The organism is Oceanimonas pelagia (assembly GCF_030849025.1).
Taxonomy (GTDB): domain Bacteria; phylum Pseudomonadota; class Gammaproteobacteria; order Enterobacterales; family Aeromonadaceae; genus Oceanimonas; species Oceanimonas pelagia.
Genome location: NZ_CP118224.1, coordinates 3,447,844 through 3,505,514, shown reverse-complemented (window position 1 = coordinate 3,505,514; position 57,671 = coordinate 3,447,844). Strand labels below are relative to the sequence as shown.

The 57,671-nt window shown below is 58.5% G+C and carries 50 protein-coding genes (1 of these 50 running past the window's edge); 22 read left to right on the top strand and 28 right to left on the bottom strand.

Annotated features, from left to right (window positions below):
- Nucleotides 1–296 precede the first annotated feature (296 nt).
- The 5 genes from gmk (at nt 297) to PU634_RS16705 (ending at nt 5,424) form a co-directional block, all read left to right on the top strand.
- Nucleotides 297–926: a guanylate kinase gene (gene gmk, locus PU634_RS16725; protein WP_306761968.1), complete on the top strand. Its 630-nt coding sequence runs from the start codon at nt 297–299 to the stop codon at nt 924–926.
- Nucleotides 927–975: 49 nt separating this feature from the next.
- Nucleotides 976–1,251, top strand: a complete 276-nt coding sequence (gene rpoZ, locus PU634_RS16720) for a DNA-directed RNA polymerase subunit omega (RefSeq protein WP_094278314.1) — start codon at nt 976–978, stop codon at nt 1,249–1,251.
- A 93-nt stretch (nt 1,252–1,344) separates the two neighbouring features.
- A complete protein-coding gene (gene spoT, locus PU634_RS16715) occupies nt 1,345–3,453 on the top strand; it encodes a bifunctional GTP diphosphokinase/guanosine-3',5'-bis pyrophosphate 3'-pyrophosphohydrolase (RefSeq protein WP_306761967.1) in 2,109 nt (702 codons plus the stop codon).
- A 119-nt stretch (nt 3,454–3,572) separates the two neighbouring features.
- Nucleotides 3,573–4,613: an alpha/beta fold hydrolase gene (locus tag PU634_RS16710; RefSeq protein WP_306761966.1), complete on the top strand. Its 1,041-nt coding sequence runs from the start codon at nt 3,573–3,575 to the stop codon at nt 4,611–4,613.
- 16 nt (nt 4,614–4,629) lie between these two features.
- On the top strand, nt 4,630–5,424 hold the full coding sequence (locus PU634_RS16705) for a Cof-type HAD-IIB family hydrolase (RefSeq protein ID WP_306761965.1): 795 nt from the start codon (nt 4,630–4,632) through the stop codon (nt 5,422–5,424).
- Here PU634_RS16705 and PU634_RS16700 read toward each other — a convergent pair.
- On the bottom strand, nt 5,421–5,873 hold the full coding sequence (locus tag PU634_RS16700; protein ID WP_306761964.1) for an EVE domain-containing protein: 453 nt from the start codon (nt 5,871–5,873) through the stop codon (nt 5,421–5,423). The genes PU634_RS16705 and PU634_RS16700 overlap by 4 nt on opposite strands.
- Before the next feature lie 100 nt (nt 5,874–5,973).
- Here PU634_RS16700 and PU634_RS16695 point away from each other — a divergent pair, with 100 nt between their 5' ends.
- The 3 genes from PU634_RS16695 to murQ are packed head-to-tail and all read left to right on the top strand — an operon-like array spanning nt 5,974 to nt 8,175.
- Nucleotides 5,974–6,162, top strand: a complete 189-nt coding sequence (locus tag PU634_RS16695) for a hypothetical protein (protein ID WP_306761963.1) — start codon at nt 5,974–5,976, stop codon at nt 6,160–6,162.
- The gene (locus PU634_RS16690) at nt 6,156–7,253 is read left to right on the top strand and encodes an anhydro-N-acetylmuramic acid kinase (protein WP_306761962.1); all 1,098 of its coding nucleotides are present in this window, start codon (nt 6,156–6,158) and stop codon (nt 7,251–7,253) included. Before PU634_RS16695 ends, PU634_RS16690 begins: the two co-directional genes overlap by 7 nt.
- A gap of 10 nt (nt 7,254–7,263) precedes the next feature.
- On the top strand, nt 7,264–8,175 hold the full coding sequence (gene murQ / locus PU634_RS16685; RefSeq protein ID WP_306761961.1) for an N-acetylmuramic acid 6-phosphate etherase: 912 nt from the start codon (nt 7,264–7,266) through the stop codon (nt 8,173–8,175).
- Here the strand turns inward: murQ and PU634_RS16680 are convergent.
- The 3 genes from PU634_RS16680 to PU634_RS16670 form a co-directional block, all read right to left on the bottom strand.
- Nucleotides 8,170–10,746, bottom strand: coding sequence for a sensor domain-containing diguanylate cyclase (locus PU634_RS16680; RefSeq protein ID WP_306761960.1), 2,577 nt, complete (start codon nt 10,744–10,746; stop codon nt 8,170–8,172). The genes murQ and PU634_RS16680 overlap by 6 nt on opposite strands.
- On the bottom strand, nt 10,746–11,780 hold the full coding sequence (gene dctP, locus PU634_RS16675; RefSeq protein ID WP_306761959.1) for a TRAP transporter substrate-binding protein DctP: 1,035 nt from the start codon (nt 11,778–11,780) through the stop codon (nt 10,746–10,748). The genes PU634_RS16680 and dctP overlap by 1 nt, the downstream gene beginning before the upstream one ends.
- 151 nt (nt 11,781–11,931) lie before the next feature.
- Nucleotides 11,932–12,258 carry a hypothetical protein gene (locus PU634_RS16670; RefSeq protein ID WP_306761958.1) on the bottom strand — a complete coding sequence of 109 codons (327 nt, stop codon included), beginning with the start codon at nt 12,256–12,258 and terminating at the stop codon, nt 11,932–11,934.
- A 140-nt stretch (nt 12,259–12,398) separates the two neighbouring features.
- Between PU634_RS16670 and PU634_RS16665 the strand changes: the two genes are divergently transcribed.
- Nucleotides 12,399–13,277, top strand: a complete 879-nt coding sequence (locus PU634_RS16665) for an aldo/keto reductase (RefSeq protein ID WP_306761957.1) — start codon at nt 12,399–12,401, stop codon at nt 13,275–13,277.
- Between the two features lie 137 nt (nt 13,278–13,414).
- A complete protein-coding gene (gene trpB / locus PU634_RS16660) occupies nt 13,415–14,593 on the top strand; it encodes a tryptophan synthase subunit beta (protein ID WP_306763714.1) in 1,179 nt (392 codons plus the stop codon).
- A 56-nt stretch (nt 14,594–14,649) separates the two neighbouring features.
- On the opposite strand, the gene PU634_RS16655 is transcribed toward trpB, so the two are convergent.
- Together PU634_RS16655 and PU634_RS16650 are read right to left on the bottom strand one after the other, a co-directional pair.
- Nucleotides 14,650–15,951, bottom strand: a complete 1,302-nt coding sequence (locus tag PU634_RS16655) for an MFS transporter (protein ID WP_306761956.1) — start codon at nt 15,949–15,951, stop codon at nt 14,650–14,652.
- Nucleotides 15,952–15,966: 15 nt separating this feature from the next.
- Nucleotides 15,967–16,248, bottom strand: coding sequence for a metal-sensing transcriptional repressor (locus PU634_RS16650; RefSeq protein ID WP_306761955.1), 282 nt, complete (start codon nt 16,246–16,248; stop codon nt 15,967–15,969).
- Nucleotides 16,249–16,357: 109 nt separating this feature from the next.
- Here PU634_RS16650 and PU634_RS16645 point away from each other — a divergent pair, with 109 nt between their 5' ends.
- From PU634_RS16645 to PU634_RS16635, 3 genes are read left to right on the top strand one after another with little or no spacing between them, the layout of a single operon-like run.
- Complete coding sequence (locus PU634_RS16645) at nt 16,358–16,711, top strand: hypothetical protein (RefSeq protein WP_306761954.1); 354 nt, start codon at nt 16,358–16,360, stop codon at nt 16,709–16,711.
- A gap of 50 nt (nt 16,712–16,761) precedes the next feature.
- Nucleotides 16,762–17,478 (top strand): HupE/UreJ family protein, encoded by a 717-nt coding sequence (locus PU634_RS16640; protein ID WP_442604700.1) that lies wholly within the window; start codon nt 16,762–16,764, stop codon nt 17,476–17,478.
- Between the two features lie 17 nt (nt 17,479–17,495).
- Nucleotides 17,496–18,170 (top strand): transmembrane anchor protein, encoded by a 675-nt coding sequence (locus tag PU634_RS16635; protein ID WP_306761953.1) that lies wholly within the window; start codon nt 17,496–17,498, stop codon nt 18,168–18,170.
- Nucleotides 18,171–18,258: 88 nt separating this feature from the next.
- Here the strand turns inward: PU634_RS16635 and rcnR are convergent, their stop codons facing one another.
- The gene (rcnR, locus tag PU634_RS16630; RefSeq protein ID WP_306761952.1) at nt 18,259–18,531 is read right to left on the bottom strand and encodes a Ni(II)/Co(II)-binding transcriptional repressor RcnR; all 273 of its coding nucleotides are present in this window, start codon (nt 18,529–18,531) and stop codon (nt 18,259–18,261) included.
- A gap of 134 nt (nt 18,532–18,665) precedes the next feature.
- On the opposite strand from rcnR, the gene PU634_RS16625 reads away from it, so the two are divergent.
- Nucleotides 18,666–19,742 (top strand): nickel/cobalt efflux protein RcnA, encoded by a 1,077-nt coding sequence (locus PU634_RS16625; RefSeq protein WP_306761951.1) that lies wholly within the window; start codon nt 18,666–18,668, stop codon nt 19,740–19,742.
- Nucleotides 19,743–19,906: 164 nt separating this feature from the next.
- On the opposite strand, the gene PU634_RS16620 is transcribed toward PU634_RS16625, so the two are convergent.
- On the bottom strand, nt 19,907–20,131 hold the full coding sequence (locus PU634_RS16620; protein ID WP_306761950.1) for a helix-turn-helix domain-containing protein: 225 nt from the start codon (nt 20,129–20,131) through the stop codon (nt 19,907–19,909).
- 106 nt (nt 20,132–20,237) lie between these two features.
- On the opposite strand from PU634_RS16620, the gene PU634_RS16615 reads away from it, so the two are divergent.
- Nucleotides 20,238–20,798: a VspR family transcription factor gene (locus tag PU634_RS16615; RefSeq protein WP_306761949.1), complete on the top strand. Its 561-nt coding sequence runs from the start codon at nt 20,238–20,240 to the stop codon at nt 20,796–20,798.
- A gap of 23 nt (nt 20,799–20,821) precedes the next feature.
- Here PU634_RS16615 and PU634_RS16610 read toward each other — a convergent pair whose 3' ends face one another.
- From PU634_RS16610 to PU634_RS16540, 15 genes are all read right to left on the bottom strand, one after another.
- Nucleotides 20,822–22,030 (bottom strand): hypothetical protein, encoded by a 1,209-nt coding sequence (locus PU634_RS16610; RefSeq protein ID WP_306761948.1) that lies wholly within the window; start codon nt 22,028–22,030, stop codon nt 20,822–20,824.
- Nucleotides 22,030–22,776: a M48 family metallopeptidase gene (locus PU634_RS16605; protein ID WP_306761947.1), complete on the bottom strand. Its 747-nt coding sequence runs from the start codon at nt 22,774–22,776 to the stop codon at nt 22,030–22,032. Before PU634_RS16605 ends, PU634_RS16610 begins: the two co-directional genes overlap by 1 nt.
- 2 nt (nt 22,777–22,778) lie before the next feature.
- Nucleotides 22,779–26,051 carry a type I restriction endonuclease subunit R gene (locus tag PU634_RS16600; RefSeq protein WP_306761946.1) on the bottom strand — a complete coding sequence of 1,091 codons (3,273 nt, stop codon included), beginning with the start codon at nt 26,049–26,051 and terminating at the stop codon, nt 22,779–22,781.
- A gap of 33 nt (nt 26,052–26,084) precedes the next feature.
- Entirely contained in the window at nt 26,085–27,398 is a 1,314-nt protein-coding gene (locus PU634_RS16595) for an McrC family protein (RefSeq protein ID WP_306761945.1), read from the bottom strand.
- Complete coding sequence (locus tag PU634_RS16590) at nt 27,395–29,386, bottom strand: DUF8426 domain-containing protein (protein ID WP_306761944.1); 1,992 nt, start codon at nt 29,384–29,386, stop codon at nt 27,395–27,397. Before PU634_RS16590 ends, PU634_RS16595 begins: the two co-directional genes overlap by 4 nt.
- 130 nt (nt 29,387–29,516) lie before the next feature.
- Nucleotides 29,517–31,448: an RNA/DNA-binding domain-containing protein gene (locus PU634_RS16585; RefSeq protein WP_306761943.1), complete on the bottom strand. Its 1,932-nt coding sequence runs from the start codon at nt 31,446–31,448 to the stop codon at nt 29,517–29,519.
- Nucleotides 31,448–32,647 (bottom strand): restriction endonuclease subunit S, encoded by a 1,200-nt coding sequence (locus PU634_RS16580; RefSeq protein WP_306761942.1) that lies wholly within the window; start codon nt 32,645–32,647, stop codon nt 31,448–31,450. Before PU634_RS16580 ends, PU634_RS16585 begins: the two co-directional genes overlap by 1 nt.
- Entirely contained in the window at nt 32,637–34,160 is a 1,524-nt protein-coding gene (locus PU634_RS16575) for a type I restriction-modification system subunit M (protein ID WP_306761941.1), read from the bottom strand. The genes PU634_RS16580 and PU634_RS16575 overlap by 11 nt, the downstream gene beginning before the upstream one ends.
- The gene (locus PU634_RS16570) at nt 34,157–34,795 is read right to left on the bottom strand and encodes a restriction endonuclease subunit S (protein ID WP_306761940.1); all 639 of its coding nucleotides are present in this window, start codon (nt 34,793–34,795) and stop codon (nt 34,157–34,159) included. Before PU634_RS16570 ends, PU634_RS16575 begins: the two co-directional genes overlap by 4 nt.
- Nucleotides 34,779–35,195 carry a hypothetical protein gene (locus PU634_RS16565; protein ID WP_306761939.1) on the bottom strand — a complete coding sequence of 139 codons (417 nt, stop codon included), beginning with the start codon at nt 35,193–35,195 and terminating at the stop codon, nt 34,779–34,781. Before PU634_RS16565 ends, PU634_RS16570 begins: the two co-directional genes overlap by 17 nt.
- 238 nt (nt 35,196–35,433) lie before the next feature.
- The gene (locus PU634_RS16560) at nt 35,434–36,846 is read right to left on the bottom strand and encodes a TnsD family Tn7-like transposition protein (RefSeq protein ID WP_306761938.1); all 1,413 of its coding nucleotides are present in this window, start codon (nt 36,844–36,846) and stop codon (nt 35,434–35,436) included.
- A gap of 13 nt (nt 36,847–36,859) precedes the next feature.
- Nucleotides 36,860–38,302 carry an ATP-binding protein gene (locus PU634_RS16555; RefSeq protein ID WP_306761937.1) on the bottom strand — a complete coding sequence of 481 codons (1,443 nt, stop codon included), beginning with the start codon at nt 38,300–38,302 and terminating at the stop codon, nt 36,860–36,862.
- Nucleotides 38,299–40,446, bottom strand: coding sequence for a TnsB C-terminal domain-containing protein (locus PU634_RS16550; RefSeq protein WP_306761936.1), 2,148 nt, complete (start codon nt 40,444–40,446; stop codon nt 38,299–38,301). The genes PU634_RS16555 and PU634_RS16550 overlap by 4 nt, the downstream gene beginning before the upstream one ends.
- Entirely contained in the window at nt 40,436–41,257 is an 822-nt protein-coding gene (locus PU634_RS16545; RefSeq protein ID WP_306761935.1) for a TnsA endonuclease N-terminal domain-containing protein, read from the bottom strand. The genes PU634_RS16550 and PU634_RS16545 overlap by 11 nt, the downstream gene beginning before the upstream one ends.
- A gap of 122 nt (nt 41,258–41,379) precedes the next feature.
- Complete coding sequence (locus PU634_RS16540; RefSeq protein ID WP_306761934.1) at nt 41,380–42,552, bottom strand: BaiN/RdsA family NAD(P)/FAD-dependent oxidoreductase; 1,173 nt, start codon at nt 42,550–42,552, stop codon at nt 41,380–41,382.
- Between the two features lie 93 nt (nt 42,553–42,645).
- On the opposite strand from PU634_RS16540, the gene PU634_RS16535 reads away from it, so the two are divergent.
- The 3 genes from PU634_RS16535 (at nt 42,646) to PU634_RS16525 (ending at nt 45,202) form a co-directional block, all read left to right on the top strand.
- A complete protein-coding gene (locus PU634_RS16535; RefSeq protein ID WP_306761933.1) occupies nt 42,646–43,821 on the top strand; it encodes a methyltransferase in 1,176 nt (391 codons plus the stop codon).
- A gap of 21 nt (nt 43,822–43,842) precedes the next feature.
- Nucleotides 43,843–44,619, top strand: coding sequence for an ion transporter (locus PU634_RS16530; RefSeq protein WP_306761932.1), 777 nt, complete (start codon nt 43,843–43,845; stop codon nt 44,617–44,619).
- Nucleotides 44,620–44,761: 142 nt separating this feature from the next.
- A complete protein-coding gene (locus PU634_RS16525) occupies nt 44,762–45,202 on the top strand; it encodes a universal stress protein (protein ID WP_306761931.1) in 441 nt (146 codons plus the stop codon).
- Here the strand turns inward: PU634_RS16525 and PU634_RS16520 are convergent.
- Nucleotides 45,199–46,128 carry a LysR family transcriptional regulator gene (locus tag PU634_RS16520; protein WP_306761930.1) on the bottom strand — a complete coding sequence of 310 codons (930 nt, stop codon included), beginning with the start codon at nt 46,126–46,128 and terminating at the stop codon, nt 45,199–45,201. The two genes, PU634_RS16525 and PU634_RS16520, sit on opposite strands and share 4 nt — an antisense overlap.
- A 466-nt stretch (nt 46,129–46,594) precedes the next feature.
- Here PU634_RS16520 and PU634_RS16515 point away from each other — a divergent pair, with 466 nt between their 5' ends.
- The 4 genes from PU634_RS16515 (at nt 46,595) to PU634_RS16500 (ending at nt 51,753) form a co-directional block, all read left to right on the top strand.
- Nucleotides 46,595–47,461 carry a carboxylate/amino acid/amine transporter gene (locus PU634_RS16515; protein ID WP_306761929.1) on the top strand — a complete coding sequence of 289 codons (867 nt, stop codon included), beginning with the start codon at nt 46,595–46,597 and terminating at the stop codon, nt 47,459–47,461.
- 102 nt (nt 47,462–47,563) lie between these two features.
- Complete coding sequence (gene acuI, locus PU634_RS16510; protein WP_306761928.1) at nt 47,564–48,538, top strand: acrylyl-CoA reductase (NADPH); 975 nt, start codon at nt 47,564–47,566, stop codon at nt 48,536–48,538.
- Nucleotides 48,539–48,783: 245 nt separating this feature from the next.
- Nucleotides 48,784–49,782: a CobW family GTP-binding protein gene (locus PU634_RS16505; protein ID WP_306761927.1), complete on the top strand. Its 999-nt coding sequence runs from the start codon at nt 48,784–48,786 to the stop codon at nt 49,780–49,782.
- Nucleotides 49,783–49,839: 57 nt separating this feature from the next.
- Nucleotides 49,840–51,753, top strand: a complete 1,914-nt coding sequence (locus PU634_RS16500; RefSeq protein WP_306761926.1) for a methyl-accepting chemotaxis protein — start codon at nt 49,840–49,842, stop codon at nt 51,751–51,753.
- Here the strand turns inward: PU634_RS16500 and PU634_RS16495 are convergent.
- The 4 genes from PU634_RS16495 to prlC form a co-directional block, all read right to left on the bottom strand.
- Entirely contained in the window at nt 51,750–52,616 is an 867-nt protein-coding gene (locus PU634_RS16495) for an MBL fold metallo-hydrolase (protein WP_306761925.1), read from the bottom strand. The genes PU634_RS16500 and PU634_RS16495 overlap by 4 nt on opposite strands.
- Nucleotides 52,617–52,696: 80 nt before the next feature.
- Nucleotides 52,697–53,455, bottom strand: coding sequence for a class I SAM-dependent methyltransferase (locus PU634_RS16490; RefSeq protein ID WP_371319611.1), 759 nt, complete (start codon nt 53,453–53,455; stop codon nt 52,697–52,699).
- Entirely contained in the window at nt 53,424–55,826 is a 2,403-nt protein-coding gene (locus PU634_RS16485) for a putative bifunctional diguanylate cyclase/phosphodiesterase (protein ID WP_306761924.1), read from the bottom strand. Before PU634_RS16485 ends, PU634_RS16490 begins: the two co-directional genes overlap by 32 nt.
- A gap of 105 nt (nt 55,827–55,931) precedes the next feature.
- Nucleotides 55,932–57,671, bottom strand: partial view of an oligopeptidase A gene (gene prlC / locus PU634_RS16480; protein ID WP_306761923.1) — the 3' portion only. The gene runs 303 nt beyond the window's last position; only the last 1,740 of its 2,043 coding nucleotides appear in the window; its start codon lies off the right edge, out of view — the gene reads right to left on this strand; its stop codon occupies nt 55,932–55,934.

Here is a 57,671-nt window from a genome sequence, read left to right as displayed (position 1 = left end):
CTTTTGTCGCCGGTTTCAGACCAGCAACGCAGACCGGAGCGCACCCGAAACCCTTGCATTCGCCAACAATAACTCGGAATTTACGAGGTTTCTTGCAGGAAAAAACTGATAGAGCCGAAGCGAGCTGCTGATCATAATGAAATCTGCGTGGAGGGCACTTCCGCAGCAAGCTATAGTTACTTTTGACTGGTCGTTGCATTCGCAACGGCCATTTTTTTATTTCCGGCTTTCTGGTAGGATTGGCCGCCCCTGATCCCGGCCGGCGGCGCGGGACGTATCACGAACGGGCAAACACTATGGCGCACATCGGAACCCTATTCATTATTTCCTCTCCCAGCGGCGCGGGTAAATCCAGCCTGATCAAGGCCCTGCTCGACCGCCCCAGTGCCGATGGCCGGCTGCAGGTGTCTGTGTCCCACACCACCCGCGACCCGCGTCCGGGTGAAGAAAACGGCGTGCACTACCACTTTGTCGACAAACCCGAGTTCAAGGCGCTCATTGACCGGGGAGCCTTTTACGAGTGGGCCGAAGTGTTCGGCAACTATTACGGCACCTCCCGGGAGTGGATCGATCAGCAACTGGCCCAGGGCATCGACATTCTGCTCGACATCGACTGGCAGGGTGCCCGTCAGATCCGGGAGCAGTCCCCCAGTGCCAAATCCATCTTTATTCTGCCCCCCAGCCGGGAAGAGCTGGAGCGCCGGCTCAATGCCCGCCAGCAGGACAGCGCCGAGGTGATTCAGGGGCGCATGGCCAAGGCGGTGTCGGAAATGTCCCACTACGACGAGTACGACTACCTGCTGGTGAACGACAGCTTTGACCACGCCCTCAACCAGCTCAGCGCCATTATCGAGGCCGAGCGCGCCAACACCGGCAAGCAGACGGTTCGCTACCGCGACTTGCTTTCCCGGCTACTGGCGGAATAAGCTAATATCCATTAGAATTTTGCACCTTTTTTAATCATTGGAGTCTGTTATGGCCCGCGTTACCGTTGAAGATGCCGTAGAACAGGTTGGCAACCGTTTTGATCTGGTGCTGGTTGCAGCCCGCCGCGCCCGCCAGCTGGCTACCCAGGGCAAGGATCCCCTGGTGGAAGAAGAAAACGACAAGCCCACCGTGATCGCCCTGCGCGAAATCGAGGAAGGCCTGGTCAATCACGCCGTGATGGACGCCCAGGATCGCCAGGAACAGCAGGAAATGGAAGCCGCCGAACTGGCCGCCGTGGCCGCCATTACCGAAGGCCGCGGCTGACCCCAGCCTTTAGCATTGCCGGCGGGCCCGTGACACCACGGGCCCATTGCTCTTCAATCGCGTGTTAACGGCATTGATTGTCGGGGTATTCTCTTGTATCTGTTTGAACCACTGAAAGAAATCGCCGTCACCTATCTGCCGCCCGAGCAGATGGAACAACTCAAAGCCGCCTATATCGTTGCCCGCGACGCCCACCAGGGACAAACCCGCTCCAGCGGCGAGCCCTACATTACCCACCCCGTTGCCGTGGCCCGCATTCTGTGTGAGATGCGCCTGGATCAGGAAACCCTGATGGCGGCGCTGCTGCACGACACCATTGAAGACACCCCGGTCACCCGGGAAATGCTCGAAGCACAGTTCGGCACCGCCGTGGCCGAGCTGGTGGAGGGGGTTTCCAAGCTCGACAAGCTCAAGTTCCGCAACCGCAAGGAAGCCCAGACCGAGAACTTCCGCAAGATGGTGCTGGCCATGACCCAGGATATTCGGGTCATTCTGATCAAGCTGGCCGACCGCACCCACAACATGCGCACCCTGGGCGCCCTGCGTCCCGACAAGCGCCGCCGCATCGCCCGGGAAACCCTCGAGATCTACGCCCCCATCGCCAACCGCCTGGGCATTCACAGTATCAAAAACGAGCTGGAAGAGCTGGGCCTGGAAGCCCTCTACCCCATGCGCACCCGGGTGCTGCGGGAGTCGGTGCGCCGCGCCCGGGGCAACCGGCGCGAGATCATCGAGTCCATTCTGGCCGAGATCAAGGGCCGGCTCGACGACGCCCGCATCGAGGCCCAGGTCAAGGGCCGGGAAAAGAACCTGTTCTCCATCTACAACAAGATGGTGAAAAAAGAGCTGCAGTTTCACGAGGTGATGGACATCTATGCCTTTCGCGTGATCGTCAAGGACATCGACACCTGCTACCGGGTGCTGGGCCAGATGCACACTCTGTTCAAGCCGCGGCCGGGCCGGTTCAAGGACTATATCGCCATTCCCAAAACCAACGGCTACCAGTCGCTGCACACCTCCCTGGTGGGTCCCCACGGGGTGCCGGTGGAGGTGCAGATCCGCACCGAGTACATGGATCAGATGGCCGACAAGGGGGTGGCCGCCCACTGGGCCTACAAGCAGGACGGCGAAAGTTCGGGCACCACCGCCCAGGTGCGGGCCCAGCGCTGGATGCAGAGCCTGCTGGAATTGCAGCAGAGCGCCGGCTCGTCCTTTGAATTCATCGAAGGGGTCAAGACCGACCTGTTCCCCGACGAAATCTATGTGTTCACTCCGGAAGGCCGCATTCTGGAACTGCCCAGCGGCGCCACCGCCGTCGACTTCGCCTATGCCGTGCACACCGACATCGGCCACGCCTGCGTGGGCGCCCGGGTGGACCGCCAGCCCTACCCGCTCAGCCAGCCGCTGCACTCGGGCCAGACCGTGGAAATCATCACCGCCCCCAGCGCCCGGCCCAACGCCGCCTGGCTCAACTTTGTGGTCACCTCCCGTGCCCGCACCAAGATTCGCCAGTTCCTCAAAAACCTGCGCACCGAAGAGTCGGTGCTGCTGGGCCGGCGCCTGCTCAACCACGCCCTGGGGGCCAAAAACCTGGAAGACATTCCGGTGGAGCGGGTGGAACAGGTGCTGAAGGACACCAAGCACGGCTCCATTCACAACCTGCTGGCCGACATCGGCCTGGGCAACGCCATGAGCGTGGTGGTGGCCCGCCGGTTGCTGGACGACGCCCCCAGCGAGCGCTCCAGAACCGTGAAGAAAATGCCCATTCGCGGCGCCGACGACATGCTGCTCAATTTCGCCAACTGCTGCCGGCCCATTCCCGGCGACCCCATAGTGGCGCACATCAGTCCGGGCAAGGGCCTGGTGGTGCATCTGGAGTCGTGCAAGAACATTCGCGGCTACAACAAGGAGCCCGACAAGTACCTGGCGGTGCAGTGGGACATGGAGCAGGACTTCGATTACGAGTTCAAGACCGAAATCGGCATCGAGATCATCAACCATCAGGGTGCGCTGGCGGAGCTGGCCAATGTCATTGCCGCCACCGGTGCCAATATTCACAGCATTGCCACCGAGGAAAAGGACGGTCGGGTCTATGTGGTGGATTTGCTGATCACCACCCGCAGCCGCATTCACCTGGCCGACATCATGCGCAAGATTCGGGTGACTCCCAACGTGCTCAAGGTGTACCGTCAGCGCAAATGATTCTTTGGTGAGGGGGATGAGGTGTGAAGGAGTGCTCCCTTTCGCCTCACTCCTCACCGCCCGGCTTTCACGCTACACTGGCCCTATGCCATTCACCCATGAACCGACCGGAGCCCATCATGCTCGCCCGCCTGTTCCTGCTCGGGATCTGCCTTGTCATGAACACCGCCGTTGCTCAAACACCGCGCCTGACCACCGAAGCCGAGCTGGCCGGGCTGGGGCTTGAGGGCCTGCAGCAATACTGGCAGGCCCACGCCGTGGAAGGCCACTTCGCCGGCCAGAATGATCAGCGTCTGCCCTGGGCCGCCCTGCGCAGGCCCGAGCACGGCAGCACCCTGGTGATCGTCAACGGCCGCACCGAGTCCTACCTCAAATACCAGGAGCTGGCACGGGATCTGTTTGAAAACGGCTACAACGTTTACCTCTATGATCACCGGGGCCAGGGCCTGGCCCCCCGGCTGACCGCCGATCCGCTGATGGGCCATGTGACCGACTTCAACGACTATGTGCAGGATCTGGAGCGGTTCATGCAGCAGGTGGTACTGCCCGCCGGGCCGCAGCCGGTGTACCTGCTGGCTCATTCCATGGGCGGCACCATCTCGGCGCTGTGGCTGAGCAAAACCCGAGTACGGGTGCAGGCGGCGGCGCTGTCTTCCCCCATGATGGGCATCTACCTCGGCCCCCTGCCACGCTGGCTGGCCAACGGCCTGGTGACCGTGCTCGGCACCGGCTGCCGCTGGCTGGGACGCGAGGCCTGCTATGCCCCCGGCCAGGGGGGCTACGAGGAAACCCCCTTTGCCGACAACGAGCTCACCCACAGCGAAGTCCGCTACCGGCTGTTCCGCGAACTGTACCGGGAGCGCCCCGAGCTGCAGCTGGGCGGCGTCAGCCTGCACTGGCTGGGGGAAAGCCTGGCCGCCGGTGACCGCACCATCGACCGCGCCCGTCAGATCACCACGCCGCTGCTGGTATTGCAGGCCGGCCGGGACGTGGTGGTGGACAACAAGGCCCAGAACGCCTTCTGCCAGGCTCTTGGGCACTGCGCCGGCGGCGGCCCGCTGGTAATAGAGGGCGCGGCCCACGAGCTGTTTCAGGAGCAGGACGCGCGCCGGCAGCAGGCCCTGAACGCCATTTTCGACTTTTTTGAACAACACCCCTGAGGCACGGAGCACCGCCATGTATGACGTGATCGTCTCCGATCTGGACGGCACCCTGCTGAACAGCCGGCACCGCATTTCCGGCTATACCCGGGAGGTACTGCACGAGCTCACTCGCCGGGGCATCGAGTTTATTGTGGCCACCGGCCGCCACCATGTGGACGTGCGGGCCATTCGCGATCAGCTGGGGCTGAACGTGAGCCTGATCACCAGCAACGGCGCCCGCATTCACGACGCCGACGGCCGCCTGCTGCACAACCGCGCCATTCCGCCAGAGATGGTGGAAGATCTGCTGTTTCGCTTTCGCCTGCCGGGGGTGCACCTCAACCTCTATCAGGGGGATCACTGGCTGGTGGAAGAGCCCCTGCCCGCCCTGCTCGACTTCTGCCCCGACAGCCCGTTTCGCTACCGGGTCACCGATCTCCGGCAACTGCCCGCCGAGGGCGTGGACAAGGTGTTTTACGCCGGCGACCACGCCCAGCTGGAAAAGGTCGAAGACATGCTGCTGGCCCGCTTCGGCGACAAGCTCAACATCACCTTTTCACTGCCCATCTGCCTGGAGGTGATGCACGGCGAGGTGAACAAGGGCTCGGCCATGGCGTCCCTGGCCGCACAAAGAAACACCCCCATGGCGCGGGTACTCGCCTTTGGCGACGGCATGAACGACTATGAAATGCTGCGCCGGGCCGGCACCGGCGTGGTGATGGCCAACGCCCACACCCGGCTGCAGGACGCCCTGCCCCACCATGAGCGCACCCTCAGCGCCGACGAAGACGGCGTGGCCCGCTACCTGGCCCGGGTGTTTGAACTCTAACCCTGCACCATAGCCAGAATGGCTCGCCGCTCGGCCTCGCTGACCGGCATCACCGACAGCCGGTTGCCCTTTTTCACCAGGGGCATGTCGCTCAGGGCCGGGTGGGCCTTGAGCGCCGCCAGGGGCAACAGCGGCAGTTTGCGCTCAAAGGTCAGCTCCACCGCGTACCAGCGCGGCTTGTCCGGATCGGATTTGGGGTCGAAATAGCGGCTGGCCGGGTCAAAGGCAAAGGGGTCGGGAAAACCGGCGCGCACCACCCGGGCCAGGCCGGCAATGCCCACCCGGTTGCAGCTGGAATGGTAGATAAACACCTCGTCGCCTTCCCTGACCTCATCCCGCAGGAAATTGCGGGCCTGATAGTTGCGCACTCCTTCCCACAGGGTGTTGGCGCGGGCCAGATCGTCGATGGAGAAGGTGTCGGGTTCGGTTTTGAACAGCCAGCAGGCCATGGTATTTCCTCTTTTTTGTTGCGCCGCCCGCTGGCGGCGTGCGTTGCCCTGTGGCAACCTTGAACGGTTGCCATACTGACCCTACCCGGAGAAATTCGCAATGCGTTACCCCCTGTGGCTGATCCCCGCCCTGCTGCTGACCGCCTGTGGTGGCACACCACCGCCCCCGCCGGCTCCCGTCCCCGAGGTCAAGGCCGAACCGCCCGTGCCACCCGGGCCCCAGCCCTTTGAAAACGGCGTGATCAGCGTGCCGGTCAGCCCGTTGCAGGAACTGCCGCCGGAATGGTAATGGAGCACTATATCGGCATCATGTCCGGCACCAGCCTGGACGGCATCGACGCCGTGCTGGTGGCCACCGACGGCGCCCGCATCGAACTCAAGGGCGGCGCCAGCGCGCCCATCGCCCCGGCCCTGCGCAAGCGGCTGCTGGCCCTGGCCAGCGGCGGCACCGTCACCGCCCGGGCGTGGGGCGAGCTCGATGCCGCCCTGGGCCAGGCCTATGCGGACCTGACCCTGCAACTGCTGGCCGATACCGGTCTGAACGCGACCGAGGTACGCGCCATCGGTTGCCACGGCCAGACGGTGTGGCACCAGCCCGACGCCGACCCGCCGTTTTCACTGCAGCTGGGGGACGGCAACCGCATCGCCGCCCTCACCGGCATCACCACCATCACCGATTTTCGCCGCAAGGACATGGCCCTGGGCGGCCAGGGCGCGCCCCTGGTGCCCGCCTTTCACCAGTGCGTGCTGAGCCACCCCGAGCGGCTGCGCATTGTGGTCAATATCGGCGGCATTGCCAACATTACCGTGCTGGACCCGGGCCGGCCGGTGCTGGGCTACGACGTGGGACCGGGCAACATGCTGCTGGATCTCTGGTGCCGGCGCCATACCGGTGCCCCTTTCGACCAGGACGCAGCCCTGGCTCAAAAGGGCCGTGTTCTGCCCGGGCTGCTGGCACGTCTGCTGAGCGAGCCCTGGCTGGCACTGCCGGCGCCCAAAAGCACCGGCCGGGAACTGTTCAACGCCGCCTGGCTCGATGCACGGCTGGAGGGCCATGAAGCCGTGGCAGATGTGCAGGCCACGTTAACCGAATTCACCGCCGCCGCCATTGCCCGGCAGGTGCAGGGCTTTGCTGCCGGCGAGCTGCTGGTGTGCGGCGGCGGCGGCCACAACCCGCTGCTGCTGGCTCGCCTGGCCGCTCTGTTGCCCGGCTGGCGGGTGGCCACCACCACGGACGCCGGGGTCGACATGGAGGCCATGGAGGCCATGGCCTTTGCCTGGCTGGCGCACCGGACCCTGCACCATTTGCCCGGTAACCTGCCCGCCGCCACCGGCGCCCGCCGCCCGGCGGTGCTGGGTGCCGTCCATTTTCCCGACTGACGAGGCCTTCATGAACAACCCGCTGCTTCAGGATCTGGCCCGGCTGGCCTCGGAAGGCCGCAACCCGGATACCCTCGACATCGACACCCTCAGCGCGCTGGACATCGTCACCCTGATCAACCGGCAGGACGCCCGGGTGCCCGAGGCGGTGGCCAGGGTGCTGCCCGCCATCGCCGCCGCGGTAGAACTGATTGAATCGGCCCTGCGCCGGGGCGGCCGGCTGATCTACACCGGCGCCGGCACCAGCGGCCGGCTGGGGGTACTGGACGCTTCCGAATGCCCGCCCACCTTCAGCGTGCCCCACGGCCTGGTGGTGGGGCTCATCGCCGGCGGCGAGGCCGCCATGTTCAAGGCTCAGGAAGGAGCGGAAGACAACGAACAACTGGGCGCGCAGGATCTGCGCGAGATCGGCCTCACGGCGCAGGATGTAGTGGTGGGTATCGCCGCATCCGGCCGCACCCCCTATGTACTTGGCGGGCTGCGTTACGCCCGCGGACTCGGCGCCGGTACGGTGGCACTGGCCTGCAACACCGGCTCCGCCATCGGCCGGGAGGCGGCCATCGCCATCGAGCCCGAGGTGGGCCCGGAGGTGATCACCGGCTCCACCCGGCTCAAGGCCGGCACCGCCCAGAAACTGGTGCTCAACATGCTGAGCACCGCCGCCATGATCCGCCTGGGCAAGGTCTACCAGAACCTGATGGTGGATTTGCACGCCAGCAATCAAAAACTGAAGGCCCGCGCCATTCGCATGGTGATGCAGGCCACCGGCGAGGATGAGCACACCGCCGCCGCCGCCCTGACGGCGGCGGATAACGAGGTGAAGCTGGCGATCCTGATGCTGCTCACCGGCCTCGGCAAAACCGAGGCCCGGGCCCGGCTGGCACTGGGCCAGGGGGTGCTGCGCCGGGCGCTGGCGTTATAGGCAGACGGCCTCGTCGGCCTCCACCCGGTTGCGGCCACCGCGCTTGGCCCGGTACAGGGCCTCATCGGCCCGGGTCAGCAGCTCCCGGGCCTGATCACCGGGGCCGATGGCGGTCACACCAAAGCTGCAGGTGCGCCGGCCAATCACCGGAAACGACTCCTGCTCAATGCGCCGGCGCAACAGCTCCGCCAGCCGGCAGGCACCCTCGGCATCGGTATTGGGACAGAGGATCAAAAACTCCTCGCCGCCCCAGCGGCCGGGGCAGTCGCTCAGCCGGGTGTGCTCCCGCATCAATTCGGCCAGCCGGCGCAGCACCTGATCGCCCACCGCATGGCCACAGCTGTCGTTGACCTGCTTGAAGTGATCCACGTCCAGCATCACCACCGCAAAACCGGTGCCATAACGCTGGTAGCGGTGAATTTCCCGGGTCAAAAGTTGCTCCAGGTGGCCCCGGTTGACCAGGCCGGTGAGCGCATCCGTGGTCGACAGCCGCGCCAGCTCGCGGTTCTTGCGTTCCAGAATATCCTGATGCTCCACCTGCTCGGTAATGTCCATGGCCATGCCAATGTAACGGGCATCGGCGGCATCGGCATCACCGTAGCGGCGTGCGGCAAAACGGAACCAGCGCACGGCGCCGTCGGCGCTCACACAGCGGCCCTCGGCATGCCATTCCCGGTGGCGACCGGCCATGGCCTGGTGCCAGCTGGCCACTACTGCCTCCCGATCCTCGGCATGCAGCAACTCGGTCCAGCCGGCACCGAGCAGGGTGTCGGGATCCCGGCCCAGCTGATCGCTGTAATAGCGGTTGGAGTAAATATTGTGGCCATGGGCGTCGGTCTCAAATACGCCCATGGGCGAAAACTCCGACAGCGCCCGAAAACGCTGCTCGCTGGTACGCAACGCCTCTTCCGACTGCCTGCGTTCGGTGAGATCGGCAATATTGACGGCAATGCTTTCGACATAGCCGCTGGCGCCGGCCACGGGATGGCCGCTGACGCGGCAATAGCGCCGGCCGGCGCCACTGAACTCCATCCAGGCCTCGTAAACAAAGGGCACGCCCTTGAGCGCGGCATCAAAGCGTGGCTTGATTTGCCCCTTGAACAGCACCTCGCCATAGAGCTGCCACAGGGCATGGCCCTCGATTTCGTCCCGTTCCCGCTGGTGATACTCCAGGTAACGGCGGTTCACCTGCTGATAGCGGTAGTTGGCACCCACCAGCGCCATCAGCTCGTCGGCGGCGTTGACGATTTCCCGGTAGCGCACCAGCCGGGTCTGAAACTCGTGTTTTTCGGTCACGTCCTGGCTGATGGCAAAATAACTGGCCACCCGGCCGTCCACATCCCGCACCGGGGTGATCATCACCTTCTCGATGCGCTCCAGGCCCGCCCGGGTGCGGTTGATAAACTCCCCTTCCCAGGGCTGACCGCGCCGGAGCTCGCGCCACAGGGCGCGGTAGGTCACCGCCGGCGTACGCCCCGATGACAGCATGCCGGGTTTCTGGCCCAGCACCTCGTCCCGGGTGTAACCGGTCTGGCTGAGAAAGGCACGGTTGACATACACCATGCGCCGGTCGAGATCGGTGATCACAATGGACGAGGGCATCTGCTCGATGGCCTGATACAGATGGGCCAGATCGTTCATGACCCGGCGCTCGCGCAGGCTGCTGCGGCGCCAGTAGCGCAGAAACGCCAGCGCCAGCAGCCACACCAGCCCCAGGCTGCCGCCACCCAGAGCGGCCCGCAGGCGCCAGCCCGCCAGCACCTGCGCCCGCTCAATCACCGCAAAGGCACGAATGGGTTGCTGGCCCAGCTGACGCAGGGCAAACAGATACTGCTCCCCCATGACCAGCCGGGTGCCGTAGGCGCCAAATGCGTTGACTGCCAGTTGCTGCTGCAGACGGCGCAGCAGTGCCGGCAACTGCTGCTGGTCTCCCGCCACCAGCAGCGACCGGTTGCGGTTGTCGAGCAGCATCAGCTGCTGGCCGCCAAAGCCATCGCCGCTTTCCAGTTCGGCCTCGATGCGCGCCGAATCCAGCATGGCCAGCAAGACGCCCTGTTCCGGACCGGTCACCACCATGGCCACCCCCAGCCGGCCCGCATCCATGCCGGTAAAGGAGGACTTGCCCGCCTGCAGGCCGGCCATGACCCAGGCCGGGGCCGCATGCCGGTTGCCGCTGCCCTGACCGACGCTGGCGACGACCCGGCCCTGACCATCAAACAGGGTCAGGCTGTTCAGTGAAGGCGCCGTGGTGAGGTGTCGCAGCAGCAGCCGGCGCAACCCGGCCGATGACACCCGGGGCCGGGAGTGGCCTTCCAGGGCATGACGGGTGTCGTGCAATGCATGATCCGCCGACACCAGGGCGATATCCACCGCACTGCCAAAGGCGCGCAGCTGAGTTTGCAGACGCTCCCCGGCGCCTTGCAGGCTGGTTCTGTGATCCTGATACAGCCCCCAGGCCAGCATCAGGCTGATCAGCACCAGCAGGGTCAGCACGCCGGCCACAATGGCACGGCTCAGCCGGTGGTCGAGGGGGGTGCCCGACATGGCAAAATAAGACGGCTGGCTCTGCATCAGTCGGCTACCACCCGCTCGGCCTGCCGCACCAGCTCGGGGTCCACCCCCATTTCCCGTATCAGCGCCGGCTCCTGGCGGCGGGCCATGCGCCGCCAGCGCAGCAGATCGGCCTCACCGGGGCTGACTATCTCAATGCCCTGCTGCTGCAGCGCCCGGCGCGCCTGGCGCTGGGCCTCGGCGGCGGCGCTGCGCTGGGCGTCGACCACCGGCTCCCAGCTGTCGCGTACCAGCCGGCGCAGATCCTCGGGCAGCGACTGCCAGAAGCGGGCATTGATCATGGGCACATACTGGGCGAAATACTCCCTGTCTTCAAAACCAAAGCGCACGCCCTGATCCCACAGCCCGGCACTGCGCACCGTTTCGTGGGTAGAGAGCACCCCCTGCACCCGGTCCTGCGCCAGGGCGTCGGGCAGATCGGGCCAGGGGATGAGCACGGGAGCAGCCTCAAAGGCTTCCAGCCGGCCCCGGTTGGCGGCGCCGCCGGGAATGCGAATGCGCAGCCCGGCCAGCTCGGCGTGACGGTCAACCCGCCCGTGGGTGAAGTACAGATGGGCATACCCCAGATCCAGCCAGCGACCGGGCACCACCACCCCCAGATCCCGCTCAATGCGCGCACTGACCCGGCGGCCGATATGTCCGTCCCGCACCCGGTAGTGCTGCACCGCCGGCAGGCCATAAAACAGCGGCAGCATGTACAGACCCACGTCGGGCACGTAGCGGTCGAGCTGCCACATGCCCGGTACCGCCATCTCCACCTTGCCGCCGGTGAGCGCCGCGATCACGTCCCGATCCCGGAACAGCCGGGCGCTGTGGTGAAACTGCACCCGCAACCGGCCCTGGCTGGCCTGCTCCAGCTGCGCGGCAAAGCGGGCAATGGCCTGAGTTTGCACATGATCGGCGGTGTTCTCGGTGGAAATGCGCAGCACCCGGACCGGCGGGGCGGCTTGCTCGTCTGCCTGCCCCGGGCCGGCAAGCATGAACAGCAGCCCGGCCAGCCCCCCGGCCCAACGCCGGCGGCATGTTTCCCTCATGGATATTCCCTTTCGCTGATGGTGAACACGGCAGGCAATGCCCGCCGCCGTATTCCCTCAGCGTAACCGGGACATTGCCACAAATCTTTGATATGGATTGTATGCAGGACGGTTTCAGCCGGATATTAGCCATTGGCACAAGAACGCCGGGTCACGACGGCGGCTCGTCCTCTTCCCGGGCCAGACGGGCGCGCAGCTTTTCTTCCCGCTTGCGGTACCAGTGAGCCTTGAACGCCGTCCACCAGTCGTCGGACAGTTCACCGCCATAGGCCTCCAGCAGGGCGATCACCCGGTCCAGGGTCAGCAGGGCGGCATCATAGTCGATGTCCAGCCAGTGCTTGCGCACCACCACCTTGACCACCCCCGGCTCGGCGTCAAACACCTGCGCCAGTTTTTCGATCTGCAGCTGGTTCATGTGATCCAGCTTGAGATGACGGCGCACCAGCGCCCGTTCATCGGCCCCCGAATCTGCTGTCATGTGCCGCTCCTTCGAGTAACAATGAATTCAGACCGAGTTAAGAGCAAAGCCCGGCCAAAGGCAAGCCCACCCGGTTGCAATGGCGGGCCGGCTGTTTCACCATATCGTGGAAACCATTTTCAAATTGATGAGAGGCACGCATGGACACCACCGTCACCCTCAGGGCCACCGCCGGCCTGCCCGCCGTTACCCTGCCGGCCATTGGCCAGGGCACCTGGTACATGGGCGAAGGACTCAACCCCCGCAACGCCGAAGTCCGGGCCCTGCAACAGGGGCTGGATCTCGGCCTGACCCTTATCGACACCGCCGAGATGTACGCCGACGGCGGCGCCGAGCAAGTGGTGGGCGAAGCCCTGAAAGGCCGTCGCGACCAGGCCTTTCTGGTTTCCAAGGTCTACCCCTGGAACGCCGGCCGCCGCAGTGCCATTGCCGCCTGCGAGGCCAGCCTCAAGCGCCTGGGCACCGACCACCTGGATCTGTACCTGCTGCACTGGCCCGGCAGCATTCCGCTGGAAGAAACCCTGGAAGCCTTTGAGCGGCTGCAGGCCGACGGCAAGATCAAGCGCTTTGGCGTGTCCAACTGCGATCTGGGCGAGATGCAGGAGCTGGCGTATACCGACGGCGGCGATCAGTGCGCGGTGAACCAGGTGCTCTATCACCTGGGCTCCCGGGGCATCGAATATTCCCTGCTGCCCTGGCAGCGGGAGCGGGACCTGCCCACCATGGCCTATTGCCCCCTGGCCCAGGGTGGCCGGTTGCGCCGGGAGCTGTTTGGCCACCCCGAACTGAACGCCATTGCCGGCGATCTGGGCGTGACCGTGGCCCAGCTGCTGCTGGCCTGGGCCATTCGCCCGGTGAACGGCCGGCGCGACGTGCTCGCCATTCCCAAGGCGGTGCAGCCCGAGCACGTGCAGCAAAACGCAGAGGCCCTGACGCTGCAGCTCAGCGACGAGGTGCTGGCCCGCCTCGACGCCGCCTTTCCGGCGCCCAAACGCAAGACCCCGCTGGATATTGTGTAATGCCTTCCTGCCCCGGCTCGCCGGGGCGTTTTTGGGGGCCGACTTGTGGCTAATTGAATCCACTCCTGCGCCACTGCTATGCTGCCTTTCTTACCCCCTTGACCGCATAAGGAAGCAGTGTGGACTACCAGCAAAACATGCCCGACGCCAAAGGCTATTTCGGCGAATTTGGCGGCTCCGAAATTCCGCCAGCGCTCAAACAGGCCATGGACGACATTACTCGGGCCTATCAGGAAATCTGCCAGCGCGAGGATTTTCAGCAGGAGCTGCAGCGCCTGCTGACCCACTTTGTGGGCCGGCCCAGCCCTGTGTATCACTGCGAGCGCCTGAGCGAACAGCTGGGCGGCGCGCAAATCTACCTGAAGCGGGAAGATCTCAACCACACCGGCGCCCACAAGATCAATCATTGCCTGGGTGAGGCTCTGCTGGCCCGCTTTATGGGCAAGAAAAAGGTGATCGCCGAAACCGGCGCCGGCCAGCACGGCGTGGCCCTGGCCACCGCCTGCGCCCTGGTGGGCATTCCCTGTGAAATTCACATGGGCCAGGTGGACATCGAGAAAGAGCATCCCAACGTGATGCGCATGAAGGTGCTGGGCTGCACCCTGGTGCCGGTGACGCGCGGCACCGCCACCCTGAAGGACGCGGTAGACAGCGCCTTTGAGGAATACCTGAAGAACCCGACCGACTACCTCTATGCCATCGGCTCGGTAGTGGGCCCGCACCCCTTCCCCATGATGGTGCGGGATTTTCAGAAGGTGATCGGCCAGGAAGCCCGGGGCCAGATTCAAGAGCTGACCGGCCGGCTGCCGGATCTGATCATGGCCTGCGTGGGCGGTGGCTCCAACGCCATGGGACTGTTCGACGCCTTCCTCAACGACGAGTCGGTGCGCATCATGGGCGTGGAGCCCGGCGGCCGGGGCCTGGATACCCCGGATCACGCCGCCACCATGACCTTGGGCACCCCAGGCGTGATCCACGGCTTTCGCTGCCATGTGCTGCAGGATGCCAACGGCGAGCCGCTGCCGGTGCACTCCATCGCCTCGGGCCTGGATTACCCGGGCGTGGGCCCGCAACACAGCCACCTGAAGGAAATGGGCCGGGTGGAATACACCAGCATTACCGACGAGGAGTGTCTGGACGCCTTTATGACCCTGTCCCGCACCGAGGGCATCATACCCGCGCTGGAAAGCGCCCACGCGGTAGCCCAGGCCATCAAGCTGGCACCGCAGCTGGACCAGGACAAGGTCATTCTGGTCAACCTGAGCGGCCGGGGCGACAAGGATCTGGACTTCGTCTGCCGCAAGCTGGGGCTGTAAGCGAGCCATTGACAGGCCGGCGCTCGCCGGCCTGTCTCCATGAGGCATGCCATTGCTCACCCCGGCCAGCGGGTGTGCAGATCATCGATCACATAGGGGTGGGTATGGTGTTTCGGGCCGCCGGCCAGATGGGGGTGGTCTGATGGCAGTTCATCATGGCAATGAGCAAGCTCGGCGGGATCTTCCTTCGGCCACAGGCGACCGGCCGCCAGCACCGCCAGCAGGGCGACACCGGCAAACAGCACCAGAGTGGGAGCGATGCCGAGCGCACTGCCAAGCCAGCCCGCCAGGGGATAGGCAAACAACCAGCAGGCATGGGACAGGGAAAACTGGGCGGCAAACACCGCCGGGCGATCCTCGGAATGCGCCGAGCGGGCCAGTAGCCGTCCGGACGGAGTCTGCACCAGGGCGTAGCCGAGGCCCAGCAGCAGCCACAGCGGCAGCACCCATGTCAGACCTTGTATACCGGTGGCCGCCAACAGCCCCGCCACCAAACATATTCCACCGGCCAGCATCAGCGTCCTTTCCCGCCATTGCTTCAGCAACAGCGGCAGCGTCAGCGCCGCCGCCATGGAGCCGGCGCCAAAACAGGCCAGGGCCAACGCCGTGTCCTGCTCCGACAATCCCAGCCTTGCCTGCACGATTACCACCGTATTGACGATCACCATGGCACCGGCACTGGCCACCGCCAGGTTAAAGGCCAGCAATCCCCTGAGTCGGGGGGTGGCCAGATACACACGCAGGCCGCGAGCCACTTTTTGGTAAAGCCCGGCCTGCTCGGTAACTTGCTGTCTGGGCAGGGTGGTCGTCAGCAACAGCAGCGCCGAGGCGGCAAAACCGGCCACAGTGCCCACAAACAGGCCATGCCAGCTCATTAACGACAACAAGGCCACCGCCAGCGCCGGGCTGAGCAGGTTCTCCAGATCGTAAGCCAGACGCGACAGGGACAAGGCCCGGGTGTATTGCTCCTCGTCCTTCAGCACCTCGGGGATGGTGGCCTGAAACAGCGGGGTGAAACAGGCCGAGGCCGACTGTAGCAGGAAGATCAGCACATATACCTGCCAGACCTGAGTGACAAAGGGCAGCCCCAGCGCCGTGGCTGCCCTGAGCACATCAAGGCTGATAAGCAGGGGGCGGCGGGGCAGATGCGCGGTCAGGGCGGCGGCGACCGGAGAAATAAAGACGTAAGCCAGCATCTTGATGGCCAGAACGGTACCCAGCACGGTGCCAGCCCGCTCCCCCGCCAGCTGGAACGCCAGCAGGCTCAGCGCCACTGTGGCCAGCCCGGTGCCCAGCAGGGCAATCACCTGGGCAGAAAACAGTTTCCGGTAAGTAGGGTGAGCCAGAACGCTGAGCATGGAGCTTTCCTGCCGCTAAAGGTATTTGGTGATGGCCTTGAACTCATCCAGCCGGGCCCGTTGGGCGTCGGGCAGGCCATCCACGGCACTTTCAAAGCAGTGATCGATATGATCCTGCACCAGTACTTTTTTGGCCTGATGTATCGCCTTTTCTACGGCATGCAGTTGCTGGGCAATATCCAGGCAGGGCTGTTCGGCCTCGATCATGCGGATCACGCTCAGCAGATGCCCTTGCGCCCGTTTGAGTCGCTTGATGATGTCAGGATGTGACTGATGATGGTGTGAATCTTGTGTCATGGTCTCTTCCTATCCCCCCCTGGGGGATGGTAGGCTTAGCGCCTCAAAGAAGCAAACGGCAATCCGTTTGTTGATCCGGTCTTGATGTAAGGGAACGCTGAATAACCCGATGCGCCGCGTATTTTGCAGCTACATGATGAGCCTCATTCTGGTGTGCCTGACGGTACCCGGACTGGTGATCTCGTCGGTGGGCGAAGCGCGTTCCCACGGCCTGGCCTCCATGGCGGCGGACAGCCATGCCCATGTTCATGATGCGGACGGCTCCCATGGCCATGTCGAGCTCTCGGGTATCCAGCTGCATCACGACGCCGGTAATCACAGCCACGATACCGCCGATCACCGGCCCCTGGCGTTAACGCTGCTCCCCCTTTTCATATCCTCCGCAGTGGCCGCTGAACCCTCGTCGCCACCCTTGTGGACCTCTTTCCCTCTGGAGCGCCCTCCAAAACCCCTGGCTTCCTGATGTCGTGGCCGCACCTTGCGGCCGTCTTTTAACCGATATTCGGAGCTTTCATGTTTTCCATTTTTTCTGGCTGGGCCTCACGTCGCTCCGGCCTTGCCCTGTGCATACTGATGCTGGCCCTGATTGGCGTCAGCGGGGATGCCCTTGCCCATGCCGTTGCGCAGGGAGACAAGGGATATATTCAGGAGATATCCGGGGTCAACCTGGTGTCGTTCATCTATCTGGGTGCCAAGCACATGGTGACGGGATATGACCATATCCTGTTCCTGTTCGGGGTGATCTTCTTTCTGTACAAAATGCAGCACATCGCCTTGTACGTCAGCCTGTTCGCGCTGGGTCACTCCACCACCATGTTGCTGGGGGTGTATTTCAACATTGGCATCAACAGCTACCTGATTGATGCCATCATCGGCCTCTCCGTGGTGTACAAGGCCCTGGATAATCTGGGTGCCTTTCAGCGCTGGTTTGGCGTCCAGCCCGATACTCGGGCCGCCACCCTGCTGTTTGGCTTCTGCCATGGCTTTGGCCTGTCTACCAAAATCATCGAGTACGATCTCTCCCCCGATGGCCTGGTGCCCAACCTGCTGGCCTTTAACCTGGGGGTCGAGATTGGCCAGCTGCTTGCGCTGAGTGCCATTCTGATCGTCATGGGCTACTGGCGGCGAAGCCCGAGCTTTATGCGCCATGCCTACACCACCAACGTCGCCATGATGTGCGCCGGATTCATGCTGATCGGTTTGCAGCTGACCGGTTATTTTGTTGCCTGATTCTGAAGGATTATTCGATGTATAACCATAATGCTCCCGCACAAGCGGAATTACCCAGCGCCAGACAACTGCTGCGCTCCACCCTGATCGCCGCCGCCACCGCCACCGCGCTGTTGATCACCGTGGTCCTGCCCGCCGAATACGCCATCGATCCCACCGGCATCGGTCGCGTGCTCGGGCTGACGGAAATGGGGGAAATCAAGGAACAGCTGGCCGCGGAAGCGGAACAAGATGCTGCCGGTGCCAATACGAGTAGTGAAACCATCGCGCTGGTCGCTCCCGGCGAGAATGTCGCTCCCCTTGCGGAACCGCAGCCAACGGCCATCGTCGAGCAGCCTGCTCCCGTCGTGGTCGAAGAGGCGGCGCCGGCCACTCCGCTCTGGCGGGATGAAATCAGCATCACACTGTCTCCCGGTCAGGGAGCCGAAGTGAAGCTGACCATGTCTGAGGGGGCTACGGCCTCATTCTCGTGGGAGTCGAACGGCGGACCCGTTAACTACGATACTCATGGAGATGGCGGTGGCCGCTCCATCAGTTACGAAAAGGGTCGTGGTGTTGACAGCGACTCTGGTGAGCTGACTGCCGCCTTCAAAGGCAACCATGGCTGGTTTTTTCGCAACCGAAACAGTGCAGATGTAACCGTGGTGCTGCGCACCGATGGTGAATATGGCCAGATGAAGCGAGTATTGTAATGTAAACCACAGGGGCGGGAGGCATGCCGTAAAGCGCTTTTTCTTCCGCCCCTTTATCTTCGGCCTCTGACTTGGCCTGGCAGGGTAACTATTTCATATAAGAATCAAGTACCTTCAGAACCACGTCCATATCCGCCTCGCGCTTGCCGAGGTCTTCTTCAAGCACCAGATGCTCGGCGAGATGGCCTTTAATCACTTCCCGCATCAGGCCGTTTACCGCACCACGAATGGCGGCGATCTGCTGCAATACCTGCTGACATTCATGGTCTTCCTGCAGCATCTTCTGCAGGCCGTTCACCTGGCCCTGGATTTTGCTGACCCGTGCATTGAGCTTCTTTTGTTCTCGCAGGGTATGAGACATGGCATACCTCTTCCGTCATAAAAACCACTGTATCCGACTGCGAATGTACCACCCGGCTGATACTGGGGGGTAGCATACTATACTAGGGGGGAGTATATTTCGACCCGATTCAAACGGTATTCAAGAGGTTGATAATGGACTTTGCGGCGTTACTGCAACAGGGCAATGGCTGGTTCTTTATTCCCAGTGCGATATTGCTGGGGGCTTTGCACGGGCTGGAGCCCGGCCACTCCAAGACCATGATGGCGGCGTTCATCGTGGCGGTAAAAGGCACCGTCAGACAGGCAGTCATGCTGGGGCTGGCGGCCACCCTGTCTCACACCGCCATCGTCTGGCTCATCGCCGTGGGCGGCATGTATGTCAGCCGAAAGTTCACCGCAGAAGCAGCAGAGCCCTGGATGCAACTGGTATCGGGGGTGATCATACTGTCGACAGGCATCTGGATGTTCTGGCGAACCCGGCGCGACGAGCAAAGATGGCAGCGGGCCCAGAGCCATGCGCAGGACGGGAAAACCCAGGTGGTGGATACGGGGCACGGACATGTGGCCCTGTCGATTGCAGACGGAGAAGGAGATCAGCGTTTTCAGCTGAAAACCCTCAGCGGAAAACCCCTGAGCGCAGATCATGTTCATCTGCGACTGGCTCCCGCAGGAGCTTCCTCTCCCGAGGTGTATCACTTTATTGAGAAAGAAGGTTACCTGGAGTCGGCCTCGTGTGTAGAGAAGGCTGAACACCTGGCGCTGACCCTGAGCATAGGGCACCACCATCATACCCATGACTTCGACGTGCACTTTCACCCCCATGCCCATGGCCGCGAAGGCGGTCAGGAATATCAGGATGCCCACGAGCGGGCCCATGCGCTGGAGATTCAGCAGCGTTTCGCCAACCGGGAAGTCAGCAACCGGCAAATCCTGCTGTTTGGCCTGACCGGTGGGCTTATTCCCTGCCCGGCCGCCGTGACCGTGTTGCTGATCTGTATTCAGCTTAAAGCCCTGACCCTGGGGGCAACACTGGTGGTGTCATTCAGCATAGGGTTGGCCCTGATCCTGGTGGCGGCAGGCGTCGTGGCGGCGCTTGGTGTACAAAAGGCCAGCAACAAGTGGAGCGGCCTGAATGAACTTGCCCGCAAGGCGCCTTACCTGTCGGGCCTGCTGATCGGTGCCGTGGGGTTGTATATGGGTACGCACGGTTATATGGCGCTGATGGGCTGACAACCGACCGGTTATCGATAATGTACAAACTTTATTGTCAGTACACAGTCAGATGTGAACTGACAATAAAGTTTGTACACTAATGACGAAAGTGACAATAAAGTTTGCACACTAATACATAAGCCACTGAAATATATTATATTTTTAAGTGGTAGTTCTGTAATCTACTGTGACTCTGCCAGTTTAGGTAGTAATGAAGCAGGATCACACTCCAGCGTCTGAGCAAGCTGATACAGTTTTTCTACTGTAATGTTAACCTCCCCCCGTTCAATGCGCCCCATATAGCTCCTGTCTACACCACACATCAGAGCAAAGCGGTCCTGTGACAACCCCTTGGCCTTTCTCTGCTCACGGATCTTTGTCCCCAGCGCTCTCGCCAGTTCCTGCATACCGCCTCCTTTTACATAAGGCGGCAATATCCAGTGTTTGCAGACCCCGAAGCCACGGATTATAATCCGCAAAATTTTTCAATTATCCAGGATTAGGGGGCTCTTAATGAAACCCAACCACTTTAATTTTGATCGCACTTTGTACGATATCCTTCAGCAGCAGCACCTTAGAGAATTCACCATTCGGGAGCTACGGAATGAATATGCGGCAAGACTAGATGGATGTCCTTTTAGCTTAGTGCAAATACGTAAGTATATTTATTCTCAAGTTCGTCGCATGCTTAGGATTGGTTGGGTAAAATATGATACTGTAAGGCTGAATCGAAACCAGGTCTATCATCTACTCAATTTCCCTGAAACGACAAACTTAGTTTTGATTAGTAGCCCTATATTTAACACTTCCACCACAGATAGTAGAAATATAAAAATTAAAGATGGTGTACACAACAAGAGTGAAGAAGAGAAATATTTAAAATCTATATTAGATGATCTTACTTCAAAGATCGCCTTCTCAATAGGAGAGTTAGAGTGCTACAAAGGCCTAATTAAAACTCTCCCTCAGATGAAAAAGAGAATAGAATCGGAATACATAAAGTCAACAGACGAAAAAAACCGTCTACTAGGTCACATAAAAGCAATAAATAAACTGCTTGAAAAAAACCATTAGGGCTCAACGAATGAAAACCCATACTATTTATACATCATCATCTTATTCATTGGAGGTTCAACTTCTACAGCCATATAAGTGTTGCCCCCCTTGAACTCAGAGCATAGTTTAAGGGGGCTCCATAAATTATCACCCGTCGATTGAAATATAAGACCTTGAAATCCAATACGTGCAGCAGTATATGAATTCCTCATTATAAAAGGAAGATCTACCTTTTTGTTATCAATTAAATCATAACTATCAACTGCCTTCATGTAACAGTGAGAAAACTTACATTCATTACACTTTAATCCTTTTTTCTTGGCAACCAGCTCTACCAACACACCTTGCTTTCTCGGTCCAATGTTGATCCTTAGTATTTCATTGTAATCTTCAACAAATGACCTCACCAACTCGGGTTTTGATCCTTGAAAAAACTCATACATCAAAGTCATCCTTTCTAAGGCCGCCCTTTCACCTCTGCCATGGTGAGCTATTAAAACTCTATCATTTATAATATTAGAGATCCCTATATGTTCTTTTATCTGCTCTGAAAGTTCATTGTCTTCTCTGGTTGCCCACTCAAGAAACAAATCTATTGAGCAACCTGCAACCTTTATAGGATAAAAAGTATTAACACCTTTTAGATCTAGATTTATTATATTCCTACTAGGGGATGTTGAATACACAGGCATCTTACCAAAGAAAGATTTTGATATATTACCTTTCAATATACTTTTTATTCTCTTGAAGTTTTTAGAAAAACCATCTAGAGGTAATTGCCTGAGATTTACCCCATGCTTTATACAATTATTCTTGTAAGTCCAAGCCGTCTTAAAATAGCCATAACCGAATTTAGAAATACTTTCTTCAATACAATGCTCGCAAAAAGAAACTCTAATTAACTCACTATCCTTCTTTATGTCAGACCCCTCATGAAAAAAAACTTCTTTCACACGGTTAACATAGCGAATGGGAGAATCATAGAGTTGATTGAGGACACCAGTCACTACAGTGCCATCATCAATTACCTCCAATAATTCATGATCTGGGAATGCATGGAATATGTGCTGAGCCTTTGGGGGCACAAACACAGACTTTCTCCAGCCACCACTCGGAGTGATAACACCAACAGGTTTCATTTCAGGGTGAAACAGTAGTTGGTGACGTAAAATAAAACTATGCAAGCTTTCATCGTAAGGTATAAGGTCATCTTCAAATTCATAAGGAATGAAGTCTTCAATATTTTCCACTAAAAATACCTGTAAACCATATCATCAAGTTTTGACTTCACCTTTTCCCACCTGGGCATAACCTGTCCCATCAGCCGGTAGAAGCGTTCGCTGTGGTTATGCTCAGCCAAATGGCAAAGCTCATGCAAAATCACGTAATCAATGCACTCACGCGGGGCCTTGACCAGGTGCGGGTTAAGGGTAATGCGGCCCTGTGGCGAGCAGCTACCCCACTGGGTCTGCATGGTGAGAATACGCAGGGGCGGGCGCTCGGTTACCCACAGAGTCTGGGGCAAGAGGGCATCGAGGCGGCGGTTAAACACTTCCCTGGCCCGGGTCTTGTACCAGGCATTCAGCAGTGCCTTCACCTTGTCGGCTTCCGCAGCACGCACCGAGACTTCCAGCCGGCCCCTCAGCAGCTTTACTCCCTGAGGCTGATCAGGGTCAACCACCACCTTCAACAGGTGCTGCTTGCCCAGATAGTAATGGCTTTCACCACTGATATAACGGCGCGGCGTGATGTGCTCCTGCTGCTGGCGAAAATCCCTCAGTTGCTCATGAATCCACCGGGCTCGTTGCTTTACCGCCGCCGTCACGGCGTCATCATGAGAGCCTTCCGGTGCCGAGACCACCACCCGGCAATCCGGATGCACCTTAATCAACACCTTGTCACTGCCTTGCCGCCGCTTTACCCGCTCAAAGGTAATGCGTTCGTCACCGTACCAGAAGCCAAGGGTGCGGCCCGGCTCATGAATAGGCACATTCATACTCAGCTCAGCCCCACCCGGGTGATCTGCACCACCATTTCCACCATATTGCGGGCCTGATCCATGCCGCCGCCCACCGCCTTGCACTCTTTAAACAGACGCGGCAACAGCTGCTTGCGGATCTCCGCCTCAATGTTTTGCGGATTGATGGAGTGCTCAGCCACGGCAGCGGTAACGATGTCATCCAGCTCAAAGGCCAGTTTGACCCACTTGTTCTGCACCTGATCGTCCGTCATGGCAAAGACAGCAGGCAGCGTCTTCTTGAACACCCCAAAATAAGCCTGGGCATGACGATTACCCGCAAAGGCATCGGGCAGCTCATCCAACCGGCGCGTCTGTACCTGCTGCTCAAACTCCTGGAACAGCAGGTATTGCTTCAGCGGGTGATCAAAGAGCTTTTCCGCTTCTTCAATGGCCTGACGCAGCAGCCAGGAAAACGCTTCCTGAGCATAAGGATCATCCCTCAGCTCTTGCTCAATCATGCGAGTGACCCGGGTTTTGATGATGTCGGTCTCGTTACGGGTTTTCTCTTCGGTCCAGTCCTGGGGCTGCTGTTGCTTGCCCATTTTGCCCACTTCATAGACGCCATCAGGCTCTTTAACGTCCACGCCCACCACATGCTTGTCGAGCAGCTTTTTTACCTGCTCGGCGTATTCGTCAAAGTCGATGCGTTCACCCGCGTCCTGCTGCACCAGTTGGCGCAGACTGCTGAACTGTTTGACGGTTTCCTTGTAGAGGCGGCGGTCGTCTTCAGTGAAACTTTTATCTTCAAAGAAGGTGGCCGATTGCAGCGCAATCTTCAGGCAACTGGCAAAGGCCGAGAGTGCGGCATAGAAGTCTTCACGCACCTTGAGGTGCACATCCACCAGTTCCCCGTCTCGCTCCTGCATGTTGGGCACCAGCACCCGGCGCAGCTGCTCAATATCATTTTTGTTGTTCACGCCATCAAAAATGGCCCACAGCTGTTTATAGAGCTGTGGCAGTCGCTTGTATTCCGTGCTCATGGACTGATACAAACCATCAATGTCGTTAATGTCGTAACCGCCCTGAGTGCGAGACGCCAGATCCTGATATTTGGCAATGGTGGTGTCCAGCTCAGCCAGAATGCCGCGATAGTCGATAAGCAGGCCGAACTTCTTTTTAGGGTGCAGCCGGTTAACCCGGGCAATGGCCTGGATCAGGTTGTGCTGCTTCAGCGATTTGTCGATATAGAGCACGGTATTTTTGGGCTCGTCAAAACCGGTGAGCAGCTTGTCTACCACAATCAGCAACTTGAGCTTGTCGTCCTTGTCGAACCGCTCCACCACATCCTTGGTGTAGGCCTGTTCGTCCTGGCTGCCCACGTTGTCCTTCCACCACTGGGCCACTTCCGGCATGGCCGACTCATCCACGGCAGTGTTGCCTTCCCGGGTGTCGGGCGGGCTCATCACCACCGCTGACTCAAACAGCCCGGCTTCATCCAGATACTTTTTATACTTGATGGCCGAGGCCTTGCTGTCACAGGCCAGCTGGCCTTTCAGGCCTTCATCGATGTTTTTGACGAAGTGATTGGCAATATCCAGCGCTATCAGCCGAATGCGGTCATCGGCACCGAATACCTGGCCTTTTTTACCGAACTTGCGCTTGAGATCGGCCTTTTGCTGATCGCTCAGGCCTTCGGTAATGCGATCAAACCAGCTGTCGATGGCCCGCTCGTTCACATCCAGGTCGGGAATACGCTCTTCATAGAGCAGCGGTGTTACCGTCTCGTCTTCCACCGCCCGTTGCATGGTGTAGGCATGCACAATGGGGCCGAACTTGTTGGTGGTCTTGTCATCCTGCAGCAGCGGGGTGCCGGTAAAGGCCACAAAGGCTGCCTTGGGCAGGGCCTGACGCATTTTTATGTGATTTTCCCCGCCCTGGCTGCGGTGGCCTTCGTCAATCAACACAATGATATTGGGGCTGTCGTTATGGCATTCCGGGCGCTTGGTGGCACTGTTGAACTTCTGGATCAGGGAAAACATGATGCGCTCAGTGCCTCGACCAATCTGCTCGGCCAGGCGCTTTCCAGAGGTCGCCATGGCAGCGACCTTGTCCTTTTTGCCTTCCAGCTCACCGCTCATCATAAAGGTTCTGCTCAGCTGGCTTTCCAGATCCACCCTGTCGGTGACCACCAGCAGCCGGCATTGCTTCAGCGCCTCGTGCAAAATCAGCGCCCGGCTTAAAAACACCATGGTGAACGACTTGCCGGAGCCGGTGGTGTGCCAGACCACACCGCCTTCCCGGCCACCATCGGCCCGCTGGGTCTGAATACGGTCAATCAGCCGCTTGATGCCAAACACCTGCTGATAACGAGCCACAATTTTGCCGGCCTTTTTATCAAACAGAATGAAGTAACGGATCATCTCCAGCAGGCGATTCGGGCTCAGCAGGCTGATCAGTAATTTATCCTGCCCGGTAATGGCCAGCTCGCCACCGGCAATCAGACTCTGATACCAGTCCAGATCCTTGGCAGGCCGATGGCTGAACAGCGCTTGCAGCTGAGTGGCAGACAGGGGGCGGTTCTTTAAAGCCTGCATGTCTGCATCGGTAATGTCTTCTTCCCGCCAGGCGGCCCAGAACTTTTTCGGTGTGCCGCAGGTGCCATAACGACCTTCGTTGCCGTTAATCGACAGCAACAGCTGGCTGTAGGCAAATAACAGGGGAATTTCATCGGGCCGCTGATTGCGCAGGCTTTGGGAAATGCCTTCCTCCACGGTAGGGCCCTTATTGCCATGACCATCGGGCCGTTTGGCCTCAATCACTACCAGCGGAATGCCGTTCACAAAGCACACCAAATCGGGGCGTCGGCTCTCTACACCACCGGCACGGGTAACGGTGAACTCTTCGGTAAATACAAAGCTGTTGTTGGCCGGATTGTGCCAGTCAATCAGCGGTATGGTGGGACTGACCTTTTTACCATCCACAAATTCGGTGACGGCAATGCCGTACAGCAGATGGTTATAGAGCCTTTCATTGGCAGTGTGCAGGCCTTCGTTCAGGGCCGGGCTGCACACCTCTGCCACCAGATTGTCGATGGCCTTGGCCGACAGCGCCCGTTCTGTTCCCGCCTGGGTATAAGTGCGCTTGGCCAGTTCCGCCCGCAGCAGACTGCGTAACACCACCTCATCGGCCTTGCCGGCCCGGGCTGCCAGCGCCTGCTCCGGGTTAATAAACGACCAGCCCAGATTGGCGAGCAGCGCCATGGCTGGCAGCTTAGCGCTGTATTCTTCCTGAAACTTGGGAGCCTGATGCATATTATTGTTATCCCTTGCTCTTGTGGCCCCGGGTTAGGGGCTTGTTGTTATCGGTTGGCTAAAACATTCAAAGGCACTCTGCCAGTCTCCCGGCACCAGCTCGCCGTTATCCAAATCCAGCGGCACACACCATAGCGATAAACGCTCGTCAAAATGAAATGCCGGCAATGGCTGGTTAAAATCCCTGTGTTTCGGGTAAATCAGCATCAGGTGGCCTTCGCCGCTCAGGTAGGTATGGCCATAGGCAAACATCTGGTAGAGATCCGCCTGCCTGATGCCGTATTTGTGCTCGCTGGTGGCCTGGTGCTGGTTAAGCAGTTTCCACTTGGCGTCCAGCACAAAAGAGGCCTGATGATGCTCCACCAGAAAATCCGGTTTCAGCGTAAACCAGCCCTGTGGCTCGCTGGCAGGGTGGGTGGCATGCTTCAGCAAGTGCCGGCGGCTGGCCTGAGCCGTGAGGCGGGCACCGGGTTGCAACTGGCGACGCAGACAACTGGCAAGGTAGCACTCAAACAACTGCTCCATCGGAAACAGCAGGGCAATGCCCCTGTGCTCCCCTTTCTGAAAATCCGGGTTTAGCTGCTCCAGAATTAACCGGCACCAGGGTTTGACTGCCTCGTAGCCCTTCATCATCTTGCCGTGATCCCAGCGGTTAAAATATTGCATGGGCCGGTGCAGGGCAGCAATATCGTGCAACTGATGGCGCAGGCTGTTGGCCAGCCGCCAGTTGTCACTGCTGCGGGTCAGTGTGAACGCCACTTTCAGCGCGGTTTTTATCAGCCGGTTTTCAATCCGTTCCGGGCTGAACTCGGCATGGCGCACATGAAACTGAGTGGCCTTGTCTGGCGTCTGGCGGAGCTGCCTGTTCATATCCAGCCGGCCCCGCACAAACCGGCACTGCTCTTCCACATTGTGGTAATCAAAGCGCAGGCCCCGGCGCACCAGCTCGGCGACTTCATGTAAAAACTGACCGATTATCCACTCATGCAGGGGAGCACTGGAGCGCAGCAGCTCTGCATTGCCGGCTTCACGGTGCTTTACCCCCAGCGCCGAGCGCAACATGCGCTGCAGCAAACGCCGTAACCGGTCTGGCTCAGCGGGCTGCTCATGTTCAGTTTTGGGCAAGATCTCAATGGCCTCTCCACCAGGGCTTTGCAGGTAGCCCACATGGTTGCACAACCGCAGTCGTTTTTTGCCTTCCACCTTAAGTAGCTCGGCGCGGCCTTTCCAGCCCTGTTGCAGCGAAAGCAGCCAGTCAAAGGTGGCTGGCGAGACCACACCGGCATCCATGCCGGCGCCATTCCCTTCACAGCTCAGAGTGGCGTATTCGCGCACGACCAGCGTCATTTTACGATGCCCTGGTAGGCCTCGGCGCTGGCAAAGGCTTTTTCATTGATGCGGTAGCGACGGTCCAGTAGTTGCTCTGCAACCTCGGCCGGAAACAGTTTATCGAGCTTGGGAAGATGGTCTCTTAGTGCCTCATCGGTGACGATAAAGCGGTGGTCCGGTTGTTTGGCCGGATCGTTCAGCACCCAGCCAATTCGCTGATAGTCATCAAAGAAATATTCCTGCAGCAGGGGCAGGATGCGATTCCTGAACATATCCGCCAGGGCCTGCTCCCGCTCGGTCTCTGGCATATTAAGCAGCGGCATAAAGTAGCTGTGGCCGATCAGGTGCTCTGCATCCAGCAGTGCTTCAATCCGCTGGTTAATGACGGTCAGCATCTCTTTCAGGCTCACACCATGAACGGTAAAATCACTCAGCAGCTCAGGTTTGGGCATCATCTCCACAAAGCTGAAACGACGGCGCAGCGCCAGATCAAGCTGGGCCAGTGATTTGTCGGCGGTGTTCATGGTGCCAATCACATAAAGATTATCGGGAACGGTAAAAGGCTCTTTGGAGTAAGGCAGGATCACCGAGCGGGCATCGGCTCCGCCTTTGCGCTTGTCCGGCTCCAGCAGGGTGATCAGCTCACCAAAAATACGGGAAATATTGCCCCGGTTGATTTCATCGATGATAAGCACATGAGGCTTGTGCTCGCTCTCCTGACCACCTGTTGGTGCCAGCAGTTGCTCCAGCCTGGCATGATCAATGGTGGTGGGCTTGAGCTCATAAAGTGTCATTTGTGACAGGGCTTTCAGGAACAGATGCTCTATGGAAAGGCTGGGCTGATATTGCCGCAACCAGTTTACTCGCCGCAGTTGCTGGTAACCGACCCGTTCATCGGTTTCCAGAAACTCATAGTCCCCGGTAATTTGCCCAATGGCGCGGAACTTGTGGTTGCCATCGGATACCACAATCAGATCGCCCTGCTGCATCTGATTTTTGAAGACATGCACCGAGGTCAGCGTATAGTTGTTGTTGGCTACCGGGGACTGATAAATGTCTTCCAGTTTTGCCTTGACGGCTTCGCGGCTGTGACAGTCACTGAAGTCGATATCGTCACCGTATCCCAGCAGGGCATAGCCCTGCTTGACGCACTCTTCATAGATGTATTCCTCGCCACCCAGAGTATTGCCGAGCGACATTTTCCAGATGCGTTTTCCTTCCAGTGATACCGACTCGGTAGATGCAACCTGTACCTTTACTGCCGCATCGTTGCACAGCTGCTTAAAGATACCATCGGTGACCTCGTAGCGCAGGCCGTTGTTTTGCTCATCGGTCTCGGCACGGATGCCCTCGATAAAGTCTTCATAGGCAAAGCTTTGATGAAACGTGGTAAAAACAACCCGCTTTGCCTTCACCAGCTCGTCATATTTACCTTTAACCGCTTCGCGCAGCGCGTCACCATCATGGGTTTCGCTGATGTTCTGAAACCATTCCGCTTCAGCAATGCGAACCGCCATTTCGGTGGTGGCGTAGGTTTTGCCGGTGCCGGGCGGGCCGAAGAGGATCTGGTTCAGAGGGTGCATGGGTAAGTCCTTTTGTTTGGAAGCGGTCTGGTATGTGCTGGCGGTGTTTGTCTGCCGTACGGGGGCAGAGTCAGTCAGCAGGGCAACGAGTTGAGACAGAGCCTGGCCTGTGCTTACGTTAGCGTCATAACCATATTGTGATGCGCCGTTATCTTTGGGATAGCGGCGATAGCTGGTACTTTTGACTTTTTGCCAGGTAACCGAAAGGCCGTCGATACGGTCAATAATTGGCCTGAGTGCCAGGCAATCCGGATGCAATACCAGTGGCGCCTTGTCTACCGAGCCGTTGGCTTTACGTTTCACATAAAGATATTTTCCATTGCCCAAGAAATGTTCATAGGCATAGGAAGGATTATTTTTACCGGGCTCCAAAGCACAGCCCAGCTTGTTCAGCTCTGCATGGATTTGCTCAGAGTTCAACATTCAGATGTATCCCTTGGCTCTAACGTTATTTTTGTTTGATGTTTATTGGTCGGTGGCGCTGTTAACCAATCAGCCCCTCAGCATCGCTATGCTCACCGTAATTCCCGGTGTTTGAAAGCTGTTTTGTTTATCAAAGGGTGATCCCCTGTTGTTGCAACCAGCGTCGGCCAGCGACGGTGGTGCGGTAGGCTTGCTCCGGATGGTTAATAACTTCCGGGTGCAGGTATTCCAGTAAACCCTGTTGTTCACGCATTGGGCTCAGATGAGCGTTCTTCAGGTGTGTGATCTGGCGGTTTAGCAAGCTTGCCAGTTCGTCAGCTTTACAGGGCCGAATGGCACAAAGCCACAGGATCACCGGCCATAGCTTGTCTTTACGGGCTTTGGGTGTAAGTGCTGCAATACGTGACTGAAGCAAAGCGGGGAGGTCACTCGTATTTGCATCGAGGTCACTCGCATTTGCATCGAGGTCACTCGTATTTGTGACGGGGTCACTCGTATTCTCCGTTTTTTCTGTGGTGACAGGCTCAGCTGATGCGAATAATGGCAATGTCTGCCATTCTGCCAGTTGATAGTAAGTGGCGGGCCCGGCTCCGCCTTTGACCAAACATTTTCGTTGATGATGCAGTTTGCTCAGCACCTGACTGGCAGACAGGGTGTCGAGGCCGGTTACGGCTCGCAGTGCTCCATTATCAACCGCACCGGTTTCATGGGCGAGGATCAGAGCCTTGGCCTCATCATCACTCAGGGCAAGGTGTTTAAACTGTTGAAGCCATGCCAGTTGTTGCTCACCCAGTAACTGATGCAGCAGGTAGATGGCGGTAAACTGATTTTCCAGGATCTGGCTGGAAAACACCGGAGGAGACAGCCCGGCCTGCTCCAGCAGGCGGCGCATGGTGCGGATCCCCGAGCCCTTTGTTTCCGCAAAGTTCACATCGTACAAAACGCCCGCCACAACAGGGTTACGCAGCACTGAGCCCATATCACCCAGGTGCATTTCCGGCTTGAGAGAATAACCGGCGTTACGGATTTCCAGACGATTGCTGTAGCGCACCACCAGCACAGGCTGGTTCACCTGATAGTCGCGATGCATCACCGCATTCACCACTGCCTCACGGATCACCTTTCCGGGAACCCAGGGTTGATCTGAACGTTGGGTTTCGCCCTCATTCAGCCGGAAGTGGCGGGGCATGTCATCCAGAATGGCGGCTTCCAGTCTGGGGATCAGGCGCAATAGTGGCTCACGGAAATCCAGTGTCGTGGTAAATCGCTGGTCGGGATCTTCCACCCACTGAGTACCCTGAATGCGTACATAGTCGACCCGGACCGAAGGCAGTAATCGCCGCAATGCCAGAGGTTTGCCCAGCAGCAACAGGCCTGCAATATTGGGCACCCAGCGATTCTGAACGCGTTTAACCAGGTTCAGCGCTCGCAGCATCTCCTGATCGTCGGCCTGCAGCTCTTCGGCGTGGGGGCGCACCTGAGCCCGCAGTTTGCGGTAAAGCGCGATGGCCTCTGGATCCAGGTCATCCCATTCGGCATCGTCTGGCACCACACGCTCAAATCCGCTGCCCAGTTTGGCCAGAATCAGCGGCTCCAGATCATGTTGCCCACACTCATAATCACCATTTAGCCCACGCCGCCAGACGCCGGTTTTGCGTTTGTTTTTGCTGTCGAACTTCCCCTTGAATACGCAGGGTTTGGCGGCGGGCTCCAGTTCGGGCACAAAAACCACCAGCAGGCGCTTGCCTTCAAGGATGACGGTTTTGCCTCTGACCGGCACCGGTGTTTCAAACTGGTCACGACAATTGGTCTGCAGGGTATTCAGCAGCGTATCGGGGTTTTGCACGCCTTCCAGCCAGAATTCCTCGTGCTGCTCGTCCGGCTCCCTTACGCCCAGCAGCAAATAGCCACCGCCCAGCCCGGGCTCGTTGGCAAAGGCGCACACTGTCTGCATGATTGAGCTGCCAATTTCCCTGGCCTGCTTGGCTTCGATGCGAGGGTGTTCATCCAGCTCCCGCAATTCGGCCAGCAGGTGGCCGGGGTTGAAGTCATGGTGCTCCATCAGGCCTCCGGCTGTTCGGTAATGACTCTGCGCTTACCGGTGAGCAACTGCTGCATCAGCGCCTTTTTCTCCTGTCTGAGGGCATCCAGCTTTTGTTGCAGGATGTCAATTTCCCGGTCGGCGGTGGAAAGCACAGCGGCGATTTTTTGTTGTTCTTCTATGCATGGCAAGTACAACAAAAAGTCTTTAACCATTCTCGCATTTAAATTTGACTGTGTACCTTGCTGTCCTTGGAGCTTTATTCTCTCCTTCAAAGACGTCAAGAAAAAATACAAAAATTCAAAATCAAGTTCAGCTTTAGGTCTTATACCTAAAATTGCTTGTGATGAACTCAAAGGTACCTGAGCTATGCTGCATTCTCCGATTGATGCATACATCGCATAAAGAACACTGTTTTTCGGATAGATTCGAGCTGTTGAGTTCTCTAACCCATGAGTTGTAAGATATTTTTCAGTGGAGGCAATCCATTTTCCTTGCTTGGTCATATCTGAAATAGAAACCCAAGGAATATCACCGCCGTAATACTCTCCGATAGTAGATTTTGGTGTTCCACCGCTGTTCATGTTGGCAACAGATCCAAGCTTTACTTTTTTCCACTCCCCACTAAACCTCTCCCCATCCTTATCCAGCAGGCGCTGCTTGCCGGTCAGCAGTTGCTGCATCAGGGCTTTTTTCTGCTGGCGGCTGTTGGCCAGCAGTTGCTCCGTGGTGGTGATCGCCTGGTCCCAGGTAGACAGGATTTGGGCGATTTTCTTTTGTTCGGCAAGTGAAGGCAGCATCACAGTATATGGCGTGATGTGCTTGTTATTGATTTGAGGGATTGTTGATGTATCTGCAATCCTATGTAGTTCCTCTCTGATTAGGCTGTAATATAAGAACTCTGTATCTATTTCATCCCCTGGATAAAGAGACATCATATTTGAGTCTAAGTAGAGATCTACGGCAGAAATACGAACTTTATTGTTCATAATTGCTGCCCCTCTTTTAGGGAATATTACTGATCCCTTAGGGATATACTTAACCTCATCATCAGAGTATGTTCTACTACTCTCTTGGTATTTGGAGCAGTTGTTCATATCCTCAACTTTCACATACGGATACTTTCCATTTTCTGATAAAGAAAGTGCAGACGGAGCGATGCCGGAAGATATGCTGACTAATTTTCCAAGCTTTGCTTTTACCCAACCCTCAGGCACCATAACCCAGCTCCTTCAGATACTTTTCCATCTCGCTTTCCAGCTCGCTCAGCTGGGCCTTGAGCTGCTCACGCTCGGCCCGCACCGCCAGCAGATCGATCTCTTCTTCTTCCTCGAAGGTGTCCACATAGCGGGGAATATTGAGGTTGTAATCGTTCTCGCGGATCTCTTCCAGGCTGGCGAGGTAAGCGTACTTATCCACGTTATCGCCGTTCTGATAGGTGGCCACGATCTTGGCGATGTTTTCTTCGGTGAGCTGGTTCTGGTTCTTGCCAGATTTGAACTCGCGGCTGGCGTCGATAAACAGCACCTTGTCGTCCACTTTCTGCTTTTTGAAGATCAGAATGGCGGCGGGAATGCCGGTGCCGTAAAACAGTTTTTCCGGCAGGCCGATCACCGCATCCAGCAGGTTTTCTTCAATCAGCTGCTTGCGGATTTTGCCCTCACTGGAGCCACGGAACAGCACACCATGGGGCACCACTACGCCCATGCGGCCAGAGCCGGGTTTCAAAGTTTCTATCATGTGCGAAATAAAAGCGTAGTCACCCTTGGTTTTGGGCGGCACACCGCGGCGAAAACGACCGAATGTATCGTTCTCAGCTTCGTCGTGACCCCATTTGTCGAGAGAAAACGGCGGGTTGGCGGTGACCACATCAAACAGCATGAGGTCGCCGTTCTTGTCCAGCAGCTTGGGGTTGCGAATGGTGTCGCCCCACTCGATTTTGTGATTGTCTTCGCCGTGCAGAAACATGTTCATTTTGGCCAGTGACCAGGTGGAGCCAATGGCTTCCTGCCCGTACAGGGCATAATGGCGGCTGTTATGATTGGCCTCGATTTTACGACCGCACTTCATCAGCAGCGAGCCAGAGCCGCAGGCCGGGTCGCAGATGGTGTCGCCGGGCTGCGGGTCGAGCAGAGCGGCGATTAGATCACTCACCTCGGGCGGGGTATAGAACTCACCGGCCTTCTGACCGCCGCTGGCGGCAAAGTTCTTGATCAGATATTCATAGGCGTTGCCGATCACATCCAGGCCGCCCACCCGGCTGGGCTTGAGGTTCAGCTCGGGTTTGGCAAAGTCTTCCAGCAGATGGCGCAGAATACTGTTCTTCTGCTTTTCTTCCCCCAGCCGGTCGGTGTTAAAGGAGATATCCTGAAACACACTCTTGCCGGCATCTTTCAGCTTGGTGCCGTTGGCTTCCTCAATGGCGTGCAGGGCCTGATCAATGCGCTCGCCGTTGCCGGGCTCGTGGCGGTGCTCATACAGAGCATAAAAACTGGCGTCGCGGGGCAGCACAAAGCGCTCGTTCTTCATCATCTCTTCAATGAGTTCCGGCTCGTCGCCATACTCGGCCTTATAGCCATCGTAGTGATCCTGCCATACATCCGAGATGTACTTGAGGAACAGCATGGTCAGGATGAAATCCTTGTAGGTGTCGGCACTGATGGTGCCACGAAAGGTATCGCAGGCGTTCCACAACGCCTTGTTGATTTGTTCCTGGTTGATTTTGTCGTTCATACATTTTTCTCCTGAAGCAGTTGCTGAAACATGCCTTGCAGCATGTCTTCTCGATTTTTTAACAAGGCTTGGGTCAGCTGTTGTTCCTGCTCCCAAAGCTGGTTTAAGCGAAGAATTTTCTGTTGAGTAACCAGAGAGGGCATCTCCAGTTTTATCTCTTTTGCCAACTTGGTACTCAACATCACAAGGTTGGTGCCCTGGCTCCCTGCCCCTTCTGACAGCCAGTATTGCATTGCCGGACGATTGAGCGACCAGCACAAAAACTCAGGTAGCACTCCCTCTTTCGGGGTGATGACCAGAAACTGGCTACTCACGACAGTGGGCAGCGAGGCAGCGTCATCAGGCACCAGACAAGAGGCACGAAAGTATCCTCCCTTGGTGCCTCTGGAAGGCAACAACACAGCTCCGGGAGCCACAAACGCCTTATCCTTGCCTTCCCACCGAATCAGCGGCAGCTGATGGGCTTGTATCAGAGACGAGCTCGTCTCTTCCCACACGCCCCGTACATCCTTGATCTGAGCCACATGAGCCGTACCTTCGCTTACGGATACCTCTTCAATTTTTTCCCGAAAGGTAAACCCGGTTCGAATATCAGCAATATCCTCAAGTGCTGTGAGATTAGTGGTTGGTGACATGACTCGATCCTTTCTTCATCGGAACACGCAGCATGCATCCAGCACTTCGGCCCGTCTGAGTATCAGGTAAGAAGATCGCTTCTCCCCAGCCAACACGCAGAGCCTCCTGCTCAAACCAGCTCTTAACTGTGTTCGTGACTTTTTTTTGGTTCTTGCGATGGTACTTATTAAACAGTGTTAAAACCCGCTCTACGGCACAGAAAAAAACGTCGTCACTGGTCTTCATCTTGCCAGGCACTGGGAAAACAGATCTCTCACGCTTTGCACACTGCTCTGGACCCGCAGTGTTGCTATGCTGCGGAACACCGGCATCTGTGGGCTTTATGGCTTGGATCAGATGGATACGCTTCACTACTCTGATGCCTTGCGGGGCTGCGTTTGTTTGATATGCTTGCTTCATTCAAATCTCCTCTGTGACTACCTCACGTTTAGTTTTGAATGCAGCGACAGGCTGCCACCTGTCGCTACCTCATGAACCCAACCCAAAAAAATACAGTAGGAACGCTACGAGATAGGTCGGTGTATGTATACTGGTTCATAGGGAACCGATCTGTCAACTTTTATTTTGCAGTAGCTGAATTACAGACTTAAATCCCAGCCTGTCCTGCGACAAACAAGGCGGTCAGAAGGAGAAGGGTTCAGGCATAGCGCCCGGCGGGCTTTACAGGCTCGGGAAGTACAGCCTGTAGCCAGAGGCGATCATTGAGGTACAACCAGAAAAAAGCGGCGTTGCACCGGCTTTTGTAGTCTTTTCTATGTGCTTTGGGGTGAGCGTTGCGATATCTGATGATCTGCACCCTGCAACGCCGGCGCATGGATTCCCAATGGCACAGCTTGCGTCGTTCCACCAGGCCGGGTGTGCTGGAAATAACCTGTTCCACCGAGCCAATTCCAATCCCGCAACGCTTCGAGATGGCGCTTCTGTGCACACCTGCTTGGGCAAAGCGCAGAATGCGCTGTTTGCACTCCTCGGTAAGCGTTCTGGGCCTGGTCGTGATCGGAATATCATGGAGTTGGGCCAGCCGCTTCAGGTAGCAGCGGCTTTTGCCGGTGATACGAGACACTTCAGCCATTGAGCGGTTTTCTTTTAGCAACCTCAGGCACTTACGCTCAACGTTTGAGGATGTGCGGGGCTTATCGCGTTTGTTACCGGCAGAAATGCTTAACGAAGGTACGGCGTAGTCGAGCATGTCTTGCGGCTGACGATAAAGCCAGCTGGAGAAAAGCAGATGCCGAAATGGGTGACGATTACTCTCTGGCTCCAGTAACTGTGAGACATAGCGATAGTCTTGGGCATGACGAGGAAGTACCGTATCGACAGCAGCGCGGTACTCCTCTGCAGCAGCGATAAAAGCCTTAATGACTCCTTCACGCCGCACGCAGCCACGCTTTGTTATGAATCCCAGCTCTGCCAACCTTAATCTGTATCCCGAGGCCACACTCAACTGGCAGCTTTCGCAAGTGATCAGCTGCAACAGTTCGTAAGCAAACCGAGCAACTCTCGTCTCTAAGGGAGCTGCCGAAGTATGTCTATCGGTATACTTAGGCAGGCATCCTGCCATCACTCGTTGCCTTCGTAACAGAGGCATTCTATGAAGCAACACAGGGTGAAACGGGCAGGCTGTTATTCCTGGGATTTGATGGCTCCTGTGCCAATAGGCCACCCCCAGCTGCTGTAACTCATTACCAGCACAGAGTGGACACCATTTCAAACACAGTGTTTCTCCAGAGCCAAAGGAAGCAAGCTGGCTGTATCTGACGGCCTTGGCTCCCTCGCGGGCCAGCATCACGCGCCTTAACTGAGCGGCATACCTGGGCATAAACAGGCAAAACAGCGGGGCCAGCGTCTGTTCATTAACAATATCGTCTTTATTCTCACCAATCAGAGTGGCAAGCTGCTCAATACCTGCTGGCAGGAAAGGGTGTACCGAGGCTCTCTTGCTTCCAAAAGCCTTTTCCGAAAAATCACCTATATGCATACCGAACATTGTCACGTATCGTATCAAGCGGCTAAGCACGAGTTCATCCGGGAAAGGCTTTGGAACCCTCATTACACCACCACAGCTAGGCAAATTTCTCTAATGGGTCTTCACAGAGTATGTTCTTGGCCCTTAACAGCTCCAGGGGATCATCTTGAGTCGCAGCTCGTTGAATCAAATCCATATCGCCAATAAGAGGGTAGAGATCTTCTGTATTCTGCAACTGGTTAATTTTAGACGAGAATTCAGGGTGGTGTGGCCTGGTTAGGTCTCCTGGGATGGTTTTCTGATTTCCTGAGTGAACCAATAACACTTTTTCATCTGAAGGTGACTTTTCTAAAGTAGTGCTAGGTTCTTTCTTCTTTCGTTTAAGAAGTGAAATGGCACGCTCCCTTTTTATCTCATCTGTAATGCCTTTTGAAGCCCTTATGGCAATACTTGATGCGTGCCTAAGTACTTCTGGAGTGATCCTTTCATCTTCAGCACCAATAATATATCGCTGAGCTTCACGAAAGATCCTGACAGCTAAATCCATATTGCCTATTGATAAATCATAAAGTGTATTATTCAATTCTTGGGATAGCGGAGCTTTAACATTAACCCATTGGTATCTCCATAATCGTTCAACAAAGATATCCCATACCTCATCATTTTCCATCAATTCAAAATCAAAATACCCATTACTCTCAGCTCGCCTTGCTGTTTTTAATGTTTTGCTAAGAAGTTGATTAAAAGGAGGGTTTGCACAAAAAACTATTGGAATGCCAAGATTATTGACCAAATTGTGGATAAAACCGAGAAGTCGATCAGCACCACCTGTTTTAGCCAGGTTAAGATTTTGCATCTCATCTATAACAAGAACTCCCAGAAAGCAGGATTTTATACGCGCTTCGATCTGCTCTATCAAGGAAGGAATTGTTCTTTGTTTTGCTGTGGGCTCCAAACCCATTTTAATATCCAGCTCTGTGAGAATCTTGTGGCACAAAGCTCTAATACTGGAATCTTCAGGGCAGTCTACTTTAATCCATACTACCTGACGAAGAGGAATTGGCACTCCACTATACCGAGAGTGTGTGATGGTATCGGGAAAATGACTAAGGATTTGCTCCAGCATGCAGGTTTTTCCTACACCGCTTTCTCCGATTATAGTTATACCACAACCCTTGGCCTGAAAATAACCAGTTCTAGGTTCAACTTCTGTACGCTCACCAACAGGGTAATGCAAATAATTCATTGTCGTAGGTGACAAAGGATTTTTTGCTGAATAACCCTCCTTGATAGCAATTTCAATTGCCCTGAAACAATCAAAGTATATTGGTAGTGGCTGCCTTAGAGCCTTCAGTCTGGTTAGATACTCCACTCTGTGGGAAGGCTCCAGCTTCATTTCATCTGAAGAATACGGTGGGTAATAGCTCAGCTCGTCAACTAAATCTTCGTCACACAGCTTAACTGGCAACGCTTCTATTAATGGATTACCACAATGCTCAGGAAGTATAGCCTTATTGTACTTCGCTTCTTCATGTCTCATTTATCGGAATCCTTTTTCCGCTTAAGTATAGATATTACTTTCTCTTTACGTTCTTCTGAAATACGAGAAATTGAGTCATCAGCAGATGTCAAATAATCATCGTGATCGATTTTCTCTTCGACTCTGGCATTACTTACATACTCCCTTCTTCTGTCTTTCATCCCTTTAATCTTGTCACTCTTTTTACCTAGCTTAGGCAACTCATTTACTTCTTGCTTTGCGGCCTCAACTATTGATTTTCTTCTGGCATGAGCTTCAACAGTTCGAGTTGATACTTGAGGCTTACCTTGCTCAAGCTTTTTCCAGTCTTTAAAGTACAAAACGTCTGCTTTGTGGCGCTCTTCGAAAATCGATGATCTTTTCATTAATTTACATCGAGTAAAGCCCTCTAAAGGCTGTAGTCGGACAAAAATGAATGAAGAGTTATCACTATCAATGAGTGCTTCCATTTTCGAGCGGCCGTAATTCCTTGCAATTGTTTTCCAGTCTTCAAACTCAGGTCTATCACACTCGTAGTACATATCATCATTGAGTCTGATTCCTTTACTTGTCATTGAGACATACTCTACAGGCAACAATTTTGCTCTTATCTCAGCTTCATCAGCTTTACTCAATGCATGTAAATGTTTGTTAAGATAAACATTCCAGTAGTTGAGAGGTGTAGGACTAAGCTGAGATTCGATCAGCAAAGTAGTTTGAGATGCCAGCGCATCAAGAGCTTTGCTGTTTTGTACGAGCACATCTTCAATAATCATCTGAGTCACTTCTTTCAGAGTAAACACTGCATCCATTCGTGGATCTTTATCACCTCGAATGTAGTTTGTTCCTCTAGTCGTACCCATCAGATCGTGAATTAGGTTTTCATTAAGAATATGAAACCTATGCTCTACCACTCCTTTTTTTTCAGCTCTATATGGTGGCGCAAAGCTCAAATGACCAATCAATGGAACAGCACGCTCCTCGGCATCTTTACATATAAACTCACCACGATCACATAACAGGCGCTGTGGTATATGCCGACAAGGCCAGTCTTCATCTTCAATTTCAATACCATAACGTGCACAAAAATATTTCTTTGAAGAAAAACTATTAACTAAAGCCTGACGACCAGCTTTCCATGATGCATACTCCATTGAAACATGAAGGCCTACAATCATACGGCTGACTTTGTCAATGACATAATATAAAGTTGGTCGCCCAATAACATGATTCCTGTTAAATTCTGATACAATATGAACATCAAGGACTGTGGCATCCAACTCGAAGTAACTTCCAGGAACTTCAGCGTGATCTGTGGTGGAGCCTCGAAGGCCGCGTTTATTTCTATCAAAGTCTCCACTACTTGTGCTTTTTTTGATAAATTCTGATTCAGGAATAAGCTTTTTCACCCAGTATCTAAATGATCTCAAGCTCGGCACTAGTGGAGATCTTGCATCTTTCTCTGCTTGTAGTATTTCGTCAGCGTAGAACTCATTCAGCATTTTTTTATAAATATGGCTTATAGCCATTGAGCGTCCCTTCAATGCGTATTTTTTAATAGCCTTAAGAAACTTTTGCTTGTCTTCTTCTGTGGCATTTTTTCCTGATGCTGTAATCATTCCAGGAGTTGATAGCTGCATTGGTGCACCGCGTTTTTTCAACCCTGCCAAACGAGGCTCTCCCGGGCCACCAGAGTTCTTATATGCTGGCAGTAATCCATTCACATCCTGGCCATATCGCCAGTATTGGTTAAGTATACGATAAAGTTTTTGAACATAAGTCCCTTTACTCTTGGCATGGGCTGGTATTATTTTACAGCGTTGAATAACCGCCACTTCGAATAAAAAATAAGGTTTATTCACTAACCCCTCAATTAATTCGAATTGATCATCCCTTCTCTTAATATATTCGCTCGGTATATCACCGTCACTTAACAGAAGATAAAAGGGAAGAGTAAAAGAAGATGGCTTAATATCCTTCTTTTCAACTCCGCTCAAAAAGACCTCGAAATCAACAGAAATCGGTTTTTTCAAACTAATACTTTCTGCCAAGTCAAATAGTATCAACACGCCATCTTCTTTATAACTTGCCAGCAAGCGATAAAGGCCATCACTTAGCCCATCAATATTACTCACATCCCAGACACTATTTATCTCAACCTGCATATAGCTTATCTCCTGCACGTTGATTGATACCCGTGACGTTCAATATCCCTGTATCTGTGATGGAGTTATTCAGTTCTATTAACACTAACTTTCTAGCGACAAGTGTTTTCAATAAAACCAAAGCGTCATCATGCTCAACGCTCAACTTTTCAACGAAAACATTGCACAGTGACTCAACAAATACTAGGCCCTCTGTGACAAACTCCAATGCTGCCAAAAGGAGCTCATCATCAAATTTCTTTCCTTGTCTGGTCGGCGAAGTTGCCCACTGAACATTTCTTGACTGTATTTTATTCATTTCAGTCATAGTGAAGATATGAAACGGCACTCCTTGCAACTCCCACCAGACTCTTTCTATATCAAGCTTTTCGGCAGTACGTTTATCATTAATTTTATTTTCTGGCTTTACGCTTATTGCTTCGTACCACGTTTTAAAACCATCAGAACAGGTAAGCAAAAAATCTGTGGTCATAACATTGAGGGTTTTCGTGCCGGGGACGATTGGATGCTTTACACCCAATACGCTGGAGATTTTCACTGATAAATCTAAAGGTAAAAGAGGAAATTGTTCACGAATATCAATAACAGAGTCAGAAAACTCTGCTAAATAGAAGAAGCAACTCTCGTGTTCAGAAAGGGTATGGTGCTCTCGCTTAGCTTTAAGCCCTTGAATTTTTGCACTATTTCCTTGTGAGGCAACATCCTGCACCCTTATCCAAGGCTTATAGCTATCTCTCTCACCCAAACCATAACGGTTTTTGAGTGCGCGCTTAAAGTCTTCCGTGGTCTGTAGCTTTCTTCGGCCAGCCAAGTGCTTAGCTCCGTTATGTCATCTTGGAGCTAAGTATAGAACAGTGTACAAACTTTATTGTCACAAACTGCGCTTGTGTACAAACTTTTTGTCTAGTGTACAAACTTTATTGTCAGTACACATCAGACCACCTGGCCGGCGACCCAGCCGGAGCTCCAGGCCCACTGAAAGTTGTAGCCCCCCAGCCAGCCGGTCACGTCCATTACCTCGCCGACGAAATACAGGTTGGGCACCTTTTTCGCCTCCATGGTTTTGGAGGACAGCTCGTCGGTGTCCACGCCGCCCAGGGTGACTTCGGCGGTGCGATAGCCCTCGGTGCCGCCCGGGCGCAACGACCACTCGGCCAGCAGCGTCTCGATGGCCGCCAGCTCCTTCGGGGTGTACTGCTTGAGCGGCTTGCTGGTGAGCTCCTCACGGGCCAGCAGCGCCTCCACCAGCCGCTTGGGCAGATACCGTGCCAGCCAGGTTTTCAGCTCCTGATTGGGGCTTTCCGCCACCCCTTGCGCCAGGCAGCCCGCCGGCAGCAGCTCAAACTTCACCCGTTCGCCCGGCTGCCAGTAGGACGAGATCTGCAGCACCGCCGGCCCGGACACGCCTCTGTGGGTGAACAGCAGGTTTTCGGCGAAGCGGGTGCCGTCCTCGCTTTCGGCCACCACCGGCAGGCTGACCCCGGCCAGGGGCTCGAGGGTCTGCTTGTCTTCCGGCTGCAGAGTGAAGGGCACCAGACCGGCCCGCGTGGGCAGCACCTTGAGGCCAAACTGCTCCGCCAGCCGGTAACCGAAGGGCGAGGCACCGATCTTGGGCATGGACAGGCCACCGGTGGCCACCACCAGCGACTGGCAGCTGTCTTCTTCGCCGGCCGTGGCCACGCGAAAGCCGTCACCCAGCCGGTCCACTTCCAGGATCTCGGCCCTGAGCCGTATGGTCACGCCGGCGTCATCGCACTCTTTTACCAGCAGATCGACGATGTCCTGCGCCGAGTCATCGCAGAACAGCTGCCCCAGGGTCTTTTCGTGCCAGGCGATGCCGTGCTTGTTGACCAGGGCGATAAAGTCCCACTGGGTGTAGCGGGCCAGCGCCGATTTCACAAAATGGGGGTTGGCGCACAGATAGGCGCCAGGCTCCACGTGGTAATTGGTGAAGTTGCAGCGGCCGCCTCCCGACATCAGGATCTTGCGGCCGATGCGCTTGCCGTGATCCAGCACCAGCACCCGGCGGCCCCGCCTGCCGGCCTCGGCGGCACACATCAGGCCGGCGGCGCCGGCACCGATCACGATTACATCCCAGGCCTGCATGGCATTTCCTCAATCATGGCAAAAGGCGCATTTTACCCGCCGCGCCGCCGTCCCGCTATGTTGGCCGGCGGGGCTGGGGGTATAATTGCGGCCATGAGCGACTTCGCCCCCCACTTCGAACGACTGAGCGGCCTGCTGGCACGCCATTGCGGCGACTGGCAGCGGCTGCCCTTTGCCTGCCGCACCCTGCCCTGGCCCGAGCTGGCGCCGGTGCTTGACGCCCTTTCCGAGTCCGAGCTAGACGCCCTGGAAAACAACCCCGAGGCGGCTCTTGGCCTGCTGGCCCCTTATCGTCCCGAGATCACGGCGGAGCAACACTGGCCGGTGGCCGAGCTGAAGCGGGCCAGTGATTACGCCACGCCCCGCTGGAGCAACGGCATTCCCGGCCGCAAATGGGCGCAGATACGGGACTTTGCCGCCAACATCACCACCCGACACTCCATTCTGGAATGGTGCGCCGGCAAGGGCCATCTGGGCCGGCTGCTGGCCCTGGAGCAGGGGCAGGCGGTCACCAGCCTGGAGTGGAACGCCGACCTGTGCCGGCAGGGCGAGGCACTCGCAGGCCGGCTAGGCCTGGAGCACCGCTTTTACTGCGGCGACGCCCTGGCCCCCGAGGCCGCCCGGCTGTTTGAACCGGCGCAGCAGGCGGTAGCCCTGCACGCCTGCGGCGAGCTGCACCTGCGCTTTCTCGAACATGGCACCGCCGCCGGCACCCAGGCGCTGGCGCTGTCGCCCTGCTGCTACCACCTGATCGACGGCGAGCACTATGCGCCGCTGTCGGCGGCCGGCCGCCGGGCCGGACTGACCTTGAGCCGCCACGATCTGCGCCTGCCGCTGCAACAGCAGGTGACCGGCGGCGAACGGGTGCGCCGGCTGCGCCATACCGAACTGACCTGGCGGCTGGCCTTTGACGAGCTGCAACGGGAGCTCACCGGGTGTGACCACTACCTGCCGCTGCCGGCCTTTCCCAAGCAGTTGCTGAGCGGCGACTTTACAGCCTTTGCCCGCTGGGCCTGCGAGAAAAAGGGGCTGGCCATGCCCGCCCACATTCACAGCGAGCACTGGCTCGCCGCCGCCGAGTCCCGCCGGCTGCTGGTCAAACGTATCGAGCTGGTGCGCCACCTCTACCGCCAGCCGCTGGAGCTGTGGCTGTTGCTGGACCGGGCCCTGTTTCTGGAAGAGCGGGGCTACCGGGTGATCCTCGGCACCTTTACCGAACAGGCCAACACCCCCCGCCGCTATCTTATTCAGGCGCATCGTCGCCCCTGACACCAAGGACAGGAGACTGCAATGCAAAACCAGGTACGCTTCATTCCCCCCACCGCCTTTGAGCTGCTGATGATGGTGCTGTCCATCGTCTCCCTGGTGGCCATAGTGCTGCATCAGTTCGGCCCCTTTAACGCCGCCGAAAAGGAGTTGCTGCTTTACCTGGACACCGGCATCTGCGTGATTTTGCTCAGCCACTTTTTCTACGGCCTGATCCGCGCCCACGACAAGAAACGTTTTCTCAAGGTGCACTGGATCGACTTTATCGCCTCCATTCCGGCCATCGACGTGCTGCGCTACGGCCGGATCTTTCAGGTGCTGCGGGTGTTGCGCATGCTGCGGGTGGCCAACCAGGTCATTCGCCATCTGCTGAGAAACAGCGGCAGCACCATGATGGCCACCATGCTGTTGATCCTGGTGGTGGTGATCAGCGGCAGCGCCATCGCCATTCTGATGACCGAAGCCGGCAACCCCGACTCCAACATTGAAACCGCCGAAGACGCCCTCTGGTGGGCCCTGGTTACCATTTCCACCGTGGGCTACGGTGATTACTATCCGGTGACCACCGCCGGGCGCATTATTTCGTCGGTGGTGATCTTTGCCGGTGTCAGCCTGTTTGCCGGCATCTCCGGCCTGGTGGCCTCGGCGGTGCTCAGCCCCAGAACCGAAGAGCAGCAGGAAGCGGTGGAAAGCGAAGAAAAGGAAGTACAGCAGCAACTGGGGGCGCTGCGGGCGGAAGTGGCTTCGCTCAGGGAAGAAATTCACTCGCTCAGAACCGTGCTCGGCCGGCACCGTCCCTGAGCCAGCGGAAATCGATATAGACTTTATGATACTTGTACCAATCCGGTCCTCTGGCCTATGCTGGCGAAGTTGCAAAACTTTCGTTCAGCTCACGGTTTGTTAACTAACGGATTGATAGGGTTCATAAAAAAGGAGAGCTTCCATGACCGAGCCGTACCAGTACAAACACATCCTTGCCGCGGTCGACATGACCGAGAAAAACCGCAAGGTGATCGCCAAAGCGGTGGACCGGGCCCGGGCCAACAACGCCAAGCTGTCGGTGATCCATGTCGACGTCGACCTCAAGGACCTCTACACCGAAATGATCGACATCGACATCGACAATATTCAGGATCAGGTGGTGGCCGACGCCAAGCAGCGGCTGGAAGACTACCTGGCCGGGGTGGACTATCCCATCGAGAAAAAACTGGTGATCTGCGGCGATCTCACGCTGAAAGTGAACGAAGCGGTCGAGCAGCACGGAGTTGACCTGCTGATCTGCGGTCACGAGCAAAGCTTCTGGAGCCTGCTCACCTCCTCCGCCCGCCAGCTGATGAATACCGTGCCCTGCGACCTGCTGGTGGTCCCCCTGCCCAAGAGTTAATTCGCCTCCCCGGGCGGCGGCTGGCCGCCCGTTTCCCCCAACAGCCGACGAAACCACACCAGTGCCGGGTCGAACTCGGTGAGCGGGTGCTGGGCCAGCACATAGGTGCTGTGCAGGGGCTCGCTCAGGCGGTGCGCCTGCAACGGATAGTAGTAACACAGATCCCGCCCGATCAGCTCCGGTACCACCGCCAGATAACGCCCGGTGGCCAGCAGCCGGGGCAGGGCCTCAAAGCTGGGCACCCACACGCCGATGTGCCGCGCCAGTCCCTTGTCGCTGAGCCAGCCTTCCACCAGGGTCTGGTTATGGCCCCAGTTGGAGGTAGACACATGGCTCCAGCTCACCAGCTGCGCCGGCTCAAGCACCCCGGGCAGACCGCTGTCCTTTGCCGACAGGCACACCATGGGGTTTTTAAACCAGGTGTCGGTGAGCAGCCGCGGCGACAGATGATCGGCCCCGGCAAAACTCACCACCAGATCCAGTTCGGCCCGGGCCAGCAGGTCTTCATAATCGGTGTTGACCAGCTCGCTCACCGCCAGCCGGCAGCCCGGCGCCTTGCGGTGCAGCAGCTCCACCAGTTGCGGCACCACGCCATGCTCAATGGACGAGGGCACCGCCAGCCGAAAGGTGCGCCGGGAGCGCTGTGGCTCAAAGCCCGCCGACTGGCGCACCCCCTGCTCCAGCAGGGCCAGGGCCTGGCGCACCGGAGTGGCGAGAGCCTGGGCGCGGTGGGTAGGCCGCATTTCCTTGCGGGTCATCACGAACAGCGGATCGTCCAGGGCCTGACGCAGCCGCCCCAGGGCATGGCTGACCGTGGACTGGGACAGGTTGAGCCGCTCCGCCGCCCGGGTGACGTTGCGGCTTTGCATCAGCACATCGAACACCCGCAGCAGGTTCAGATCCAGACGCTGGAACAGGTTATCCATCGATATTCACCATACCTTTATGACGACAATTCATTTTTACCATAAGCGCGCCGGCCATAGAATGCCGGCCATCGAGTTTAACGTCGGCGTGGTGATTAAGCGTCTTGATGACGGTTCGATAGAACACGGTTTGGGCATGGTGGCATCATGGGGGGTACTGCCTGTCTCGGGTCGCGCAAGCGGCACGAAAAACGAACGGTTCATGATCGGGCAATCCTGTTTACCACGCTGACAACCTCTTCGGGCTGAGTGTTGATACACGAGCCCTGCAAGTTCTGCGTGTGGTGTTGAACCACTTTTGTTTGGGGACGTCATTCTCTCCTTTATGACAAACCTGCTATTGGTCCCGGGCCGGCGCATTGCGCCGGCTTTTTTTATGGCCGCTTTTTGCCGGTCCTCGCTGGATCGTCCCCGGTGTTTACGCCATCATGGCGCCCTCGCGTTTACCACTGGTTATCCTTCACCCATGTCTTATCTGGTTTTTGTCACCCTGTTGTGGGCCTTTTCCTTCAGCCTGATCGGCGTATATCTGGCCGGCGCCGTGGACAGCTACTTCTCGGTACTGACCCGCGTTGCCCTCGCCGCCCTGCTGTTTGCGCCGTTTCTGCGCTGGCGCCAGCCGCCCCGGCTGGCCGCCGGTCTGATGCTGTGCGGCGCGCTGCAACTGGGCATCATGTATTTGTTCTACTACCAGTCGTTTTTGCTGCTGACGGTGCCGGAAGTACTGATCTTCACCGTACTGACGCCGGTGTATGTCACCCTGGTGTACGACCTGCTGCACCGGCGCTTTCGCCCCGGCTACCTGTTTACCGCCGTGCTGGCGGTACTGGGGGCGCTGGTCATTCGCCTTGACGGCCTGACCAACGACTACCTGCTCGGCTTTGTGGTGGTACAGGGCGCCAACCTCTGCTTTGCCCTCGGCCAGGTGGGCTACAAGGTGCTGCTGGAACGCTACCCGTCGGTCGAGCCCCAGCACCACCGCTTTGGCTATTTCTACCTGGGGGCGCTGCTGGTGGTGACGCCGGCCTGGCTGGTGCTGGGTAGCGACCGGTATCCCGCCACGTCGCTGCAATGGGGCATATTGCTGTGGCTGGGGCTGGGCGCTTCCGGGCTGGGCTACTTTCTGTGGAACAAGGGCGCCACCCGGGTGAACGCCGGCGCCCTGGCGATCATGAACAACGCCCTGGTGCCCGCCGGCCTGCTGGTAAACCTGCTGATCTGGAACCGGGACGCCGATCTGCCCCGGCTGGCCCTGGGCGGGGGCATTATTCTGGCCTCGCTGTGGCTGAACGAGGCCTGGATCAAGGTTTCGCAACCGGCGCCGGGCGAGTAGGGCGCGCGGTCACAAAATCGGCATTTGTCGTCCCGCCGGGCATGGCTTTTGGCAACAGGCTCCTTACACTGAACAGCATAAAAAACGTGCGAGGAGAGCATCATGTTCAAGGGCATCTTACTGGAAGAATCCGGCAAACAGACTCACGCCAGCCTGCAGCGCCTGAATGAGCACCAGCTCACCACCGGCGATGTGCTGGTCAAAGTGGATTACTCCACCCTCAACTACAAGGACGCCCTGGCCATTACCGGCAAGGGCAAAATCGTGCGCAACTGGCCCATGGTGCCGGGCATCGACTTTGCCGGCACCGTGCTGTCGTCGGACAACCCCGCCTACCGCATTGGTGACGAAGTGCTGCTCACCGGCTGGGGCGTGGGCGAGCAGACCTGGGGCGGGCTGGCGGAAAAGGCCAGCGTCAAGGCCGACTGGCTCATTCCCCTGCCCGCGGGCATGAGCGCCAAGCGCGCCATGGCCATTGGCACCGCCGGCTTTACCGCCATGCTGGGCGTCATGGCGCTGGAGCAGGCCGGCGTGAAACCGGGTCAGGGCCCGGTGCTGGTGACCGGCGCCACCGGTGGCGTGGGCTCCATTGCGGTGCGGCTGCTGGCCAAAGCCGGTTACGAGGTGCATGCCTCCACCGGACGCCCCGAGCATGGCGACTGGCTGAAACGCCTGGGCGCCCACACCATCATCGACCGCATTCAGCTCGATCAGGAGCCGGCGGCGCTGGAGTCTCAACACTGGGCCGGCGCCATCGACGCCGTGGGTGGTCGTACTTTGGCGCGCATTCTCAGCCAGACCCGCATGTACGGCGCCGTGGCCGCCTGCGGCCTGACCGGCGGCGTGGCCCTCCACACCACCGTGATGCCCTTTATTTTGCGCGGCGTGCAGTTGCTCGGCATCAACTCGGTGCATATTCCGAAGGAAAAGCGCATCGCAGCCTGGCAGCGGGTACATGAAAGCCTGCCGGTCAATTACGAAAACGAAGTCAAAGAGCTGACCCTGGAGCAGGTGATCGACGCCGCCCACGACATGGTGGCCGGCAAGCCAGTGGGCCGGGTGGTGGTTCAGCCCTGATGATGGATAAAGCCTGATGCTCACTCCCGCATATCACCACGTCACTCCCGCGAGGGCGGGTGTCCATGCGTATCTTCAGGCAAAATCAAGTTTTCAGACAAGTGCACCATGCCCTGGATGCCCGTCTACACGGGCATGGCGGTAATTCAATGCCCAAAGAGCCCGCCCGGGCTCTTTTTTATGGCCATACTCAAGCCCGGAAAAAAGTGTTATAAAGTAACAAATCCAGCCATTCCGTCTTCGTTATGCACACCGCCATTCCCACTCACCTTGTCATGGGCTTTCTCGGCACCGGCAAAACCACCCTGTTGCGTCATCTGCTGGCCCACAAGCCCGAGCATGAACGCTGGGCCATTCTGGTCAACGAGTTTGGCGAGGTGGGCATAGACGGCGCCCTGCTGACCGATCAGGGCGCCCTGGTCAAGGAAATTCCCGGCGGTTGCCTGTGCTGCGTGGCCGGGCTGCCGTTTCAGATTGGCCTGAACGCCCTGCTGCACAAGGCCCGGCCCGACCGGCTGCTGATCGAGCCCACCGGCCTGGGCCACCCCAGCCGGGTGATGGACATTCTCACCAACGAGCATTACCGGGAAATACTGAGCCTGGAGGCCGCCTTTTGCCTGATCGATCCGCGCCAGTGGAGCGATGCCCGCTACCGGGAGCATGAAACCTACCGGGATCAGCTGGCCCTGGCCGACGTGGTGGTGGCCAACAAAACCGATCTGTGCAGCGAGGCCGAGCTGGCCCGGCTGCGGCAGGAGATAAGCGACATCCAGCCGCCCAAGGCCGCGCTGGTGGAAACCGAGCAGGGCCGGCTCGACACCGGCTGGCTGCAACAGCCCCACGACCCCGGACGCCGGGCCGCCCATCCCCAGGCCCACGCCGGCAAGGCCGAGCGCCCGCGGCTGGCGGCCCACGAGCCCAGGCTCAGCCGGGGCCAGCCCTGGCGGCGCTATGCCAACCACGGCGACGACCATTTTTCCCTGGGCTGGCGCTTTCTCGACGAAGTGATCTTCGATCTGGCGGCGGCGCGCGCCTTTTGCGAGACGCAAAAGGTGGCCCGGCTCAAGGCGGTACTGCGCACCGAAGACGGCTGGTGGGCCTTTAACCAGACCGACCGGTTGAGCGTATATCGTCTCGCTCCGCAGAAAGAGAGCCGCATAGAGCTGATTGATGCCTCTCCTCTGGCCATGGCCCGCCTGCATGAACAGCTGATGAAAACGGTAACTTATCTACCTGCTTCATAAAACTGTCACCCCAATGTCTTAATCTGCCGGCCTTTGTCACGGTGAGGGATGGGCCGCATGAGGGTATCGCTGTTTTCGTTGTTGTCGTCGCTGGGACTGATGCTGCTGGCATTGCTGCTGGCGGTGGCCTTTTATACCGGAGACCGGCAACTCAAGCAGGGCGAGCACGACCGGGCCGAGCTGGAGCAACTGCGCCGCAACGCCAACATCGACCTCTACCGCACCATTTCCGCCTACCTCGCCGAGGGCGACGCCAGCCTGCTGACCGATGCCGGACAGCAGCTCACCACCCTGGCCGAAACGCTTGCACATATCGAGGGTGGCGAACCGGCCCGCCAGGCGGTAGCCACCCTGCACCGGCAACTGACCCACGACTTTCGCGAAGCGGGCAAGCTCTCGGGCAACAGCCAGCAACTGCTGCAACACGCCGAGCAGGAGCTGACCGACCAGTTGCGCGCCCTGGCCCGCTACGCCAGCACAGAACACAGCCTGGCCGGCCGCTACCAGACCCTGGTGGCGGAAATGCTGGCATCCTTGCCCCGCCTGGTGCACCTGCGCCAGGACTACATGAACGAGGGCGACGACAAGCTCAAGCAAAGCCTCGACTTTCAGCTGGCCGAGCTGAACAAGCTGGGTGACCAGCTCGGTGCCCTGCCCCCGCTCGGCATCTACCAGACCCCGGAGGTGGACGAGTTCGCCCTGCGCCGGCCCAAACCGGTGGAAGTGGGTGAGGGCCCCCGGCGGGAGCTGCAAAGCCTGCTGCGCCGCTACCCCAAGGAGCTGGCCAATACCCAGGCCGGGCTGACGCAGCGCACCCAGGCCGCCGCCGCCCTCAGTGCCGGCCTCCATGATATCGAGCAGCGGCTCGACGCCCTGGTGGCCGAGCGGGAAGCGGCCCGCCAGCACACCTATGACCGGCTCAGCCTGGTGCTGCTGGGACTGTGCTCGGCGCTGCTGCTGTTCGCCCTGCTCAGTTACCTGTTCCAGCGCGGGCTGGTGGTGCGCCGGCTCAATCAGCTGCGCAACGCCTTTGGCCAGTTACTGCACAACGGCGAGCTCACTCCTCTGGCGGTTACCCATCCCAACAGCGAGCTGGGCCAGATTGCCGCCAGCTTCAACGGCCTGCTGGAACGACTGCAGCACCAGCAGCGGCAGCGCGCCGAACAACTGCAACAGGTGTCGGCGGCGCTGGAAGGCATGATCGAAGAGGTGCAGGACATTCAGCAGCACACACGGAACAACGACGGCACCCTGCAAAACAGCCTGGCCATGGTGGCGGAGCTGAACCGGCTTACCGAGCAAATGCGCCAGGCCAGCGACGACATTGCCCACACCGCCCGCGACAACCTGCAGGCCATGGACATCAGCCGCAAACAGGTGGAGCAGCTGGCCCACAGCGCCGGCGACAGCCGCCAGGCGGCGCTCACCGGCCGGCAGTCCCTGGCCAGCCTGGGCCGCTCGGTGGACGATGCCGCCGCCATTATCGGGGTAATTCGCCAGATTGCCGAGCAGACCAACCTGCTGGCGCTCAATGCCGCCATTGAGGCGGCCCGGGCCGGAGAGCACGGCCGCGGCTTTGCGGTGGTGGCCGACGAGGTGCGCAAGCTGTCGGGCCACACTCAGGGGTCGCTGGAAGAAATCGCCGACATCATGGAGCGGCTGCGGCTGTCCAGCAACGAGCTGAGCGGCACCATCGATCGCATGATGCAGGCGGCGGAAGATCAGCACCAGCAAACCCAGACCCTGCTGGAAGTCACCGAGCAGGTCAGCGCAACCTCGCGGGCCACCACCTCGGTGGCGGAGCAGGGCGCCGGTCATGCCGACAGCCAGGCCGGCGAGCTGGGCCGCTTTATGGCGCTGATGGACGAACTCAAGACCCGCTCCGCCGAGGTCTCGGACCGGGCCGAACAGGTCACCGGCCATATTCGTCATCAGGCCGGCACCATTACCCGGCTGCTGGGCCCGGCTTAAAGCCTGTTCAGCGGCACCCTGAGGTAACGGCGACCCCGCTGGTCCGCCCCGGGCAGGTGCCCGGCGCGAATATTGACCTGAATGGACGGCAACATCAGCCGGGGCACCGCCAGACTGGCGTCGCGCTCGGTGCGCAGCTTGACAAAGGCGGCCTGGCCGACGCCGTCGCGCACATGGATATTGCCCTGCTTCTGGGCCGCCACCGTGGTACGGCAGGCGTGCTCCCGGCCCGCCGGCGGGTAGTCGTGGCACACATAGATATCGGTGCTTTCGGGCAGTGCCAGCAGGCGCTGAATGGACCGATACAGCCGTTCGGCGCTGCCGCCGGGAAAGTCGCAGCGGGCGGTGCCCACGTCGGGCATAAACAGGGTATCGCCCACAAACACCACCTGCTCGTTCACCACATAGGCGATGTCCGCCGGGGTATGGCCGGGCACGTGCAGCACGCGCACGCTCAGCTCGCCCACCGCAAAGGATTCACCGTCGGCAAACAGGTGATCAAACTGACTGCCGTCGGCCGGCAGCTCCTGCTCCAGGCCAAACACCTCCTGAAACATGCCCTGCACCGCGCAAATGTGCTCGCCAATGGCGATGCGCCCGCCCAGTTGCTGCTGCATGAAGGGCGCCGCCGACAGGTGATCGGCATGGGCGTGGGTTTCCAGAATCCAGTCCAGGGTCAGCCGCTGCCCGCGAATAAAGTCCACCAGCCGCCGGGCGCCGGCGGTGCCGGTGCGCCCCGAGTGGTAGTTGAAGTCCAGCACCGGATCGATCACCGCCGCCCGGCCACCGGGCCGGTCGTAGAGCACATAGCTGAAGGTTGCGCTGTCCCGATCCAGAAAGGCCTGCACACAAGGCTGGTTCATGGCGGTCTCCCGTGACGCACAAACATTAGAGTTATCTAATTCATAGCATTCACCACGGCGACCGGCCAGTTTTCCGCCGTCTACAGGGCTGCCTTCACATACAGATCAAAACGGTTGTTCTTGCTGGCGATCTGCGCCGAGGGTCTGGTGTCGGCAAGAAAGCCGGCGTAGTCGGGACGCTTCACCACCACCCGGGCCCGGGCCAGCGCCAGCGCCGGCGCCAGCAGGGCATCGGCATCGAGGTCCGCTCCCACCAGGGAGTGAAACACCCGCATCTCCTTTTTCACCAGCGCCGCCTTTTTCTTGTGGGGAAACATGGGGTCGAGATAGACCACATCCGGCTGCTCGGAGATGTCACCCAGACCCAGGCCAAAGGGCAGCAGTTGCAGCCGCTGCCGCACCCAGGGGCCGATCTCTGCGTCGGCGGCGGCCCGGCGCAGGCCGTCCTCCAGCAGGGCGTGCACCACCGGGTGGCGCTCGCACAGGGTTACGGTGCAGCCCAGCGAGGCCAGCACAAAGGCGTCCCGCCCCAGCCCGGCGGTGCCGTCCACCACGTGCGGGTTATGGCCGTGCTTGAGCCCCACCGCCCGGGCTATGGTCTGGCCCCGGCCGCCGCCGAACTTGCGCCGGTGCGCCGCCGCACCTTCCACAAAGTCCACAAACACCGCGCCCAGCCTGGGTTCGTCGAGCTTGCGCAGCTCCAGCCGGTCCTCGGTGAACACCAGGGCAAAGGGGGCGGCGGCGGTGACGCCACTCAGGCGCGCACACAGGGCATCGGCCTCGGCGGCCAGGTCAGGATCCTGCAGCTCAATCTGCAGCGGATACGGTGTGTCCGGCATAGGACTCCAGAAAAATCAGCAGTTCACGAAGGGGCATGGGTTTGGCGATCAGGTACCCCTGCAGAAAATGACAGGGCTGGGTCGACAGGTAGGCGGCCTGGGCCTGGGTTTCCATGCCCTCGATCACCACCTTCATGCCAAGGTCGCCGATAATGCGCAAAATGCCTTCCAGCAGCAAGCCGTCTTTCTGATTGCCGGGCAGGTAATCGATAAAGCTCTTGTCGATCTTGACCATGTCGATGGGAAAGGCGCGCAGGTAGTTGAGCGCCGAGTAGCCGGTGCCGAAATCATCAATGGCAATGCGACAGCCGGCCCGGCGCAGGGCGCCAATGCGCTCCAGGTGATGTTCGTTGCCCTGCATGAACAGGGACTCGGTGATCTCGAAAATAATCTGCCGGGGCGAAAGTCCGTGGCGCTCGATAATCGACAGCCATTCGTCACCGTCCAGCCCCAGGCTCTGAAACTCCAGGCTGGAGCGGTTGATGGCCATGTGCAATTCATGGCCGGCCTGTTGCAACCGGCGCAAATCGGCACAGGCCCGGTTCAGCACCCAGTCGCCCAGGGCCTGCACCATGCCGCTTTCTTCCGCCACCGGCACAAACTCCACCGGCGAAATGGGGCCCAGCTCCGCATGCTGCCAGCGCACCAGGGCTTCCAGCTTGCTGACCCGGCCGGTGGCGGTGTCGACGATGGGCTGGTAATGCAGGCGCAGGCCACCCTGGCGAATGGCCTCGGTCAGATCGTGCTGCAGGCGAATGCGCCGGCTCTGGCTGCGGTTCAGCCGGTCGTCATACAGGGCCAGCGGCTCTTTTTTTTGCTTGGCGCCAAACAGCGCCTGCTCGGCATGCTGCAGCAGGCTTTCGGCATCCTTTTCATCGATGCCGGGCCAGAGTGCGCCCCCAAGGGTGGCGTCCACATACAGTTGCTGCTCGGCCATCAGCAACGGCCGGGCCAGGGCGCTCAGCACATGGCGGCCAAAAATGCGCGCCTGGCGGTGATGCACTATGCCCGGCACCAGCAGCGCGAATTCGTCGCTGCCGATGCGGGCCAGGTAATCGCCGCTGCGCAACCGGCCACGCAGCCGCGCCGCCACCTCCTGCAGCACCCGGTCGCCCACCCTGTGGTTCATGGCGTTGTTGAACAGGCGAAAGTTGTTGATGTCGAGGATCATCAGCGCAAAGGGCTCGCTCAGCCGGCAGTGACGGGCCAGCCGCTGCTGAAAGCTGGCCCGGTTGGCCAGCCCGGTGAGACAGTCCTTTTCCTCCGGCGGCGCGCCCTGATCCACGGCGTCGGGCTGGCCCATGTCGCTGAACACCGCCACATAGCGCACCGTGCCGCCCGGCCCGTACAGCGAGCTGATACGCAGCCGCTCGGGATAGACCTGGCCGTTGCTGCGCCGGTTCCACACCTCCCCCTGCCAGCGGCCCTGCTCGTTCAGATCCCGGTTCATGTGGCGGTAAAACCCCCGGCTGTGCAGGCCCGAGCGCAGCAACGACGGATAGCTGCCCCGCACTTCGGCTTCCCGGTAGCCGGTGACCCGTTCAAAGGCCGGGCTGACCTGCTCGATGCGGCTGTTGCCGTCACAGATCATCACCCCTTCCGGCTGCTCGGGCGCCGGAATAAAGCGCAGGCTCACTCCCCGGGGTGCCGTGGCCCGGGGGCGCAGGCTGGCCACAATGCCCATCAGGCACAGGGGCGCCCCCTGCTCGTCCCGCACCAGGGTGAGCTGGCTTTCGCCCAGCAGCAGCTGGCCATTGGGATGCAGGTAATGCTTTTCCATCACCGCCATGCCCAGCTCCGGCTCGTCTGCCAGCCGGCGGTACAGGCGCCGGGTTTCCGGCCAGTCTTCGCCCAGGCTGAACTCCCGCAGGGAGCGCCCCTGCATGGCGGGCGCCGCCTGCCCGGCCAGGCGCTCTATGGCCCGGTTGGTCCACTCCACCACGCCGTCGGGGGTGGCGCGCACCAGCGGCAGCGGAAAATAGTCAAACAGCGGCAGCCGCGTCAGCGCCTGCCGGGCCCGGTCGGGATGGGTAAACACAGAGGCAAAAAAGCCCAGCCAGGCCCCCTTGGGCAAACGCACGTGGCGCTGGCGCCGAAACAGGATCAGGGCGTAATCCGGATACAGGGCAGACAGCGACAGCAACTGACCGGAGCCCATGCGCAGGGCCCGGCACTGAGGGTAGCCCAGGCGCTGAAAGGGCCGCTCGCTCCGGGTGAACAGGGGTTCGTCGGGCAGGGGCATGCCGGCGGCCAACCGCGGCTGCCACCCTTCCCCCTGGCGCCGGCACAACAGCACACCATCGGCCAGGCGCTGCTCCACCAGCTGGCTCAGGCACCAAAGGTTAAACCAGGACGATACCCCGTATTCCATTGTTGTATCTCATTCGTAAATGGCAGCATCCATTTTGCCTGCATAAGCCCACAGTGGCCAGTGAACAAAAAAGGTGGCCAGCGCCACCTTTCGATCCCAACTGCCTCAGGCGGAAATACCCGAGTGCCGCAACAGGGCGTCTATGCTCGGCTCGCGACCGCGGAACTGGCGGAACAGCTCCATCGGCTCCTTTGCCCCCCCCTGCTCGAGAATGGCGTGCAGAAAGTCCCGGCCGGTTTTGGCACAGAATATCCCTTCCTCCTCAAACCGGGAGAAGGCGTCGCTCGACAGCACCTCGGCCCACTTGTAGCTGTAGTAGCCCGCCGCGTAGCCACCGGCGAAGATGTGAGAAAAGCCGTGCTGAAAACGGTTGAAGGCCGGCGGCGTGAGCACCGCCACCTTGCTGCGCACCTCGTCGAGAATGGCCTGCACCCGGCCCGGCTCGGCGGCCCGAGCGTCCATGTGCAGACGGAAGTCGAACAGGGCAAATTCCAGCTGGCGCAGCATCATCAGCGCCGAATGGTAGTTGCGCGCCGCCAGCATGCGCTCCAGCAGTTCGGCGGGCAGCGGCTCGCCGGTCTGGTAATGGCCGGAGATAAAGGCCAGCGCCTCGGGCTGCCAGCACCAGTTTTCCAGAAACTGGCTGGGCAGTTCCACCGCATCCCAGGCCACGCCGTTGATGCCGGCCACGCCGGCCACGTCCACCCTGGTCAGCATGTGGTGAATGCCGTGACCGAACTCGTGGAACAGGGTCAGCACCTCGTTATGGGTAAACAGTGCCGGCTTGTCGCCCACCGGGCCATTGAAGTTGCAGGTGAGGTAGGCCACCGGCTTTTGCAGGGTGCCGTCTTCCCGGTAGCGGCGGCCGATGCAGTCGTCCATCCAGGCGCCACCACGCTTGTTGGCCCTGGCGTAGAGATCCAGGTAAAAGCTGCCGCGCAGCTCGCCGGTTTCATCGAAAATATCGAAAAAGCGCACGTCCGGGTGCCACTCTTCCACCCCGAAGCGCTCCACCACCTTGATGCCGAATAACCGTTTTACGGTTTCGAACAGGCCGTGCACCACCTTGTTCTCGGGGAAATAGGGGCGCAGCTCCTCGTCGGAGATGGTGTATTTGTGCTGCTTGAGCTTTTCGCCGTAGTAGCTGAGATCCCAGGCGTTGAGCTCGGTCACGCCGTGCTGATCCCGGGCATAGTCGCGCAGCTCGGCCAGCTCGGCCTGCCCTTGCGGGTAACTGCGTTCGGCCAGCTGCTCGAGAAAGTCCAGCACCTGCTGCTCGCTGTCTGCCATCTTGGTGGCCAGCGACACCTGGGCGTAATTGTCAAAGCCCAGCAGCCCGGCCAGCTCCTGGCGCAGGGCCAGGGTTTCCTCGATGATGGCGGTGTTGTCGAACTCGCCGGCATTGGGGCCCTGATCGGAGGCGCGGGTGGTAAAGGCGTAGTACATTTCCTCGCGCAGGGCGGCGTTGTCGGCGTACATCATCACCGGTAGGTAGGACGGAATATCCAGGGTGAATACCCAGCCGTCCAGCTCCCGGGCCCTGGCCTGGGCTTCGGCGGCGGCCAGAGCCGACTCGGGCAGACCGGCCAGCTCGGCCTGGTCGGTAACGTGCTTGTACCAGGCCTGGGTGGCATCGAGCACCCGGTTGGCAAAAGTGGACGACAGCTCCGACAGCCGCGCCTGAATTTCGCCAAAGCGGCGCTTTTGCTCCGCTTCCAGGGCGATGCCCGACAGGCGGAAGTCGCGCAGGGTGTTGGCCACTTCCTTTTGCTGGGCCAGGCTCAGCTTTTTGAAGTCGTCCCGGTTGGCCAGGCTCTGGTAGGCTTCAAACAAGCCCTGATGCTG

Coding starts and splice junctions, on each gene's coding strand:
- gmk (WP_306761968.1), top strand. CDS start 297: ATGGCGCACATCGGAACCCTATTCATTATTTCCTCTCCCAGCGGCGCG.
- PU634_RS16650 (WP_306761955.1), bottom strand. CDS start 16,248: ATGACACAAGATTCACACCATCATCAGTCACATCCTGACATCATCAAG.
- PU634_RS16600 (WP_306761946.1), bottom strand. CDS start 26,051: ATGCATCAGGCTCCCAAGTTTCAGGAAGAATACAGCGCTAAGCTGCCA.
- PU634_RS16560 (WP_306761938.1), bottom strand. CDS start 36,846: ATGAGGGTTCCAAAGCCTTTCCCGGATGAACTCGTGCTTAGCCGCTTG.
- PU634_RS16490 (WP_371319611.1), bottom strand. CDS start 53,455: ATGCCGGACACACCGTATCCGCTGCAGATTGAGCTGCAGGATCCTGAC.
- PU634_RS16625 (WP_306761951.1), top strand. CDS start 18,666: ATGGACTTTGCGGCGTTACTGCAACAGGGCAATGGCTGGTTCTTTATT.
- PU634_RS16505 (WP_306761927.1), top strand. CDS start 48,784: ATGCACACCGCCATTCCCACTCACCTTGTCATGGGCTTTCTCGGCACC.
- rpoZ (WP_094278314.1), top strand. CDS start 976: ATGGCCCGCGTTACCGTTGAAGATGCCGTAGAACAGGTTGGCAACCGT.
- PU634_RS16670 (WP_306761958.1), bottom strand. CDS start 12,258: ATGACAGCAGATTCGGGGGCCGATGAACGGGCGCTGGTGCGCCGTCAT.
- PU634_RS16655 (WP_306761956.1), bottom strand. CDS start 15,951: ATGCTCAGCGTTCTGGCTCACCCTACTTACCGGAAACTGTTTTCTGCC.
- PU634_RS16530 (WP_306761932.1), top strand. CDS start 43,843: ATGCAAAACCAGGTACGCTTCATTCCCCCCACCGCCTTTGAGCTGCTG.
- PU634_RS16580 (WP_306761942.1), bottom strand. CDS start 32,647: ATGGTGCCTGAGGGTTGGGTAAAAGCAAAGCTTGGAAAATTAGTCAGC.
- murQ (WP_306761961.1), top strand. CDS start 7,264: ATGAACAACCCGCTGCTTCAGGATCTGGCCCGGCTGGCCTCGGAAGGC.
- PU634_RS16700 (WP_306761964.1), bottom strand. CDS start 5,873: ATGGCCTGCTGGCTGTTCAAAACCGAACCCGACACCTTCTCCATCGAC.
- PU634_RS16680 (WP_306761960.1), bottom strand. CDS start 10,746: ATGCAGAGCCAGCCGTCTTATTTTGCCATGTCGGGCACCCCCCTCGAC.
- PU634_RS16635 (WP_306761953.1), top strand. CDS start 17,496: ATGTATAACCATAATGCTCCCGCACAAGCGGAATTACCCAGCGCCAGA.
- PU634_RS16620 (WP_306761950.1), bottom strand. CDS start 20,131: ATGCAGGAACTGGCGAGAGCGCTGGGGACAAAGATCCGTGAGCAGAGA.
- PU634_RS16550 (WP_306761936.1), bottom strand. CDS start 40,446: ATGCAGGTTGAGATAAATAGTGTCTGGGATGTGAGTAATATTGATGGG.
- PU634_RS16565 (WP_306761939.1), bottom strand. CDS start 35,195: ATGAAGCAAGCATATCAAACAAACGCAGCCCCGCAAGGCATCAGAGTA.
- PU634_RS16595 (WP_306761945.1), bottom strand. CDS start 27,398: ATGACGCTGGTCGTGCGCGAATACGCCACTCTGAGCTGTGAAGGGAAT.
- PU634_RS16710 (WP_306761966.1), top strand. CDS start 3,573: ATGCTCGCCCGCCTGTTCCTGCTCGGGATCTGCCTTGTCATGAACACC.
- PU634_RS16515 (WP_306761929.1), top strand. CDS start 46,595: ATGTCTTATCTGGTTTTTGTCACCCTGTTGTGGGCCTTTTCCTTCAGC.
- PU634_RS16540 (WP_306761934.1), bottom strand. CDS start 42,552: ATGCAGGCCTGGGATGTAATCGTGATCGGTGCCGGCGCCGCCGGCCTG.
- PU634_RS16590 (WP_306761944.1), bottom strand. CDS start 29,386: ATGTTGAACTCTGAGCAAATCCATGCAGAGCTGAACAAGCTGGGCTGT.
- PU634_RS16485 (WP_306761924.1), bottom strand. CDS start 55,826: ATGGAATACGGGGTATCGTCCTGGTTTAACCTTTGGTGCCTGAGCCAG.
- trpB (WP_306763714.1), top strand. CDS start 13,415: ATGCCCGACGCCAAAGGCTATTTCGGCGAATTTGGCGGCTCCGAAATT.
- PU634_RS16520 (WP_306761930.1), bottom strand. CDS start 46,128: ATGGATAACCTGTTCCAGCGTCTGGATCTGAACCTGCTGCGGGTGTTC.
- PU634_RS16665 (WP_306761957.1), top strand. CDS start 12,399: ATGGACACCACCGTCACCCTCAGGGCCACCGCCGGCCTGCCCGCCGTT.
- PU634_RS16575 (WP_306761941.1), bottom strand. CDS start 34,160: ATGAACGACAAAATCAACCAGGAACAAATCAACAAGGCGTTGTGGAAC.
- PU634_RS16585 (WP_306761943.1), bottom strand. CDS start 31,448: ATGGAGCACCATGACTTCAACCCCGGCCACCTGCTGGCCGAATTGCGG.
- PU634_RS16640 (WP_442604700.1), top strand. CDS start 16,762: ATGTTTTCCATTTTTTCTGGCTGGGCCTCACGTCGCTCCGGCCTTGCC.
- PU634_RS16705 (WP_306761965.1), top strand. CDS start 4,630: ATGTATGACGTGATCGTCTCCGATCTGGACGGCACCCTGCTGAACAGC.
- PU634_RS16615 (WP_306761949.1), top strand. CDS start 20,238: ATGAAACCCAACCACTTTAATTTTGATCGCACTTTGTACGATATCCTT.
- PU634_RS16500 (WP_306761926.1), top strand. CDS start 49,840: ATGAGGGTATCGCTGTTTTCGTTGTTGTCGTCGCTGGGACTGATGCTG.
- dctP (WP_306761959.1), bottom strand. CDS start 11,780: ATGAGGGAAACATGCCGCCGGCGTTGGGCCGGGGGGCTGGCCGGGCTG.
- PU634_RS16495 (WP_306761925.1), bottom strand. CDS start 52,616: ATGAACCAGCCTTGTGTGCAGGCCTTTCTGGATCGGGACAGCGCAACC.
- PU634_RS16525 (WP_306761931.1), top strand. CDS start 44,762: ATGACCGAGCCGTACCAGTACAAACACATCCTTGCCGCGGTCGACATG.
- PU634_RS16695 (WP_306761963.1), top strand. CDS start 5,974: ATGCGTTACCCCCTGTGGCTGATCCCCGCCCTGCTGCTGACCGCCTGT.
- PU634_RS16605 (WP_306761947.1), bottom strand. CDS start 22,776: ATGAATGTGCCTATTCATGAGCCGGGCCGCACCCTTGGCTTCTGGTAC.
- acuI (WP_306761928.1), top strand. CDS start 47,564: ATGTTCAAGGGCATCTTACTGGAAGAATCCGGCAAACAGACTCACGCC.
- PU634_RS16690 (WP_306761962.1), top strand. CDS start 6,156: ATGGTAATGGAGCACTATATCGGCATCATGTCCGGCACCAGCCTGGAC.
- PU634_RS16535 (WP_306761933.1), top strand. CDS start 42,646: ATGAGCGACTTCGCCCCCCACTTCGAACGACTGAGCGGCCTGCTGGCA.
- PU634_RS16555 (WP_306761937.1), bottom strand. CDS start 38,302: ATGAGACATGAAGAAGCGAAGTACAATAAGGCTATACTTCCTGAGCAT.
- PU634_RS16645 (WP_306761954.1), top strand. CDS start 16,358: ATGCGCCGCGTATTTTGCAGCTACATGATGAGCCTCATTCTGGTGTGC.
- PU634_RS16570 (WP_306761940.1), bottom strand. CDS start 34,795: ATGTCACCAACCACTAATCTCACAGCACTTGAGGATATTGCTGATATT.
- rcnR (WP_306761952.1), bottom strand. CDS start 18,531: ATGTCTCATACCCTGCGAGAACAAAAGAAGCTCAATGCACGGGTCAGC.